Source organism: Labrenzia sp. OB1 (assembly GCF_001624695.1).
GTDB lineage: Bacteria > Pseudomonadota > Alphaproteobacteria > Rhizobiales > Stappiaceae > Roseibium.
Genome location: NZ_JSEP01000027.1, coordinates 1 through 56589, shown reverse-complemented (window position 1 = coordinate 56589; position 56589 = coordinate 1). Strand labels below are relative to the sequence as shown.

Sequence of the window (56589 nt, the reverse complement as noted above, 5' to 3'; positions counted from 1 at the left end):
GTCCACGACCCCGATCAGGACGAGGAAGGAAATCGGGGTGAAACTCAGCATCTGGGCGATCCAGATGCCGGTCAGCCCATAAAGCCAGCGCCCCAGTTCCCAGCCTGTGGCCGCCTCGATCACCTGGGTCAGCGATCCGGAACGCCCCAGCAGCATGGTCAGCGCAAGACCGACGACGAAGGGCGGCGTGATGATCGGCAGCACCGTCAGCAGGCGCAGCGATTTCTTAAACCTGAAGCCCGTCCGCGTTGCCACCAGCGCGAACACCAGGCCGAGCAGCGTCGTCCCGGTCGCGGTGCAGATCGCAAGGAAGAAGGTGCGCCATGCGACGCCGCAGTTTCCACCCCAGAAGCAGGCCAGTGACCAGATTTTCGGATCGACGATGTTCCGGCGCACGCCCTCGCTGGTGAACGACCCGTCGAATTCCTGGAACGCGCCGGTGAACATCGACACCAGCGGATAGAAAACAAACGTCGCGACCAGCAGCACCAGCAGCGTGATCGCGCCCAGCACGAAGGCATCGCCCTTGAGGGCGCCGCGCTCGGCAGCGCCAAAGGCGATCATCAGGGCAAAGAGCGTGCCCAGCACAACGGCGCCGGCACCGAATGCCTGCTGTCCTGCGACATCCCCGAAGGTCGCTTCAAGCAGACCCCAGTTCCAGCCGCGCAGGCCGATTGCCAACCCCTCGGCCAGCATCCAGGCGAGACCCGCCGCGCCGACGGCAATCAGCGCACCACCGCGTTTTCCGGGAGCCTGTGTCAACCGCAGCAAGACGGCAACGACGAGCAGCGCCAGAACCGGCCAGAGCTGCCAGCGCCCCGTCAATCCCTGCACCAAACCCGGCCAGAGTTTTTCTGAAGAAATGAAATCTTCCAGCCATTCGAAACTGAAAAAGCCCGAGCGAATGCGGTACCAGGGCAACGCGATCAACGCGAAGACCCCGGCCGCAAGGATCAGATCGAGCCTGCGGTTGTCTCTGGATGTCATGGATCGGTCCGATGGGTCTGGAAGGCAAGGCAGCGGGTGACCGGAAGGCCACCCGCCCTGTCAGGGATTTACTGGAGCGGCAACGAGCCGACCTCTTTATCCCAGCGCGCCAGAAGCCCCTTGCGCCGATCCGCACTGCCGTATTCGGCGAAGTCGTAGTCGATCAGCTTGATCGTCGACAGGTCCGGAGCTTCCTTGGGCGCCTCTGCACTGGCGTTGGAGGGGATCTGGAACGAACCCGCCTCCGGCATCATGCTCTGGACTTCCGCCGTCAGCACCCAATCGTAAAATGTCTTCGCAGCTTCGGGGTTCTGTGCCCCCTCGACCATCGACATGGAGCCGATCTCGTAACCCGTTCCCTCGCAAGGAGCGACAACGCCGATCGGGAAACCGGCCACAGCCTGCGCAACGGCATCATGCTGGAACACGATCCCCAGGCCGGTTTCACCGCGCGCGGCGGCCTTCACAGGCGCACTGCCCGACTTGGTGTATTGCGAGACATTGGCGTGCATCTTCTTGAGGAAGTCGAACGCCTCGTCTTCGCCGAGCAACTGCACCAGCGTCGCCAGCGTCGTGTAGGCAGTGCCAGACGAATTCGGATCGGCGATCTGGATCTCGCCCTTCAGCGCCGGATCAAGCAGATCAGCCCAGCACTTCGGCGGCGCGATGCCCTTTCCTTCAAGGATTTCGGTGTTGTAGCCCCAGCCGAGCGCACCGGAATAAACCCCCACGGTATGATAGTCGGAGACCTTGGCCTGGCCTTGCGCCCAGTCCTGCAGCTCACCCAGCATCGGCGATTCATACTTCGCGCTCAGCCCGTCCTGACCGGCCTGAAGATGCGGGTCGCCGGTGCCGCCCCACCACAGATCGGTTTGCGGGTTGCGGGCCTCCGCCCGGATCTTTGCAAAAGCCTCTCCCGACGACAGACGCACCATGTTCACGTCGATGTCCGAATGACTGGCCTCAAATTCGCTGACCAGCTTTTCGCAGATCACCACGTCAGCCGAACAGATCAGGTTCAGCTCGTCCGCCATCGCACTGGCGGACAACACGGCAAGACCGCCCAGAAGGGCATATTTCAATGACTTCATGATTTCCTCCCATTTTCCCAAAAATCTGGGAATAGATGCTATGCACACCTGTGCATTAAATTGCAATCAACATCGGCTCTTGTCAAGAAAGTGTCAAAAATTTGCTATAATTAGATAGAGAGAGCCAGATGCACAGCATTGCGGAGACGTGACATGATCAAGAACAAGGTAAGCGCGAAGGATGTTGCGGAACTGGCCGGCGTGTCACGTACAGCCGTCTCCCGGGCGTTTACACCCGGTGCATCCGTCTCTTCCGAAACCCGGGCAAAGGTGCACGCGGCAGCCGAGACACTGGGCTATCACGTCAACAATCTTGCGCGCGGGCTGCTGACCTCGAGGACAGGCATCGTGGCACTGATCTCGGCCGAGATCCAGACGCCCTACCGGTCCCTTCTGCTCGCCAACCTGTCCGAGAAACTGCAGGCGGCAGGCAAGGTCGGACTGCTCATCAATACGGACCGCTCGGACGAAAGCGTTGCCCATGCGCTGCGGCAGGCCATTTCCTATCGCACGGACGCCGCCATCGTTCTGTCCGGCATGCCCGATGCCTCGCTGGCCGAAACCTGTCTTCGCAACGGCATGCGTCTGGTGCTGATCAACCGCAACGAGGAACTGCCGGGTACCTTGCGGGTCAGGGTGGACGACTTTGCCGCCGGGCGTCAGGCTTTCGCCTCGCTTGCTGCCGCAGGGTGCACCCGTCCGGCGCTTGCCTCCTCCCTGGCAGGCACGCCCAGCCTGGAGGATCGGTGCAGGGGGTTTCGCGCAGCCGCCGCCGAAGCGGGAAGCGAGGTCCTTGAGGAAGCAAGCGGAATGACATCCTACCAGACAGGTCTTGACGTGGGCACACGGCTTCTGACCGGCGCGGAAAGACCGGACGGCATCTTTTGCGCGACCGATCTGGTTGCCTGCGGCGTGGTCGACGCTGCCCGCCGCCGCTTCAAGCTGCGCGTGCCGGAAGATGTCTCCGTGATCGGTTTCGACGACATCGAGCAGGCGTCCTGGGAAAGCTACAACCTGACCACGTTTCGCCAGCCGGTGGAGGATATCGCCGATGCGACCATCACCTATCTGTCCGAAGCGGCGGACGACACCCCGCGTACGGTCACGCTTCAGTCACGCCTGGTCTGGCGTGGCAGCATTCTCGATTAGAAGGCGGATGGAAGACGGAGTTTCAGCTCAGCCCTTGCGGCCCAGGTAGACGGCTTGCGTAACCTCGCGCCCGTCCTGCAGGGGATTTGCGAACACCACCGGCTCGGCCCAGGTCTCTTCGAAGGCTTGCCCGAGCAAACCCGTGATCGCTTCATCCGGCGCCTCGTCGGACCAGAGCCCCATAACCCCGCCCGGCTTCACGAACCGCTTCAGAGCCCGCAAGCCATCCGCCGTGTAGAACCCTTGCGACCCGCCATGCAGCAACCGGTCCGGCGTGTGATCGATGTCGATCAGAATGGCGTCATACTGACGGCCGGGCCGCCCCGCATCGAAACCGGCTTCCGAAGCCGCCAGGGCAAAGAAATCCCCTTGCACCAGCTTGCAGCGCGGATCATCGGCCAGCTCGGTTTTCATCGGCACCAGCCCTTCCCGGTGCCAGCGGATCACCGGCTCCAGAAGATCGACGACCGTGAGCCCGGCAACGGCATCATGCGCCAGCGCGGCCTGGGCGGTGTAGCCAAGGCCCAGCCCGCCGACCAGCACATCCAGGTTCCCGCCGCCCAACGCGGCAAGCCCCATATCCGCCAGCGCCACTTCGGACGCGGTGAACAGGCTCGACATCAAGTGCTCCTCGCCGAGCAATATCTCGAAGACATCGGTCTTGAGGGCAAGAATATGCCGCCGGCGCAGCGAAATCGCGCCGATTGGCGTGGGCGAATAATCCAGTTCTTCAAACAATGCGCTCATGAGCGCACCATGACGATGGATTGGCGCTTTGGGAAGGGCGGAATCAGGAGGCGGTCTGCAGCCGGTGGTCGAGAGCAAACCTCTCCCGGGCAACATCGTCATATAGGCCGTCAGCCTGATCCGCGTCAAAGATCAGATTCCAGCTATGCCGGGAAACGGCAGAGGGGATCAGGATGCAACCATGTTTGCGAAGAAGATCATTGCCGAATTTCTGCTGGTTCTTGCCCGGAGAGGCAGGCGTGATCCAGTTCGGATTGCCGATGGCATCAGGCCCGACCACATGGAGCTTCGATGGATCGATAATCCGAGCGGAGGTCAGATAATGGGGAGCCACGTCCAGAACCTCAAAACCCTTGTGGACGGCCACCTCGAGGCAGGCCGTGGCCGGATCCAGCGACGCATAGACGGCCTGCACACCCGGCGTGTTCCACCGCCCGCCGACCCGGAAGACGCCTTCTCCCGTGTGCCACGTCCTGTAATGGCGTTCCTGGTCGATACGCCACAGCCTGATCTCGCCCGAGCCAAGCGGAGACGGTAACGGGATCACGCATAGACCCCGTATTCCAGGCGGGTCAGATATTCCTCGACCGCCTCGACCCCGGCCGAGGTCGCAAGAAGATCGACCGGTTTCCGGTTGGAGAGGCCGATTGCAGGCTTGTTCATCCAGATTTCCGCAGCTTCCTCACTCCCCATCACATCGATAGCGTGGGCGAAGATCTCCGCAAAACGCCAGGCCCGGTTGCTTTGCTCTACGCTGAGGAGTTGCGGGGCGCTCTTGGCCTTGTGCCGCTGCAACGTCCGCAGACTGAGCCCGATTGCCTTTTTAAGGGCGTCGCCCCGTTCCAGAAATGTCACCGCCGAGACGAGATGCAGAAGCGCATCGGCCGGCAGGCCCTTCAGCAGAACCTCATGCGCGTCCATCGCGTTTCGGACCCTGGCGTGGATTGCCTTCTCCCCGCCGAGAAGCCCGACGGCACGCCCGACATCGCTTTCCACCTGTGCCGCTTCCATTACATGCACCTTTGCGTCAATTGACGCCAGATATACGACACATGTCGCTAGTTTTCAAGACGGAGCAACATCGCACCCTGTCCGGTGAGGAGCCAGTCAGCACGAAAAGGTGAACCACCAGATGCAGGACACGGGGCTTGGGGTCAAAACACCTGCAGGGTTACCAGCGCAACGATCAGATAACGCGCTGTCTTGGCAATCGCCACCAGCAGGGTGAAGCTCCAGAAGGGTTCCCGCAGCACGCCGGCCGCCAGGGTCAGCGGGTCGCCGATCACCGGGGCCCAGCTCATCAGCAGCGACCACCGGCCATAGCGGCGGTACCAGCCCGTCGCCCGCTCCAGCCTTTCGGGTTTGACCGGAAACCAGCGCGCCCCGGAGAACGCCGCCGCGCCGCGCCCGAGCCCCCAGTTGACCATGGAGCCGAGCGTGTTGCCGAGGCTGGCGGTGGCGACCAGCAGCACCACCGGATCGGTTCCGGTGGCGATCAGGCCGGAAAGCCCGAGTTCGGACTGGGCCGGCAACAGCGTCGCAGCCAGGAACGAAATCCCGAAGAGACCGATGAGGCTGGCACTCATGGGATGAAAAAGACGGGCAGGATCGAAAGGAAGATCATCGCTTCCCTATACGACAAAACGCGGAGCTTGCCATACAGCCATGAACGACGCGGGAACGGACGGTTCGTTTCCTGCGACGTCATCCCATCTGTCCGTTTCATTTTCGACGCGCTTGCCGATGTCTCCAGGAAGCAAACAAAAAACCCGGCAGCCTAAGCCACCGGGTCTTTCGTCAGGTCTTGGGAGGACCTTTGACTTGTCGCTTTAGTGCAGCCGCGATGCCGGGCCCAGATCGATCAGCTGGGTTTCGCCCGGCGCATCGTCAACACCGTCGTTGTCGGTGACCAGGATCAGGCGGCCGTCGGCGGTGATGGTCAGGCCTTCCGGCTTGTCGAGCACCCAGCCCTTGCCGGCCGCCATGGCCGGAAGAATGTCCATCGCGAAGTGCTTTTCCAGAACCGGAAGCTCTTCGCCATAGGCGGCAGGTGTCACGCCGTCGAGGGAGATCGTGGTGATCTGCTTGATGGCAGCATCCTCACCGCCCTTGTTGTCCCGCTCCAGGATGGCGAATTTTCCGTTGCCCATGGAGACGATTTCAGACAGGCCGACCCAGCCACCGGCGGCGCTTTTCGGCGCGTTGAGCGGATAGTGGACAAAGCCCCACGACTTTTTCGCAGGGTTGTAGATGGCCAGTTTGACCATACCCTTCGGGTCGTCCTTCCATTCGCGCTGAACGGCAACGGCCACCAGGGTCTCGCCATTCATCTCGAACTCGGCAACACCCTCGAAGGAGAAGCGCTGCGCCTGGGCAACCAGCTCTTCCGGCAGGGTGATTTCTTCCTCAACCGTGCCGTCGGTGCCCACCTTCAGGAGCAGGTGCTGCAGCTCCTTGTCCGGATGACCTTCGGAAGCCAGCCAGAAACCGCCGTCTTTCGCAACAGAGATGCCTTCAAGGTCCAGCTTCGCCTGCTTGCCACCCTGAACGGTGACATAGGAGGTGATCTGTGCCGGGACGGAGGAGATGTCCAGTTTGAAGATGCGGGCATCGTCATAGAAGCTGTCACTGACCGCGTAGAGCGTATCCGCATCCTGCGGGTCGGCGCTCAGACCGGAGAGCGCGCCCCAGCCGATCGGAGCATGCTTTTCCGGATCCATGGCGGACACCACGGACGGATAGGACGGAGCTTGCGCGCCGAATCTGTAGAGAGAGACATGCGCCCGCACGCCATCTTCGTCCACTTCGTTGGCAACAGCGAAGAGATCGCGGTTCGGGATCGCCACCAGGCCTTCCGGACCCACATGTGTCGGCAGGAACTGGACGAATTCCGGCTCCTCACCGGTGTCCTTGTAGACCGCAACGAAGTTGCCGCGCTCTGAGTTGACGAAGATCAGCGTCTCGCCGCCGAATTCTCCGACCGCCACGCCTTCCGGCTCGGTGCCCTTCTTGGCGGCGCGCTTGGCCGGATAGTGGCCGTGCGCCATGCCCAGATGTTCCATCTGGTTGCCGCTGTCGAAAAGCACCTCGCCTGCGGCGTTCCAGATGGTGAAGCCGCGCGAACCGCCTTTGTAGTCGCCTTCGTTGGCGGTGACGAAACGCTCGTCGTCGATCCAGGCGACCGCATCGGGCTCGCGCGGGACGTTTTCGGTGGAGCCGGACGCATCGCTCATGCGGGCCTTCGTGACCGGAATGTTTTCAGCGGACGCCGTTCCGGCGGAGAAATGCCTGACGATCTCGCCGCTCGCCAGGTCGACGATGGCGATGTGGTTGTTTTCCTGCAGCGTGACGACGGCCTGATTCTTCGAGTTGATGGAAACGAATTCCGGCTCCGGATCGCCCGGTGCCACCTCGGCCAGACCGGTCATGTCGACGATGCGCACCGAGTCACAGTTGGACGGCATCCCGTTGGCGTCGAGATCGAAGATCGCCAGATGACCGGCGGGCATCTGCGGCATGGCGCCGTCGTTCAGATCTTCATCCCTTTCGTTCTCGATGGCGATGGCGACAAACTTGCCGTCGGCGGAAATGGCAATGCTGTCCGGCTGCCCCTTGGCATCGCATTTCGCGGTGATGCCGAGGCTGTCCAGGGCGATAACCGCCAGATGACCGCTGGCGTTGACGTAATCCTCGCTGGTGTTGACACCGGCATAGGCCGCCTTGGCGCCAACCGCGACGGACGTCGGTTCGCCGCCCAGGGCCGTGCGCCCCATCGGCTTAAGGTTCAGCGGATTGGCGGCATTGACGAAAACGATGTCCCCGCCCGGGCTGTCGGTGAATACGAGCGTACGGCCATCCTTGGAAGCGTAGATGATTTCCGCGACCGTCTCCGTAGCCGGATCGGCACCCTCCGGGAGTGTCTTGTAGACGGGATAGGTATTGATACGCTCGAAATAATCCGCCTGTGCCGCCGATACGGCTCCAAGGCCGAACAAGGCGGCAAGACTGACACCTTTCAGGAAACACCCACTAAGATTCGCCATTGCACTAGCTCCCATATTGTCGGGTTGAGGTGGCGGCAAGCTAGTGTCGGAGATTACAGGTTAGGTGACACTTAGATGAAGGTTTCATGACCCAAGGGCGAATTATGCCTTGAGAGGTTTTTCAGTTCGCATGAGTTCGGCCCGGCAAATTCCACAGGCCCTGAGCGCAACCCAGACATGCGTTTTCCGCAAGGCTTGAGGCTAGAAAAGACTGGACACCCATTGTTTGTTCTTTCAGTCTGCAGGCTCTTCACTTTTGCGCCAACCCAGGTTTGGCGCGGTTTTTATCGGATATTGTTATGCAGATCGGGTTTGTTCGCTCCGCCGTCGTGCTGGGGTTCTTGGCCGTTGTCGGGCCGTTTGCAATCGACCTCTACCTCCCCGCAATGCCTGAGATTGTGCGGGCCCTGAACACGGACGACGCAGCCGTTCACATGACCTTCACGGTCTATTTCATCGCTTTCGGTCTCGCGCAACTTTTCTACGGGCCGCTGGCCGACCGGTTCGGCCGCAAGCCGCCCGTCTATATCGGCCTCGTTGTGTTCATCGCCGGATCCGCACTCTGCGCCACCGCGGCCGATGTCAGCACGCTGACGCTCGGCCGTTTCATTCAGGCGCTCGGCGCTGCCGCGCCGATGGTGATCGTGCGCGCGGTTGTACGCGATCTGTATCCCGGCGGCGGCCAGGCGACCCGGCTCATGGCGCTTGTCATGCTGGTCATCAGCATATCGCCGATGCTGGCACCGCTGACCGGTAGCCTGATCATCCAGTTCGGCAGTTGGCGCCTGATCTTTGGCACTCTCGCGGTTATCGCACTCGCCGCAATGGTCCAAATGGCCTTTCTGCTGCCTGAAACCCTGCCGCCGGAGCGCCGCGGCCGCATCGATGCGGTGGCGATGGTTCGCAGTGCCCTCTACCTGCTCAAGGATGCGCGTTTCATGGGTCTGACGCTGATAGCCGGCTTCTCGCTCGCCAGCTTCTTCGTCTTCCTCGCCGCCGCGCCCCTGGTCTACATGACCCGTTACGAACTGACACCGACAGGCTTCAGCCTTGTCTTCGCGATCAATGCGGTCGGCTTCTTCGCGTCGTCGCAATTCGCCGCGACACTCGGGGAGCGCTTCGGCATGGCGCGCGTCGCCCTTGTGGCCGTCTGCGGCTTCGCGGCGGCAACTTCGCTGCTCTTCGTGCTGGTCTGGAACGGCATCGATGACCTGCCGGTGCTTATGGTCCTGCTGTTCATCGGCAACAGCTGCCTCGGTCAGGTCATCGCTCCGACCATGGTCATGGCGCTGGAGGAACATGGCGAACATGCGGGCATGGCGTCTTCTCTCGGCGGCACCTTCCAGATGGTGTCCGGCGGCGTGATGATCCTGATCTGCAGCCCGTTCTTCGATCGCACCCCGCTGCCGCTCACCGGCGCGGTCGCGGTCTGCGCGCTGACGGCCCTGGTGATCGCCCTGCTGACCCTGCGCCCGGCGCGCGAAGGCAACGCCCCGGCCTGAGGCCCACGCCTCCTGACCAGTAAATCTTGCCGTCACTCCGGGCAGCATGAACCGGAGTGACGGGCGGCACAGGCGCGATCCGGCAAGCCACCCTAAATTGACTCCTGCAAGCCCTGGTTCAAATGACTTGAAGGAGACGGACATGTTCCGGACGACACTTATCTCAGCAGCAGTTTTCTCGGTTATCGCAACCGCATCATCAGCAGGTGCGGCCGTGGATGCCGCTCAGCACACGGCGCCAGCCCCTCACGCCGCATCGACGGGATCCAATGAAACCGTGCAGGTTATCGCGTCTAATCGCCGGGTGGAGTTGCAGTGCCCTCCCTTCTTCCAGGCCCTTTGCCCGTCCTGAAGTAATCGGGAATACCTCGCAGAGCAATTCCGCCATCCCTGCCGGCATGGAAACACTGGATTGCCTGTACCGGACGCTGGCGTCCGGCATCCCACTTGACTGACCTGTCCTTGACAGCAAAACCCCTGCGCTCGTCTGAACGCAGGGGTTTGCTGTTTTGGGGTATCGCCTCATAAATGAAGGCGAAAGGGCATCCGACAGTTCTTCAGGCTGTGCCTTCAGGCCGGATCGCGGGTGGTCTTGCCGATCTCGTCGAGCCTCCTCTGCAGGGAGAGTTTATCGAGAGAGGCCATGGGCAGACTTGTCATGATCGAGATCCGGGTGTTGAGCATCCGGAACGCCTCGTTGAAGGCGACCTGCCGTTCCGCCTCCGTGTCTTCCACCGCCGCCGGGTCCGGCAGCCCCCAGTGGGCCGACACCGGCTGGCCCGGCCAGACGGGGCAGCTTTCCTTGGCCGCGTTGCCGCAGACGGTGAAAACGAAATCCATGACCGGAGCCCCCGGCTCGGCAAATTCGCTCCAGTCCTTGGAACGCAGGCCATCGGTCTTGAAGTTGAGCTTCTCCAGCAGCGCCAGAGCTTCCGGGCGCACCTCGCCGGCAGGATTGGATCCGGCGGAATAGGCCTTGAACCTGCCCCCGCCGTCACGGTTCAGAATGGCCTCGGCCATGATGGAACGGGCGGAATTCCCGGTGCAGAGAAACAACACGTTATAAACACCGTCAGACATTTCAGTCTCCTTGTACGAACGACGGTTTCCGGCAGGCCACCGCTTCAAGGACCTGCGCGCAAAGCTCCGGGTGACCACCACAGCAGTCGGCCATCAAAAACGTCAGCAAACCCTTCGTTGTCTCCATGTCGGCGAAATAGCGGACAGCGCGGCCCTCGCGCTCGTTCCGAACCAGACCTGCCTGCAGCAGCACCGACAGATTGGCCGACATCGTGTTTTGGCGAACGCCCAACGCTTCGCCTATGTCCCCGGCTACCATCCCTGCGGGGCCTGCGCCGACCAGCAGACGAAACACCTCCAACCGGGTTTTCTGACTGAGCGCGCCAAAGGCGCTCAAGGCGTCATTCACATATATATCCATAATTCATGATATCTTGATGTTTCGATTCTTTTCAAGTCCTGAAATCACTTTTATGAAGCCGCAACCCGGCATCGCCCTGTCATGGCAAAAGGAAGACTTGAATTCAGGCGCCACTGCTGATGACCTGCAGGCACAACAGCATCGGGGAAAAGCATGGACGCACTCGACAATCCCTGGCGGGGCAAGGGCCTGCCGGAAAATGCCGGCCTCGCCGTCGGCAACATCTCCGACACAGCCTCGGAAGCATCCTCTTTTCTGGAAAGGAGCCCCGACGGACACCCCTCTCCGCTTCTGGATGCGGCGGATCTTGCCGGGATTTTCGGTATCGGTGCGCTTTCCATCAAGGACGAACGCAGCCGGATGGGACTTGGCAGCTTCAAGGCGCTGGGCGCTGCCTATGCGATCGCCAAACGGGCTGGCCGAAAAGTCCGTGACGGCAGTGCCGAAGACCTTGGCAATGCTCTAGAAGGCATGACCTTCGCCTGCGCAAGCGCGGGCAATCACGGTCTTTCTCTCGCAGCCGGTGCGCCGTTCTATGGAGCGAAGGCGGCTGTATTCGTCTCCGAAACGGTGCCTGAAGCCTTTGCCGTCAGGCTTCGGCAGAAGGGCGCGAAGGTCGTGAGAACCGGCGCCACTTATGAGGACAGCATGTCCGAAGCGGCCAGACAGGCGGAAGTCAATGGCTGGGTCCTTCTTCCCGACAGCACCTGGCCGGGCATGATCGACGCCGGGCGCGATGTCATGGAAGGCTACCTGATCATGGGGGACGAAATTTCACGGCAGATACCGGAACCGCCGACCCATGTCTTTCTGCAGGCGGGTGTCGGCGGGCTGGCCGCCGCCTGCGCCCTGAGCGCGCGCGCCACCTGGGGCCAGGACGTGACCATCGTGGTCGTTGAGCCGGAATACGCGCCGGCCCTTCTGGCCAGCATAAAGGCCGGAAAAGCGGTCACCGCCCCCGGCCCGGTGTCGACCATGGGGCGTCTTGACTGCAAGGAGCCCTCGCATCTGGCATTGAAATACCTCGCCCGGGAAGCCGACTGGTTCACGACGATTTCAGACGCGGTAGCGGCGGACACCGTCGCCTTGCTTTCTGCGCACAACCTGGCGACCACACCTTCAGGCGCCGCCGGGATCGCCGCCCTGCATCATGCGGGCCCGCATGCCGCCGCCCTGGGTCTGGGACCGGGATCGCGCGTCCTCTGCTATCTTTCGGAAGGCCCGGAGGATGTCTGACGCGGATTTTCCCGAGACCGAATTCGCCGCGCGCACCGAGCGCGCGCAACAGGCCATGCACGCAGCCGGTCTCGATGCGCTTTTCTTCACCACCGAGGCGGAGGTCCGCTATTTTTCCGGGTTCAGGACACTGTTCTGGCAGAGCCCGACCCGGCCCTGGTTTCTGGTGCTGCCGGCAAATGGCAAGCCAATTGCCGTGATCCCGCAGATCGGCGCTCATCTGATGGCCACCACCTGGCTGGACGACATCAGGACCTTTTCCGCCCCGCACCCGCAGGACGAGGGGATTGGACTGCTGACAGACGTTCTGAAAGACTTTGAGACAATCGGGATGCCAATGGGCCGCGAAAGCAGCCTGCGCATGCCGCTTGAAGACTTCCGGTCTCTGCAGACCTGCCTGGCGGGTTCCGAGTTCGTCAACGCCACCGGCCTGATCCAGAGCCTCAGGATGGTGAAGTCGGACACCGAACTCGAAAAGCTGCGCGGCATCTGTGCAATCGGATCCGCGGCATTTGCCAATCCGCCGGACCTGTTCCGCAAGGGCCAGACACTCAAGGACGCATTTCGGGCGTTCCGGATCGAGCTCCTTGCCCAGGGTGCCGATGATGTTCCCTACCTTGTCGGTGGCGCCGGCAAGGGCGGCTATGGCGACGTGATTTCACCGCCTACCGGTCAGGCGCTTGAGGAAGGTGACGTCTTGATGCTCGATACCGGAGCCACAAGAGACGGCTACTTCCGCGACTTCGATCGCAATTTCGCAATCGGACACGCCACGGAAGATGTCAGGCGCGCCCATGAAACGTTGGTTGCGGCGATCCGCGCCGCCATGGCCATAGCCAGACCGGGCAGGACCAGCGCCGATCTCTACCGCGCCATGGCCGAAACAATCGGCCAGGGGGAAGGCGATGTCGGGCGGCTCGGTCATGGCCTTGGCATGCAACTCACCGAAGCTCCTTCGCTGACCGGGTTTCGATGACACGGTCCTGCAGGAGCGCATGGTTCTGACACTGGAACCCGGCATCGATCTGGGCAACGGAAAAATGATGGTCCACGAGGAGAACATCGTGATCCGCGACGGCATGCCGGAATTTCTCAGCCAACCCGCCGAACCGGACATTCCGGTCATCCTCGGTTGAAACGGTGAGTCTCCAATGAAACTGCCGTTCAAGCTCGATGACGACGCGCAGCGGAAAAAACTCCTCGGCCTGATCGTCTTGTCCGTGGACGAGACCATCGAGGACGAATTCCGGCAGTTGTTCAGCCGCGACGACGCGGCGCTCTATCACAGCAGGATTGAAAGTGCCCCCGAGGTGACAGCGGAAACCTTTGCTGGGATGAACGACCGGCTTGCGGACGCCGCACGCCTTTTGCCTGCAAGCCGGTGATAAGTTCGAACCAGGCTCTTGCCTGGCACATGATGACGCTGGCAGGCCTCCCCCTGAAAGGGGCGGGACCGGGACAGCTCTTCAACGGCTGACAATTCAATCGCTGACAGGGGATTGTCGCCGGCAACGGCTTTCCCGGTTGACTCCTGAGGAATTCCGGGCAAAAACAGCGCCGTCTCAAGTTTTGACGATTGCGAGCTTCCGATGACCCGGCTGAAAGCCGACATTCTGGATACGATGTCCAAGGCCCTTGCCAGCGCGACCTTCCTGCGCGGCGAGACCCTGACGGCTGCCGCAACCGCTCTTAAACACACAACCAAGACCACCAAGACCACCGCCTGACGGTGCCGCTCATCCCGCCTCCCCGGGGATGGGAGGTGCCGGGAGCCGGACACGCCCATCGAATTCGGGCTGCCGGTGATGCGGGGAGACGGACAAGGACTTATCCAATGGGTTTCAAGATCGCAATCGCAGGCGCCACCGGCAATGTCGGCCGCGAAATGCTGGACATTCTAGCCGAGCGCGGATTTCCGGCCGATGAAGTCATCGCGCTCGCTTCCCGCCGCTCCCAGGGAACGGAAGTCTCCTTCGGCGACAAGACGCTGAAGGTCCAGGCGATGGAGAACTACGATTTCTCCGACACCGACATCTGCCTGATGTCTGCGGGTGGCACCGTTTCCAAGGAATGGTCGCCGAAGATCGCCGCCAAGGGCTGCATCGTCATCGATAATTCTTCCGCATGGCGCTATGACGCGGATGTCCCGCTTATCGTGCCGGAAGTGAACGCCGACGCAATCACCGGCTTTTCCAAAAAGAACATCATCGCCAACCCGAACTGCTCCACCGCTCAGCTCGTCGTCGCGCTGAAGCCGCTGCATGATCACGCAAAGATCAAGCGTATCGTCGTGTCCACCTATCAGTCCGTTTCGGGCGGGGGCAAGGAAGCGATGGAAGAGCTGTTCAACCAGACCCGCGCGATTTTCGTCAACGATCCGATCGAGCCGAGCAAATTCACGAAGCGCATCGCCTTCAACGTCATCCCGCATATCGATGACTTCATGGAAGACGGCTACACCAAGGAAGAATGGAAGGTTCTGGCGGAAACCAAGAAGATGCTCGACCCGGCGATCAAGGTAACCTGCACCGCGGTCCGCGTTCCGGTTTTCATCGGGCACTCGGAAAGCGTCAATATCGAGTTCGAGAACGAGATCTCGGCGGACGAGGCACGCAGCATTCTGCGTGAAGCGCCTGGATGCCTTGTGATCGACAAACAGGAAGACGGTGGCTACATCACACCCTATGAAAGCGCTGGCGAGGACGCGACCTACATTTCCCGCATCCGCGAGGACGCGACCGTCGAGAACGGCCTGAACCTGTGGGTCGTTTCCGACAACCTCCGCAAGGGTGCAGCCCTCAACACTGTCCAGATCGCCGAAGTCCTGATCAACCGTGGACTGATCACCCCGAAGAAGGCCGCGGCCTGACATTCTTCGAAAGCATACCGTGCGCATTCATATGAGCACCGGCTGATTGAACGGGCGCCCGACGGCGCCCGTTTTTTTGAGCGGCAGTCTCACGGCCCCACCCAGGCGAAAAACCGGACACAAAGAAATAGATCCGCCGGAAGCATGGCCATTCTTTGACATACGGACGTCTGCGGCCTGGATGCCCTGGCAGCCAACAACATTGAACAGAAAATATTCTAGTAGTAATTTTACCAATACATGCCCAAGAAAGAGCGGAATACGCAAAAGCAACCCTGAGTATAATTCATTTTCTGAATATTTACAAAATTACTCTAGTGTCTCCCTCAGATTCGCTATGAGGGGCAACATGAAAAGTCTTTATTCACGCTTAAGCGTTACGTCAACTCTCGCAATGATATCAACGGGTTTACTTGTACTCTCAATGTTCGTTGTGGGCGTGATTCTATATCAGGTGGCGTCAAAACAGGCGCAGGATACGGCTCTCAAAAAACAGGACGTCAACCTGCGCGTTGCCGCGACACTTCTGGAAGAACGCATCGAGGGCGCACGAGTATCATGGACCTCCGACGGCAACGTGTCGAAGATCGAAGTCACCGAAATCCCGGGCTTCGACAACCACGACATGATTGACTCGATCGGACGCATGACGGGCGAGACGGCTACCGTGTTTGCGTGGGATCCGGAGAGCAAGGATTTCTGGCGCAAGTCCACCAACATCATCAAGGGTGATGGCAAGCGTGCCGTCGGGACGCCGCTCGGCAAAAACGGCGCCGTTTATCCGATCGTGACGAAGGGAAATACCTTCCACGGTCAGGCCAACATTCTCGGCAAGGATTACTACACCGTCTATCAGCCGATCTTCTCGAACAGCGGCGAGACCATCGGTATTCTCTATGCCGGCGTCGAGAAGGCAGCCGTTCAGGCAAATGTCACCGAACTCATGAGCCGCTACATCCTCTGGACGCTGCCCGTGATGCTGGTGTCCATGCTGCTGCTGATCTATGCAATCCGCCAGCAGATGCGTCCAATCACGAAACTCGCCGAAATCACAGGCGAGATTGCCCAGGACAATCTGGAAATCACGGTGCCTTATGAAAACCGCACCGACCAGATCGGCGTTCTGGCGAACGCGGTCAACACACTGAGATCCCGCGCCATTGAGAGGCTGGAGCTTGCAGAGCAGCAAAAGCACTCCGAAGCGGCGGCCACCGGACGGCAGAGCAATGTCCAGGACCTTATCGGTGCGTTCCGGAACAGCATTTCCAACGTTCTGAATTCCGTCGACGAAACCGTCCACGGCCTCGAAGGCACTGCAGGCCGGCTCTCGGATCTTTCCGGGCAGAGCGCGACAAGCGCGACGGAGACCCTGAACTCCGCAGACGATGCGACGTCCAGCGTTCAGACTGTGGCAAGCGCCGCGGAAGAGCTCTCGGCATCCATCGGCGAAATCTCCCGTCAGGTGTCCCAGACCACCGAAGTTGTCGACCGCGCCACCGAAGGCACGCGAGTGACCAACGAAAAGGTCGAGGGTCTTGCGGCCTCCGCCTCGAAGATCGGTGAAGTGGTCACACTCATTCAGGCCATCGCCGAACAGACCAACCTTCTGGCGCTCAATGCCACGATCGAGGCGGCCCGGGCTGGAGAAGCCGGCAAGGGCTTTGCCGTCGTCGCGGCGGAAGTGAAGGAACTGGCAACCCAGACCTCCAAGGCAACCGAGGAGATCAGTGCCCAGATCACGGCAATTCAGGAAGCCACCAAGGAGTCCGTCGGTGCCATCGCCGAGATCACCACGATCATGGAAGAGGTGAATTCCTATACCGGCACCATCGCCGCGGCTGTCAACGAGCAGGGCTCCGCAACCGGAGAGATTTCCCAGAACGCCCAGAAAGCGGCGGAAGGAACGACGTTCGTATCCTCGCGCATGTCGGATCTCTCCAGCACGGTGAACGAGACATCGCAATCCTCACGGGAAGTTCTCGATGCCTCGAGTCTGCTCTCCTCCCGGACGGACGAACTGAAGCAGGAAGTCGACAACTTCCTGAAGAACGTCGCAGCGGCCTGAACCGCCGCTCAACCCTACGGAAACAGAAAAGAGCGCGGCCCCAGCCGCGCTCTTTTTTCATCCGGTCGCATCCTGTCGACAGCAGTTGCAACAACATGCCTGATCTCCTGTCCTGCGCAGGGAGACCTCTTGTCAGTCCGCGATGAAATCGGGTTCGGCTTTTTCGAAACGCTGGCTGTCCGGGCTCATGACCCTGAGCTCGCCGGATCCGATATCGAACCAGGCGCCATGCAGCTCAAGGGTGCCCTGCTCAAGCGCCTGTTCGACAAAGGGAAAGGTCTTCAGATTTTTCAAAGATTGGCGAATGCCTGCGTATTCCATGGCAAGCTGCGGATCGTCCGCCTTGTCTATAGGCATGCAGGCCATGGCAATGGCTGCCGGTTCAAGCAGCTTGATCCAGCGGCCGATGAACTTTCCGGTCGCCATCGGTGCATTGGCGTTTTCGCGGAAGGCCGTCACGCCGCCGCATTGGCCATGACCCATGACAACGATATGTTTGACCTTGAGCCCCTCGACGGCGAATTCTATCGCGGCGCTGGTGCCGTGCTGGCCTTCCGTATCCTCGTAAGGCGGCACCAGATTGGCGACATTGCGAACCACGAACAGTTCCCCCGGACCGACATTGAAAATGCCTTCCGGTGTCACCCGGCTGTCGCAGCAGGAAATAACCATGACTTCAGGAGTCTGGCCGTAAAGCGCGAGCCGCTCATGTGTTTCCCTGTTTCGAACGAAACCCTTGCCCAGATAACGGCCGTAGCCTTCCAAGAGATGTGCCGGAAATTTCAAGATGCCTGTCTCCCAAACCCGTGCTGCCGCCCGAAACCGTCAGACGTTGGCGAGGTTCATAGCACCTGACATGCGGAATGCAAATCAGCCGGAGAGCTGACCCGTCCACAGGCGAAAAAGAGAAAAAGGCATTCCTGCCGCGTTGCGGCGGACGACCCGGCACCGGCGCAGTTGAGCGACACGCCATTGGCCAGGCTCAGAACCGCTCGGTCCGCAGCACGGCGCAGTCGCTGACGGAAATGACGCCGATATGCCGTTCGACCACCGCAAAGGCCGCCTCCAGAAGCGCGTCGAGCCTGTCCGGGCGGATGATACAGATGATGGCAACCATACCGCCGGCGCGCGAGACCTGGCCTTCGCGGCTCCAGCGTCCGGAGCTGCCGCTCCCGCCCATGACCGGCAGGATCGTGTAGCCGGTGACACCGGCGCAATCGAGCGCGTCGGTGAGCCGGGTTTCCATCGGCGCCTCGATGATGATTTCGACCCGCTTGGCGTCCTTCATGTCCACGGATTTATCCTCCGATTGCCTGGGCGATGCTGAGATAGAGGGGAATTCCGATTGTCAGGTTGAACGGAAAGGTAATCCCCAGCGACATGGTCAGATAGATGGACGGATTGGCCTCGGGCAGGGCGACACGCATGGCTGCAGGCACCGCGATATAGGATGCGGAGGCGCTTAGCGTCATCAGCAGCACCGTGCCGCCTGTAGAAAGTCCGATCAGGCTGGCCGCGACAAGCCCCGCGACCGATCCGATCATCGGCATCAGGATCCCGAACCCGATCAGACCCGGCCGCAGCTCTTTGGCGCTTGCCCTGAGCCCACGTCCGGCAACCAGGCCCATATCCAGAAGGAACAGGCAGAGCACACCCTTGAAGGGAGCGACGATGAAGCTTTCGATGTCCGCAAGGCCCTTGGGCCCGGAGAGGAAGCCGATGACAAAAGATCCGACCAGAAGAACGATAGAGCCGTTCAGCATGATTTCCCGCCAGAGACCAGAGGTTCTGCCGGGCTGACCCGTTCCGTCTGAAGAGGCTCGTGAGGCAAGCCAGAGCGCGGAAAGGATGGCGGGCGCCTCCATCACTGCAGCTACCGCCACGAGATAGCCTTCGCTTGCCAGACCCTGGCTCTGCAGCACCGAGGTGGCCGCCACGAAGGTGACAATGGAAATGGAACCGTAGTGGCCCGCGACCGCAGCCGCATCGACGGTGCCGAGCGAGGTCATCACCCGCAAGAGCCCGAAAGCCACAAAGGGAATGGCGAAGGAGAGCACGAACCCGGCCAAAAGAGACATCAGCAGGCCAGCATCGATGCCGTGGCCGCTGACGCTGACCCCGCCTTTGAATCCGATGGCAAAAAGCAGGTAGATCGACAGGGCCTTCGCCGCCGCTTCCGGCACCGACAGATCGGATCGGACCAACGCCGCCCCGAGACCCAGTGCGAAAAACAGGATGATCGGCGACAGCAGGTTCTGCGCCGCCAGGCCAAGTATCGTCTCTGCCAAAGCCGTGGATTCTCCCGTGTCCTGAAACAGTCCGGCGCAATCCGCTACCACGCCGAATACGCATTCATACGTATCCAGCGCGATATGGGAAGCCTGCCGACCCCGTCAAGGGTTATTCAGGAGGTTTCGCCCACGGTTAATACCTTTGGTCAGGTCGCCACGTTCACTTCATGTGGGCCGTCATCGTCGCCATGGTCTTCATAGGCATCCCGGATGTTGCCTGCCGGAAGCCGGTCTATGGGCCCGCGCAGCGGGTTCACAGGTCCGTGGTCTATTCCGGGCTCAAGCACCTGCAGGGCTGTCGCCCGGTAGGCGGCAACACCGTCCAGCGTGTGGTTCACGGCATGATGCGCGTCAATGAGAACAGCCGGACTGTCATCGGACTGTCCGGTATCGGGGTGATGGCGCTCTGCGGACTCATTCTTTTTTCTGCGGTCGCGGCCGGTTCCGTCACCGTCCCTATCCGCTGGATACTCTGTCGCATGCGCCACGACTTGGGCCGATTGCGGCCTTTCGATCGTCGCCATTCCGGCCTCCTGGCCATCAGAGAATTGCCGCCTTCTGGCGGAACCCTACCAGTTTCTCAACAAAGGGTTAACAAAGCTTTACGTAAGGTTAACTCTTTGTTTCAGGGAAGAAAAAGCCTCACCGGGCTGCCATACATTCAGAAATCCATTCCGAAGTTCAGAACAGTTGCCTTGAGACAAGGCCCGTAACCTAAGCCGCCTGCTCGGCTTTACTACCGGCGATTCTGACCACGTCTGCCATGATATCGGTGAGCTGAAAATCCTTCGGCGTATACACCGCGGCAACCCCCATGGCCTTCAGCCGGCCGGCGTCCTCATCGGGAATGATGCCGCCGACAACAACAGGGATGTCTGCCGCATCTGCTGCCCGCAGGCGGTCCATCACGTCGCCCACCAGCGCCAGATGGGAGCCGGAAAGAATGGAGAGCCCGATGACATGCACGTCTTCCTCTACCGCTGCATTGACGATCTGCGCAGGCGTCAGGCGGATGCCCTCATAGACGACCTCCATGCCACAGTCACGAGCCCTTACGGCGATCTGCTCCGCACCGTTGGAATGCCCGTCGAGACCGGGTTTTCCAACCAGGAATTTCAACCGCCGGCCCAACCTGCCGCAGACGGCCTCAACCGCACTGCGGACCGCTGCCAGATCGCCCGCATCGTTGCGCACCGCCTGCCCGACCCCCGTGGGAGCCCGGTATTCTCCGAAAACTTCGCGCAGGACGCGGCCCCATTCGCCGGTGGTGACCCCGGCTTTCGCCGCCGCTATGGACGGCTCCATGATATTGCGTCCTTCCCGAGCGGCGCTTTCCAGCTCGTTCAGTGCCGACGCGACCGCGGCCGCATCGCGCGCCTCCCGCCAGGCTTTCACCTTGCCGACAGCCTCTTCTTCCACGTGCTCCGCCACGGTCAGGATCGCGCCGTCCTCTCCGCCGCCCAGCGGCGAAGGCTCGCTGTCGGCCCATTTGTTGACGCCGACAACGATCTGTTCTCCGGCCTCGATCGCAGCCAGCCGTGCCGAATTGGCTTCCACCAGTTGGCGCTTCATGTAGCTGGAATCGACAGCGGCGACGGCTCCGCCCATGGCGTCTATCCGGACAAGTTCCTCGCGCGCCTCCGCCTTGAGGTCTTCTACCTTCTTGGTGATTTCCGAAGAGCCCTCGAAAATATCACCATACTCCAGAAGATCGGTCTCGAAGGCGACGATCTGCTGCATGCGCAGAGACCATTGCTGATCGAACGGCCTGGGCAGGCCCAGCGCCTCGTTCCAGGCCGGCAACTGCACGGCGCGGGCGCGGGCGTTCCTGGAAAGCACCACGGCAAGCATTTCGATCAGGATACGGTAGACGTTGTTTTCCGGCTGCTGCTCGGTCAGGCCCAGCGAATTCACCTGAACCCCGTAGCGAAACCGGCGGTAGCGTTCGTCCTCCACCCCGTAGCGCTTCAGGCAGATCTCGTCCCACAATTCGGTAAAGGCGCGCATTTTGCAAAGCTCGGTGATGAAACGCATGCCCGCATTGACGAAGAACGAAATCCGCCCCACCGCCTTCGGAAAATCTTTCTCCGGAATAGCGCCGCTCGCCTTCATGGAATCCAGGATGGCGATGGCCGTGGCCAGCGCGAAGGACAGCTCCTGCACCGGTGTCGCGCCTGCTTCCTGCAAATGGTAGGAGCAGACGTTCATCGGGTTCCATTTCGGCATATTGGAATAGGTCCAGGCGATCACGTCCGTCGTCAGCCGCAGAGATGGTGCCGGCGGGAACACATAGGTGCCGCGCGACAGATATTCCTTGATGATGTCGTTCTGGGTGGTCCCGGACAGAAGCTTGCGGTCCGCCCCCTGTTCGTCCGCCGCGGCGATGTACAGCGACAGCAGCCAGGGCGCGGTCGCATTGATCGTCATGGACGTGTTCATGCGCTCCAGCGGGATCTCGTGAAACAGGGCGCGCATATCGCCCAGATGGGCCACCGGCACGCCAACCTTGCCCACTTCACCACGCGCCAGAAGGTCGTCCGGATCGTAACCGGTCTGCGTCGGCAGGTCGAAGGCCACCGACAGTCCTGTCTGACCCTTGGCAAGATTACCACGGTAGAGCTTGTTCGATTCAGCGGCGGTCGAATGACCCGCATAGGTCCTGAAAATCCAGGGACGGTCGCGTCCCGCGCCGCTGCCACCTTCTGAACTCATGCCGCTTATCCTCCTAAGGCCTTCTGACGCCTGTTTTTTTGTATCTCAGCGCACCCTTTGGCCCGGTTTGCAATCCGCGGTCGAAAGTGTGCCGGAGTTTGCAAAGCTGCGAAACCCCTAATGTGCAATGCAAAATATGCTTGGAGTCAAAACGCAAGTTAAGCAATAGTCGTATAGTGTGCAGCACAATTTTGAACAATAGTTGCGCAAAAGCGGGTTCAGGCCCTGAAAATCCTTGTGCACTTGCGAAGGGGTGCCGCAGACCACAGCCCTGGGAGGGGAGCAGAATGACAGCAGCAGCCGAAGCCAATGACAACCGAACACGTGAGGACGCTCCGGTGAAAGACCTTTATGAGATCGGTGAGATCCCGCCTCTCGGCCACGTTCCGAAGAACATGTATGCCTGGGCCATCCGTCGCGAGCGTCACGGCGCTCCCGAGGACGCCATGCAGCTTGAAGTCGTACCGACCTGGGAACTGGACAGCCACGAGGTTCTGGTTCTGGTGATGGCGGCCGGTGTCAATTACAATGGCATCTGGGCCGGTCTCGGTGAACCGATCAGCCCGTTCGACGGCCATGGCGCACCCTATCATATCGCCGGATCGGATGCGGCCGGCATCGTCTGGGCGGTCGGCGACAGGGTCAAGCGCTGGAAGGTCGGCGACGAAGTCGTCGTGCACTGCAATCAGGATGACGGCGACGACGAGGAATGCAACGGCGGCGACCCGATGTTCTCCACTTCGCAGCGCATCTGGGGCTACGAGACGCCGGACGGCTCCTTCTCGCAGTTCACCCGCGTGCAGGCCCAGCAGCTCATGCCGCGGCCGAAACACCTCACCTGGGAGGAAAGCGCCTGCTACACGCTGACGCTCGCCACCGCCTACCGCATGCTGTTCGGCCATCACCCGCATGAGCTGAAGCCCGGCCAGAACGTTCTTGTCTGGGGCGCTTCCGGCGGCCTCGGCTCCTACGCCATCCAGCTCATCACCGCCGCCGGCGCCAATGCCGTCGGCGTGATTTCCGACGAGGACAAACGCCAGTTTGTCCTCGATCTCGGCGCCAAGGGCGTGATCAACCGCAGGGACTTCAACTGCTGGGGCCAGCTTCCGAAGGTCAATTCCGCCGAATATGCCGACTGGTTCAAGGAAGTCCGGAAGTTCGGCAAGGCGATCTGGGATATCACCGGCAAGGGCAACAATGTCGATATCGTCTTCGAGCACCCGGGCGAGGCAACCTTCCCGGTGTCGACCTTCATCTGCAAGAAGGGCGGCATGGTCGTGATCTGCGCGGGGACATCCGGCTTCAACTGCACCTTCGACGTCCGCTACATGTGGATGCACCAAAAACGGCTGCAAGGCTCCCATTTTGCCCATCTGAAGCAGGCTTCAGCCGCCAACAAGCTGATGATCGAACGGCGGATCGACCCCTATATGTCCGAGGTCTTCCCCTGGGACCAGATCCCGAGGGCGCATACCAAGATGTGGAAGAACGAACATGCCCCGGGCAACATGTCCGTCCTCGTCTGCGCCCCGACCACCGGCCTGCGCACCTATGAGGATGTTCTGGAGGCCTCCAACCGCTGATATGCGAATGGGGCCCGCCCGTATTCAGATATCGACTTCCAAAGCTCCCGAAAGGCTGTTCTGCAGCCGGCCAGCCCGCCCCGGCGGGCTGGCCATTTGATTGAAGAGCCTCGCCGCACATCACGCGAATGCAACGGCCGCGTGATTCTTGGCCGCCGCGGATCACCAGAGACTTTTTCTAAGGCCGGCACCCCGAGGCCAGGGCGTATTCACCGTGTCGCCGCAATTCTGCTCACTTGTCGTCCCATCACCTTGCCGGCGGGGCGAATCATGTCCCTGACAATCGCGGGAAATTCAAAATCTTGGCAGACACTCCTCTCGGGCACCGATCCCTGACACTTGCAGCCGCCGGCGCGCTCGCGCTTGCCGTGGCCGCCTGCACGGGCGATCGTATTCAGACACCGCCCTTTTATCAGGATCTGGCGCGGGTCGACGGTCAGGTGGATGCCGCCACCGCCGCGCAGATGATTTCCCAATACCGTATCAACAGCGGCCTCGGTCCGGTGACGCCCGATGCACAGCTTTCCGCGATTGCCGCGTCCCAGGCCGATGCCATGGCTGCCGCAGGCACTGTGAAAGCCTCGCTCGCCCCCGGCCAGCAATTGGCGGCGCGCATGATCTCCATCGGCGAGCCGAAAACCGCGGCCTCCGAGAACGTCAGCGGCGGTTACCGCACATTCGCGGAAGCCTTCTCGGGCTGGCGGGAGTCTCCCAAGCACAACGAAGTGCTGCTGATGAAGGACGCGACGCGGCTCGGCATCGCGACCGCCTATGCGCCCAATGCCAAGCACAAGGTGTTCTGGTCGCTGGTCATGGCTGCACCCGTGCCGGCACAGTAGGTCGGCCGGCAGGCCTTTCCGGAGCGTGCCGCGTTTAAGCGGATCGACGTTCGCAGGAAGTCACCCGAGGCAACGTTTGCACCGCAAAGGTGTTCGGGCGACTTCCTGAATTCAATTTACCGCGACAGCCTCTAATAGACCTGATGTTCGAAATAGCGCGGCGGATAGCCCGGATACCTTGGCCTGTAGGGAGCCGGCCGCACCGGCTGCACCACGACCGGCGGGCGGCGGTAGTCCGGGTAGTTGCGTTGATAGCGCGGCACGCCGATATAGACCCCGGCATTCGGGATCGGCTGGCCGTAATAGCCGCCGTCACCGCCATAATTGAGGTATTTGCCCGACACCCAGCCCTTCGCATTGGTGAAGGCGGCATCGCACCATTTGTAATCGGGGGTACAGCCGAAAATCGTCACACCGCCGCCACGCGGTACGGTGATGATAACCGGGTAATTGGTGCCCGGACCGGCGCGCATGTTGAGATTGGCGGTCGTATAGGCAATCGCCGGACGGGACTGGGCGGCAGCCGGCAGCGCCGTCAGGATGACCGCGATCATCGTCAGCGACAAGCGGATCAGCATGTTGAAAACTCCGAAAATCTACGCCCCGACACCACCAGGAAGTGAGTATACATCGTGGCGAAAATATAGCGCTGCATAGTTTCTCCAATCTGTCTTCCCCCGGATGATTGCTCACCTGGCTTGCGTCCGGCTTGCGTTCGCGGCTTGATGGGGCTGGATGCGAAGCGTTTCCCGCACCGGAAGCGGTTGTCATTCAAGTGAAACGGGGAAAGTCACGGGGCACGTCACCATGCAAAAGATTCGAATGATCGCGGCCATTCTTGCCGCTTCGGTGCTGGGTCTTGCCACCCTCACCTTTCCGGCAGCCGCTCTTGATGCCCATGCCGGATATTATTACCCGGTGCCTCAAACGCGGGAAGCCTATGTTTCCGAACTCGCCCCCGCACCGGACGCCGGCAAGAAGTCGCGCGCCGGATTCGTCATCGGCCTGGCAAACAAGAATGAAGAGCACAACTTCCACGTGGGCTACCATCTCTTCGCAAAGGGCACAGACCTCGAGAAGCTGATTATCGTGGCAACCGGCGACAGTCAGTACGACACCCTGTACCGGCTGCGCGCTCTCCTGGCATCGCTGACATCCATGGCACGTTCCACGGAAATCTTCGCCCGCTCCGCCCAACCGCAGGAGCTGAATTTTCTCGATTTCTGCAAACTGATCGGCTTCACGCAGGTCACCGTCAGCAATGGCAGGGACATCGCGCACCAAATCTTCGTGCAATAGGTTAGAGCCGCGAAGCCGGACCGACGTCTCTGGAGCCTGTGGACGTTTGAGTTTCACAGACCCTGGAGGCTCAGTCCTATGGCCCGGTTGATTATCTGCCCCGCATTCACCGCCTGATAGGTCGGAAACGGCGTGCGCTGTGACACATCGATCTCACGCTGAAGCCACTCCCGTTCCTCGAGCATTCCCAGTGACCTGGAAAGTGCGCGATCGGTAATCGCACCCAGACCGGACCTGATGGCGGAAAACCGGCTGGGAGCCTCCGTCAACGCCAGGACGGGAACGGGCCAGCTTCGTTTCAAAATCCCAAACCCGTCCTCGCCCGGTGCTGCTTCCAGGATGCGGTGGGCCATGGCGGCAACCACCTTGCCTTGCTCCGTCAGACGGAATTCCGGCCGGAGCGGGTGGCCATGACCCGGGTTTTTCTCAAGCAGTCCCAACTGGATCAGGTGCTCCAGGCTGGTGGCAAAGGCACTGCGTGACGCCGTGGTCGCTGCGATCAACGGTGCCTGCCGGCCCGGAACGCCGGAATGCAGCAGCGCCAGAGTTTTGAGGGACCAGGCTTTCGATGTGAGCTTGACAAGCAGCGGCATATCCATGAATTATAGCTACTATATTTTTACTACATAGGAAAGCATCATGCCTGTCGTTTCTTTGGAAAACACCATCACCCTCGCCCTGTCGGTGCGTGACCGCCATGCCAGTGCGGAGTGGTATGAGAAGAACCTGGGCTTCCAGCTGCTCATGCATATTGACGAAGCCGGCTGGAGTGAAATGCAGACCAAGACGGAAGGGGTTACCCTTGGACTGGGCGAGCAGATGGAACCGTCTCCGGGCAACCTGGTGCCGGTGTTTGGTGTTGCGGATATTGCCTCGGCCCGGGCAGCCCTTGAAAAGGAGAATGTGAAATTCGACGGTGAGACCGAAACCATAGAGGGCATGGTCAGCACCGCCACATTCTACGATCCGGACGGCAATGCGCTCATGCTGGCGCAGGATCTGACCAAACAATAATTCTCGGCCGGATCGGAGACGCTGGAAGAATTCGCCCGCTTGTCGCCGGCCGCCAAGCGCTAAATCGGCGATATGACAAACACCTCAGGAGGTGCGCAGGTTTTCGCACACGCCTTTTCCACCCCCTCAGGCCGGAAACAGTTCGGGTACGGACCCTAGCGCTTGAGCTTGCCGTTCAGCCAGTCGCGGAATTGGGACTTCGTGCCGAAAAAGGCGTTCCGGTCGACATCGCCGCGAATACCGGGCACGGACCCTTCCGCCGTATACTGCCAGAACACCCAGTCGTCACGCTGGTCGTAGATGTTGTTCGGGTAGGTGGCGACCGAGCGCAGCCAGAACTGCTCGCCCTTGAGCGCACCCACAAGCCGGTCGCGGTGAAAATCCACGGAGGAGTAGATCACCGGTCGCTTGCCGTAATACGTTTCCATCTCGTCCAGGAATATCTTCATGTCGCGCAAGATCTGCGGCCGACCGGGCCGCGTCGTGCACGTTTTCGAATGGGCGTTCCATTCCATGTCCAGGACCAGCGGAAGCGCCTCCGGGTCGCGGGGAACGATTTCCTTCACCCAGGAAATCTGCTCCTCGACCGGCCGGCAGAAATAATAAAAGTGATAGGCGCCGCGCGGCACACCGGCCTGGCGGGCGCCAACCCAGTTCTCGACGAAGCGCGGATCCACATGATCGCCGCCTTCCGTCGCCTTGATCCAGGCGAAGGCGACGCCCGATTGTTTCGCCCTGACCCAGTCGATGTCCCCCTGCCAACGCGAGATATCGATGCCGTGGACCGCAAAGTCTTCCGGAGTCGGATCCGGAAAGTCGTAAGCCGAACAGGAGCCTAGAACGACAAAGCCGACGATGGAACAAAGGGTCTTTATCAGGGGCAGCACAGCATCCTCGAAAAGGTTAAGAAAAGCTTGTTTTAACGGCTCAAAATGCCTGTGATTTCCTAACGGAACGTGGACAAAATCGCGTTTTTCCGGCAAAGGCACCCGTCCATTTGTGACAGAAGCGGCAATTAGGGCCCGATTGCGGCCGGTCAAGGACAAAGACCGGGGTGCCGGTCTTGTGGCCCGCCCTGTCCGTTCTCCCGGCAGGCACACCCTCTTGCAGGCGCAAGCGGCAGCACCCCGGACGTCACCCCCGAATACTGAAATCCGTTGCACTCCCGAGTCGAATCCTTATGACTTGAGAGACCTTAAAACCACTCCGGCAAGGACCTCATGACAGACCGTCTCAAGCTCGTCACCTGGAACATCAACTCCGTGCGTCTGCGCATGCCGATTGTGGAGCAGCTGATCGAGGAAATCGCGCCGGATGTGATCTGCCTTCAGGAAACCAAGTGCCCGGACGCCAATTTCCCGGAAAACGCTTTCCGCAAGGCCGGCTTCGAGCATATGGCCATCAACGGCCAGAAGGGCTACCACGGCGTCGCGACGCTATCGAAGCTGCCGCTGAGCAATGTGGAAAAACGCGGTTTCTGCGACATGGGCGACAGCCGCCATGTCGCGGCGGATGTTCCCTTCAACGGAGCCAGCCTGCGCGTGCATAATTTCTACGTGCCTGCCGGCGGTGACGAACCCGACCGCACGATCAATCCGAAATTCGGCCACAAGCTCGATTTCATGGCGGAAATGCAAGGCTGGCTCACCGGTGCGGAGACGGCGAAGCCGGCCGTTCTCGTCGGCGACCTCAACGTCGCCCCTTTCGAGCACGACGTATGGTCCCACAAGAAGCTTCTGAAAGTGGTGTCCCACACCCCGGTCGAAATCGAACTGCTGGAAGAAGTCCGCAAGGCCGGTGACTGGCTGGACGCCATGCGCCAGTTCACGCCACTGGAGGAAAAACTCTACACCTGGTGGAGCTACCGGGCGAAGGACTGGTCGTTGGCCGACAAGGGCCGCCGTCTCGACCACGTCTGGGTTTCGTCACCTCTGGCGCCCCACATCAAGAGCACGAGCGTCCTGCGCGACGCCCGCGGCTGGGAAAAGCCTTCGGACCACGCTCCGGTAATCGCGGAATTCTCGGTCTGAGGCGAACCGCCAACCTGCAGCCGCGTGACAAGTCCCTCAGGGCGTGACAATCACCTTGCCGCGCACCCGCCGGGCGGCGATTTCCTCAAGGGCCTCAGGGACCTGTTCCAGCGAATAGACCGCGTGAACATGCGGCTTCAGCTTGCCGTCCCGCACCCAGTCCAGCAATTGCACCATGTTTTTCCGGTGACCTTCCGGATCCCGGTTCAGCGCTTCCCCCCAGAAGATACCGCGCATGTCGCAGCCTTTTAGAAGCAGCAGATTCAAAGGAATTTTCGGAATGTCGCCGGCCGCGAATCCGACCACCAGGAAACGGCCTTCCCAGGCCGTTGCCCTCAGCGCCTGCTCCGACAGATCGCCGCCAACGGGATCGTAGACCACATCAACGCCTTTGCCACCGGTCAACTCCTTCAACGTCTCTTTCAGGTTCTGCCTGGAATAGTCGACCGTCTGATGAGCGCCGAGCGACTTCGCGAAGGTCAGTTTCTCTTCCGAGGATGCACAGGCGATCACATTCGCGCCCATGATCGCGGCGATCTCGACTGCCGCCTGGCCGACACCGCCGGAAGCCCCAAGCACCGCCACGGTCTCCCCGGCGCGAAGCCCGCCCCTGTCACGGTAAGCATGCAATGTCGTCCCATAGGTCACCGTGAGACCGGCGGCGATCTCGAAAGAAATATCCTCCGGCAGGCGCACGAGGTCCTGCGTGCGCACGGCGACCTTTTCCCGGGCCGCGCCCCAGCGCATGTAGCCCATCACCCGGTCGCCGCAGGACAGCTCCGTCACGCCGTCGCCGACGGAGTCAACGACACCGGCGAACTCCGCGCTCGGCGAAAACGGCAGCTCCGGCTTGTACTGGTACTTTCCCTGAATGATCAGCGTATCGAAGAAATTCAGCGCGCAAGCCTTCACCTGGACGACGACTTCGCCCGGTCCGGCTGTCGGCGTGGGAATGTCCTCGACGACAAGACCCGAAGCCGGACCCGGGGTTTTGCAAAGACAGGCTTTCACGGCGACCTCTTGAAGCACAAATGGAAACGGCAGGTTAGCAATGGACATCCGCCGCAGATATAGGCTTTCCGGATAATCTTCGGGGCACGCAGAACCCGGCCTTTTGGCGGCGTACCTTTCAGCTCCGCCGACTTTCCGCTATGAGGGCTAGAGTATGGACCCATAAAATTATGCTTTCAGGCATCAATCCGGCTGCGAAGAGCCGCGTCAAAGCCTTTACCCCATGCATCAACATGGCTCTTGAGGCTTTTCATTGCTCTTCTTTGTCGGATTGATGCCTGAAAGTTCAATTTGATGGGTCCCTACCCTGGAAAAGCGGAAACAATGGAAAGACAGAATGCGCGGATATTTTGCGGTCGGGGCGGAAGGCCTCTCCAAACGGATGAACCTCGGCACGCTGATGCGCTCCGCGCACGCTTTCGGCGCAAACTTCTTTTTCACCGTCGATGCCGACCGCAAACTCCGCAAGGCGCCGCCGTCAGACACCTCCAAGAGCCCCGGTCATCTGCCGGTTTTCACCTGGGACAGCGTCGAGACGATGGACCTGCCCGCCGGATGTCAGCTCGTCGGCATCGAGCTCACCGAGGAGTCCATCGATCTGCCGAGCTTCGGCCATCCGTTGCAGGCGGCCTATGTGCTTGGTCCCGAGCGTGGCTCACTGTCGCCGCAGATGCTGGAGCGTTGCGCTCACGTGGTGAAGATCCCGACCAAGTTCTGCATCAACGTCGCCATGGCAGGCGCCATCGTCATGTATGACCGCCACAGGGCCCTCGGCCGTTACGCGGAGCGCCCGCTGACCGCCGGCGCACCGAAGATCGAACGCCCCAGGCATGTTTCCGGCGGCCCGGTCATGCGCTCCGGCAGAAAAGTACCCGGGACGTGACTTACCCGTTCCTGCGCATTGCGGTCACCAACCTTTGACTTGAGAAAAAACTGAAGAGACCTCCCGCAAGGGAAAATTCCCTTGCGTTCCTCTCCTGGGATCGGTTTTCTTTTATCTCGCTGGAGACTGGAAATGACCGCAATTCCGAGAACGATGACAGGCATTTGGCTGTTTGTAATGGTATTCGCCATGTCGTCGATGGCGCATGCGGCCGGCAAGGTCGCGCTGGTCATCGGCAATGGCAATTACCAATCGATGCCGGCATTGGCGAGCCCCTCGAATGACGCCAACCTGATCGCAGGCAAACTCTCCGAACTCGGTTTCGATGTTGTCCGCGTTATCGACGGCGACCGGCAGGCGTTCCAGGACGGCCTCACCCGGTTCGGGCGCGGGGCGCAAGGAGCCGATGTCGCTCTGGTATTTTACGCCGGCCACGGCGTTCAGGTGGACGGCCGCAACTGGCTGTTGCCGGTGGATGCAGATATCCTGACCGCGACGGACCTGCCCGGCCAGGCGGTCAAGGCCGACGACCTTCTGGAAATCATGGAAGCCTCCAGGGCGCGGCTGAAGCTGGTTTTCCTGGATGCTTGCCGCAGCAATCCCCTGCCGCGCTCCCTGTCCCGGGGAACGACAAACGGACTGGCCCGGCTGGAAGCAAACGCGGCAGGCATGATGATCGCCTTCGCCACAGCGCCTGACGAAATCGCGCTGGACGGGTCGGGCTCCAACAGTCCCTTCACCGAAGCGCTGGCTCGTATGATCGGCACACCCGATCTGGAAGTCCGCCAGCTGATGGGCCGCGTGCGCGACAGCGTCTACACATCCACGGGCGAACGCCAGGAACCCTGGTTAAACGACACCCTCATCGGAGAATTCTATTTCGGTGGAAAATCGGAAGACAGCAAGCAGCCCGTTGCCAAAACCACACCGGCGAGCCGTTCAGGGGACACCGGATCGGAAAGCAAGCGGGCCAAGAACCTGACGGCGGCCCGTCACAATCCCCTGCCGGACTACGCCGCCAAAATGTGCAGCCCGGCACGCACCGGCAACAGCGGCTTGCAGGTCTGCGCCAGTTCCGTGCTCGATCCGCAATATGGAAACCGTTACGGCCCTGGAAATCTGTTCGACGGCAAGACATCGACCGCCTGGGTCGAGGGCGTTTCCGGGGACGGAGCAGGAGAAAAGGTCCTGTTTGCCTTTGACCGGACCAGATCGCTCCAGGGCTTCGAAATTGTCAACGGTTACGCCAAGAACCGGGACATCTTTCGCAAGAACGCCCGCGTCAGAACCGCCAACATTACCCTGTCCGACGGCACAAACCGGATCCTCAGCCTGAGCGACACGATGGGTGCCGAGCGTTACGTCTTCGAAACGCCCGTGGAAGCCGCGTGGCTGGAAATCGAAATCGGTTCTGTTTTCCCTGGATCCAAATACAAGGACACGGCTATTTCGGAAGTGACCCCCTTGTTTGACGAGTGATCCCGACTGACGTCGACAGGAACCCGGATACGGGCGCCTTTACCGGCGCTCAATCGGGAAATCGAATGCCTTGCCGGGAAACGGTTCACCTTGAAGGGTGAAATGCCACCACTCTCCCGGATAATTCCGGAAACCGCCGCCTTTCATCAGTGCCACGAGTGTCCGGCGCAGGCTCTGGGCGGAGACAGGAATGGCGGTCGATCCTGTATGGCTGGCAGGGTCGAAGCAGTCGAAGGGGGTGCCGAAATCAGCGGTCTCCCGGTCCTTGCGGGCACAGGCGGGCGGAGTATCGGCCTCAGGGACCGAGCCGGAAAGCAATTCCAGAGCAACATCGACGGTGGACCCTCTGGCGTGGCTGCTTTTCGCGCCGATATAACCTTGCCGGATCAGGTGCGCCCGCGACACCCTCGGGTAATACGCGGGGTCTGTACCCTTGCCGGAATTGACCCAGGCCACCATTGCGTCAACGGCCTGTTGCGGCCGGTAGCAATCGAAGACGACGAGCGAGTACCCCGCGCTCACGGCGGCGTTCTGAACCCTGCCGAGCGCCTTTGCCGCATCTTGCGTCAGGATGCATTCCGGTGCCTCATAGCCGGGCAGACGTTTGCGCATGAAGTTGTCACGGCTCGCGTAACGCATGTCCTGGCGGATATCGGGAACCGCATCGCGCAGATAAACGAACCCTCGTGGCAACGCATCCGAGGCTGCGTTGGAGACCCCTGCGCAGACAATCAGACCGGCAACGGCAAACCGCCTAATCCACATCGACGGCCGCGTCGGCTTCCAGAAGCTGGCGCAACCTGCCGAAGGCGAGGCGGATCCGGGATTTCACCGTTCCGAGCGGCAGTCCTGTCTGATCGGCGATTTCGCTGTGCGACTGTCCGATGAAAAAGGCCAGCCGGACCACCTGACGCTGGTCCTCGGGCAGTTGTTCCAGCGCGGCCCTGACGCGTGTTTCCCGCAAGCGTGCATCCATCTCGTCGGCGACGTCCGGCAACGGCGCCGGCTGAAGCGCAGGTTCGTCCGGATTGAGTTCCGCGGTCTTTTGCCGGCGCAGACGGTCAATACGGCGGTTTCGGGCAATACGGAAAAGCCAGGTACTTGCGGAGGATTTACAGGGATCGAAAAGATCCGCCTTGCGCCAGAGCGTGACCATCACATCCTGGGCGACTTCCTCGGCAACGGCATTGTCGGCGCCCTGTTTCATCAGATAGCCCTTCAGACGCGGGGCGAAATGATCGAACAATTCGACGAAGGCAGCCTTGTCCCGCTCCGCCGCGACCTTGACGATGAGATCGGAATAATATTGCGCATTCGCCAACGGATACCAAACTCCCTGCCGAGCCAACGGTCATGACCGATCTTTAACACGTTCGCCGGTTTTCGAAAGGGGGTTAAGGCACACCGCCACACTCTTGCCGTGATTAACCGCAACAGGCTGTGGGACAATTCGGGAAACGGTCCCGTTCCGGCGGCCCGCACCCTGACATGAGAAAAAGAGCGACGAAAAACTCAAAAACCAATTGCCATGGCTTCAACCCTTTCGTAACCCGCTTTAAGTTATCATTAAAGCAAGGTTTATATGTCAGACGGCAGTTGAATTGAATTTGACGGAAACTCAAAGCCAAACGGTGTGGAGATGATGAAAGCAAAATCGCTGGTTCTAGCCCTTGCAGGTCTGGCCGTTTCGAGTGCAGTGGCTTTCGCGCAGACCCCGACGCTTCTGAAGCAGCACAACGACTGGGCGGCCTATGCGCTCACAAGTGGCAGCGGCAAGGTCTGCTACGCGTTGACCAAGCCAACCACCTTGCTTCCCGGGGATCGCAATCACGGAGATGTCTTCTTCTTCGTGACGAGCCGTCCGGCGGAAGGCGTCAGCTCGGAACCGAGCCTGCTTGTCGGCTATCCCTTCAAGGACAAGTCTTCGGTGGCGGTCGATATCGACGGCAAGAACTTCACGCTGTTCACCAACAATGACGGTGCCTGGGTGGAAAACGCCGCGACAGAAGCTCAGCTTGTCGCCGCCATGAAGGCGGGCCGGGAAATGAGTGTGAACGGTGAATCAAGCCGCGGCACCCGGACGACCTACAAGTTCTCGCTGTCCGGTGTGACGGCGGCGATCAATACCGCCAGCCAGGCCTGCCAGTAACCGGCAAAGCCTCTCCCGTTTTCGCGACATTGACCCGGCAGGGCGCTTCTGCGCCTTCGCCGGGCTTTTCGGCATGCATCGGTTCGCTGGCCGCATGGCACCAATGCAGCCGCAAAACTTGATTTTTACCGGCGTTTGTGGTTTTGGAAACGGCTTGAGCATGCCGCGTTCGAGTGAACGCAGACAGGATGCTCCAACACTTTAGAAATCGACCGACTTTCTGACTTCCGTTTCCTGCTGGTCGGAGGTCTGATGATCAGGTGACCGGCTGCCGTATCCACCAAACAGGATACGCCACGAAAAACGCCGGACAGGAAAACGGATCACGACATGGCGATTACGCTCGATATCGCGCGGGACAATCCGAACGCGCCGACCGTTCCAGCCGCAGCGGTTCTGCTGCCGGGCGAGGAAAAGCCGGTGCTTGTCGGCCTCAGCCGCGAAGAACTGGGCGAAGCGCTCGGCACGATAGGCGTACCGCAGAAACAATGGCGGATGCGGGCATCCCAGCTCTGGCATTGGCTGTATGTGCGCGGTGTGTCCGATTTCGCGCAGATGACCAACATCGCCAAGGACCTGCGTCAGAAACTTGCAGATAATTTCTCGATTGCCCGTCCGGAGATCGTCTCCGAGCAGATTTCCGTCGATGGCACCCGCAAGTGGCTGTTCCGCTTCCCGCCACGCGGCGCCGGCCGCCCGGTTGAGGTCGAGACGGTCTATATTCCCGAAGAAGGCCGGGGAACGCTGTGCGTTTCGTCCCAGGTCGGCTGCACCCTCACCTGCACCTTCTGTCACACCGGTACCCAGAAGCTGGTCCGTAATCTGACCGCGGAGGAAGTCCTCTCGCAGATCCTTCTGGCCCGCGACCGCCTCGGCGATTTTCCGGATGCGCACACGCCGCAGGGTGCCATTGTTCCCTCCGAGGGCCGGCTGGTCACCAATGTCGTGATGATGGGCATGGGCGAGCCGCTCTATAATTTCGAGAACGTGAAAAAGGCGCTTCTGATCGCCTCCGACGGCGACGGCCTGTCGCTCTCCAAACGGCGTATCACCCTGTCGACCTCCGGCGTCGTTCCGGAAATTTTCCGCACGGGCGACGAGATCGGCTGCATGCTGGCGATCTCCCTGCATGCGGTCCGCGACGAGCTGCGTGACGTTCTGGTGCCGATCAACAAGAAATGGAACATCGCAGCCCTGCTGGACGCCTGCCGCAACTATCCGGGCCTGTCCAACGCCAAGCGCATCACCTTCGAATACGTGATGCTGAAGGGCATCAACGACAGCAACAAGGACGCGCTGGATCTGGTCCGGCTGCTGAAGGGCATTCCGGCCAAGATCAACCTGATCCCGTTCAACCCCTGGCCGGGCTCCGAATACGAATGTTCGGACTGGGAGCGGATCGAGGAATTCGCCGACATCGTCAACCGCGCCGGCTACGCCTCCCCCATCCGCACCCCGCGCGGCCGCGACATCTTCGCCGCCTGCGGCCAGCTCAAATCGGCTTCGGAACGCATGCGCAAGAAAGACCGGGACGCGCTGGCGGCCCAGGCTTAGGCAGTCGAACCAGACTTTCCATTCGGGCAAAGCACATCGCTTTTTCCAGCCGCGTTTCATGAACCGCGATGTTTCAGGTGTCCAACATGCAAAAAGCCGCCCGGAGGCGGCTTTTTTCGTTTCAGACGACTTTCAACTCACACAAGCCCCGCCTTCGACAACGGCAAACTCGAAATCCAGTCGCCCTTGGCCGCAGCGATGGCATTGGCGACGGCCGGGCCGATTGGAGGTGTGCCGGGCTCGCCGATGCCGGTCGGCGGCTCATTGGAGGCAACGATATGCACCTCGACCTCCGGCATGTCCGACATACGCAGCGGCTCGTAGGTGTCGAAGTTGGTTTCCTCGACCACCCCGTCCACCAGCGTCACCTGATTGCGCAGGATCGCGCCGAGGCCGTAGCCGATGCCGCCCTCGACCTGGGCAACAATGTTGTCCGGGTTGATTGGCGTGCCGCAATCCACGGCGGCGGTCACCTTCTCGACCTTCACCGTGCCGTCGTCGCGGAACGAGATTTCCGCCACTTCCGCCACATAGGAGCCGAAGGACTTGTGCACGGCGACGCCCCTGTAGCGGCCGTCGGCCAGCGGATGGTCCCAGCCCGCCTTCTCCGCAGCTAGCTTCAGGACATTCGCCTTGCGCGGATCGTCCCGGATCATCTCCAGCCGGTAGGCGACCGGATCCTTGCCGGCTTCCTTCGCCAGACGGTCGATCATGGTTTCCATGACATAGGCCGTGTGCGTATGCCCGACCGACCGCCACCACAGAACCGGAACCTGCGTTTCCTGAAACGTCTGGTCCATGTTCATCAGCCCAAGGGCATAGGACGTGTCATGCGCGCCCTCGGTCATGTTGTGGTCGACGCCATCCTTCATGAGCATCGCCTCGAACGGAGTGCCCTTGACGATCGATTTCGCCGCGATGTTGTACTTGAACGCCGTGACGTTGTTGTCGGCGTCGAGGCCAACCCTGATCCTGTGAGCCGACATCGGCCGGTAATAGCCGCCCGCCATGTCGTCCTCGCGGGTCCAGACGATCTTCACCGGTGCAGGCTCCATTCCGTCTGCCTGCATCGCCTTGGCCAGCATCGCGATCTCGACGACCGGATGGGCATCCGCCTGGGCGCGCCGGCCGAAGGAGCCGCCTGCCCAGAGCGTGTTGATCCTGACGTTCTGGAACGGGATGCCAAGCACGGTGGCTGCCACGTTATGATCGATGGTCTGGATCTGGGATCCGAACCAGAATTCCGCGGTCTCCCCGTCGAACATCATGGCGATGTCGAGCGGCTCCATGGCTCCGTGAGCCAGGAACGGAAAATCATAGTCGGCGTCGATCACCTTCGCAGAGACTTCCAGGGCAGCATCGACGTCACCGTCCTCGCGCACTTTCACGCCCGGCTGTGCCGTCATCTCCTTGAGTTCAGCGATCATGGCGTCACTCGACCGGGTCTCCGCCCCGCTGTCATCCCATTCGATTTCCAAGAGCGACCGGCCTTTGATCGCCGGCCATGTGCTGTCGGCAACCACGGCGACACCGTTCGGAACCTCCAGCACATTGACGACGCCGGGCACTTTCCTGGCCTCGCTCGCGTCAAACGACTTCACCTTGCCGCCAAAACGCGGCGCCCTGGCGACGGTCGCCACCAGAAGGCCGTCCCGCTGAAAGTCCATGGTGTAGGTGTTCGGAGCACCGACCGTCTTGTTCTTAACATCGAGGCGCGGAAAGGACTTGCCGATATAGACCCACTGATCCGGTGTCTTCAGCACCGGTTCGGCCGGAACTTCTTCACCGGCGGCAAGGCCGGCCAGTTCACCCAGCGTCGCGGACTTGTCGGACCCGTGCGAGACGACACCACCGGAAACGGCGACTTCGGAAGCAGGCACTCCCCAGTCCTTCGCGGCGGCGGCCACGATCATGGCCTTGGCCGCAGCGCCTGCCTGGCGGTACTGCGTGAAGGAGTTGGCCATGGCGGTGGAGCCGCCCGTGCCCTGAACTCCGAACATCGTGTTGGCGTAGAGCTGCGGATTCGACGGTGCGAACTCGACCATGACCTGATCGTGCGACGCATCGAGTTCATCGGCAACAAGCGTCGCAAGCCCGGACGCCGTTCCCTGGCCCTTGTCGAGATGCTTGGACAGCACCACAACCGTGTTGTCCGGGCGGATATGCACGAAAGGCTGGAGGAAATCGCCTTCGGCCGCCGACGCTGCGGATCGCGGCAGGTTCATTGCCAGAACGAGACCGCCGATGGTGCCCGCTGACAGCTTCAGGAAGGTCCGCCGGCTCGGTTGAGCAGCCTCAAGAGGTTTTTGCAGGAGATGCAACATGGCTCAGCCCTCCATCTTGTCGGAAGCAAGGTGGATCGCCTTGCGGATACGGGCATAGGTGGCGCAGCGGCAGACGTTGCCGTCCATGGCGAAGTCTATGTCTTCGTCGGTCGGTTTGCCCGTCTCGCTCAAGAGCGCAGTCGCAGCCAAGATCTGGCCGGACTGACAATAGCCGCATTGCGGCACATCCAGCTCCTGCCAGGCGGCCTGCACGGCTTCGGCGGCCTTGCCGTCGATCCCTTCGATTGTGGTGATTTCAGCGTCTTCCACATCTCCCACCATGGTCTGGCAGGATCTGATCGGCATGCCGTCCAGATGGACGGTGCAGGCGCCGCACGAGGCGATGCCGCAACCGAATTTGGTACCGGTCAATTTGAGTTCGTCGCGCAGTGCCCACAAGAGCGGGCTGTCGGGATCGGTATCGAGGGTGCGCGTTTCCCCGTTGATTTTCAATGTCACTGACATCTTGAGACATCTCCTTTGGCTGGCCTGATCTGGCTAAAGGAAGTAAACTACACCGTGCAGTTTAATGATTGTCTGCGCGTCTGTAAACGCCGTAGTTTACATAGAGCGGAATTTTTGGGATGTAAGGGAACAGGACACAACACGCGAAAAAAAATCAGTCGTGGGAGAACTCGGATCAGGCATGTCCGTATCAGACCGGAAGAAAAAGCAGATCATTGAAGCCGCGATCGCGGAATTTCAGGAAAAAGGCTATGCCGGCACAAGCATGGACCGGATTTCCGAGCGGGCTCAGGTATCCAAGCGAACGGTCTACAATCACTTCGAAAGCAAGGAAGTGCTCTTCCACGAGATCAATCAGTTTCTCGTCGACCAGGTGAATTCCGCGCTTGAAATTCCCTACGACAATACCAAACCGATCCGCGAAATGCTGATGGAGCTCGGCTGGGCAGAAGGCGCGCTGCTGATAAATCCGTGTTTCATGAACCTTGCCCGCATGGTGATGAGCGAAACGATCCGCGACCCGGCGTTGGCGGCGGACATGGAATCGCGCATGACCCTCCAGTCCGATTTCGAAGCCGTCCTGCGGCGCGCCACCGAAGAAGGCCGGCTGTCCGTCGACGACCCGGCGGTCGCGGCAAAGCAGTTTCTCGGCCTTATCAAGTCACGCGGCTTTTTCCCGAACCTCTACGCCGCCCGTGTCCCGGACCGCGCGGAAATCGACAAGATCATTGCCGAGAGCGTGGACATGTTCATGGCGAAATACAGCAAGGAACCGACCCGCGCCGGCTAGGCATCAATTGCCCCCCCCAGGACGCGCGTTGGCGATACCTGCGCCACGGTTTCCTCCATTTTCGGATGCGGCGCGGTCGGTACGGTTTCGGTCAACCCGCCACTCCACCGACAAATGAACGCAGGTGGAGCCGCAAGGGCTTGCGCCGGGAAGAGAACCGGCTAAATTGCCGCAAATTTTCAACACGCGGTCAAACCGCCCGGAAACTGCTCAGGATATGGAATTTGGTCCGGTTTCGGGGCAACTTCACATCCCTGATGGACCCCGGAACAGCAAACTGGACCCTCTCCAAATGGCGCATGGTGACATCAAGAAAGTCGTGCTGGCGTATTCCGGCGGCCTCGACACCTCCATCATCCTGAAATGGCTGCAGACCGAACTGGGCTGCGAAGTGGTGACCTTCACCGCCGATCTCGGCCAGGGTGAGGAACTGGAACCGGCGCGCAAGAAGGCCGAGATGCTCGGCATCAAGGAAATCTACGTCGACGACCTGCGCGAGGAATTCATCAGGGACTTCGTCTTCCCGATGTTTCGCGCCAATGCCGTTTATGAAGGTGTCTACCTGCTAGGAACTTCCATCGCCCGGCCCCTGATCTCCAAGCGGCTGATCGAAATCGCCGAGGAGACCGGCGCCGACGCCGTCGCGCACGGCGCCACCGGCAAGGGCAACGACCAGGTCCGCTTTGAACTCGCCGCCTATGCGCTCAACCCCGACATCAAGGTGATCGCTCCCTGGCGCGACTGGACCTTCAAGTCCCGGACCGACCTGATCGACTTTGCCGAGAAGCACCAGATCCCGGTTCCGAAGGACAAGCTCGGCGAAGCGCCCTTCTCCGTCGATGCCAACATGCTGCACTCTTCCTCCGAAGGAAAAGTGCTGGAAGACCCGGCCGAGGAAGCCCCCGCCTATGTCTACCAGCGCACGGTCGATCCGACCGAAGCTCCCGATGTCGTCACCGAGATCGAGATCGGCTTCGAAAAGGGCGACGCGGTATCGCTCAACGGCGAGAAGATGTCTCCAGCAACCCTCTTTGCCAAACTCAACGACTATGGCCGCGACAACGGCATTGGCCGCCTCGATCTGGTCGAGAACCGCTTCGTCGGCATGAAAAGCCGCGGCATCTACGAAACGCCGGGTGGCACGATCCTGCTGACCGCGCACCGGGCAATGGAATCCATCACTCTGGATCGGGGCGCGGCGCATCTGAAGGACGAACTGATGCCGCGCTACGCGGAGCTGATCTACAACGGCTTCTGGTTCTCGCCCGAGCGCGACATGCTGCAGGCCCTGATCGACAAGAGCCAGGAGCATGTGACCGGGTCGGTTACGCTGAAGCTCTACAAGGGTAATGTCATCCTCACGGGCCGGTCCTCGCCCTATTCCCTCTATTCCGAAGAACTGGTCACCTTCGAGGACGACCAGGGCGCCTATGACCAGAAGGACGCCGCCGGGTTCATCAAGTTGAACGCCCTGCGCCTGCGCACCCTGGCCAAGCGCGACAGGCTCGGCTGAGACCCTTGCGATGACGGGACCGGCGGCAGAGTTGATGAATGATCTCCTCGCCGCCGGGTTCCTGCGACTGGGCGGCTTTCATCCCGCCGGGGACTATCCGCTTCCCCCGCTTTCCGGTGGCCGACCCGCAAAAAGCCTTCTGCTGATCGGCAGCACCGGCCCGGCTCTGTGGCCGGTCTTCGAGAAAAGCCCGGAACATACAGACGGCATGCCCGATCCGCTCGACCGGTATACGAAACGCGTTCTGAGCGAATGCGCCGCAAGGCACGGCTTCGAGGCGCTGTTTCCCTTCGAAGGTCCGCCGTATCATCCCTTTCAGCAATGGGCGTTGAAATGCGGAGGCTTCTCGCCGAGCCCCCTGGGCGTGCTCGCGCATGGGACTTTCGGGCTGTGGGCGGGCTTCAGGGCTGCGTTCCTAAGCGCCGCGAAGCTTCCTGACGCCTTGGCTGTGGCCGAAGACGGTCCTTGCCCGGCCTGCACGGAAAAACCCTGCCTCTCCACCTGCCCGGCAAACGCCATATCGCTGGAAAACGGTTACGACGTGCCGGTATGCCGCGACTATCTGGCGGCCAATCCGGCGGGCGACTGCTGGTCCGGCTGCCTGGCCCGGCGCGCCTGTCCTTTCGGAGCACCGCACCGGCAATCTGCCGGAACAGCCGGTTTTCACATGAGAAGCTTTGCTGGTTAGGAAATCGCCCGAAGCATGCAAAAGGCTTCAGTCGAGCAGTTTGACAACACCATCCCGGTCCGGACAGATTTCCAGCGCATCCGCCGCCGTCCGCCCGTCGCCAAGCGGCGCATCGGGCCAGATTTCGGCCAGCGGGATCAGAACGAAAGCCCGGTCGCCCATGCGGGGGTGCGGTATTTCGAGATCCTTCTCCACCACCTTCTCAAGGCCATAGATCAATACATCGACATCGATAGACCTCGGCCCCCAGCGAACATCGCGCACCCGCCCGAGTTCTGTCTCCACTTCAAGGCAGCGCCTGAGCAACTGGACTGGACTGAGAAGCGTATCGATCACCACACAGCAATTGCGGTAGTCGTCCTGCGGCACCGGCCCCCAGGGCGGCGTCCGGTAATCGGAGGAGCGCAGCACCAGCGTGATGCCTTCCGTCTGATCCAGTTTCCCTATCGCCTTGTCCAGAATGGCCTTCGTATCGCCGACATTGGACCCGAGCCCAAGAGCACAGCGTGTCGGAGCGCGGCGGATCGGAGTCTCGCCGGTTTCATCGGTGTCCGGCGTCCGGTTGGAAGATGTCATCTCAGTTGGGGTTCCGTTCAAGCGAGGTTGCCTCAAGCATACGCACGCAATCCGCATGTGGACCCACATCATGTGCCCGCACGATCGCCGCCCCTTTCAAAAGGGCGGTCATATGGACAGCGAGTGAGCCATAAAGACGGTCTTCGATATCCGCACCAAGCACGGCGCCGATCATCCTCTTGCGGGAGGCTCCGGCAAGAAGCGGCAGCCCGTGTTTCTTCAGCGTGTCCAAGCGATTGAGAACAAGAAAATTCTGGTCGATGGTCTTGCCGAATCCGAAGCCCGGATCGAGAATCTGCTTTTCCCGGGCGATACCGGCCCGGCTTGCAAGTTCCATCGAGGTTTCGAAGAAACTGTCGATGTCCCCGAGAATATCGAGGTCGCCGTCGATGCCTGCTCGATTGTGCATCATCACCACAAACGCTCCGGCCTCGGCCACCGCATCCGCCATGGCCGGATCCTTCTGCAGGCCCCAGACGTCATTGACAATGACGGCTCCAGCCGCGCAGGCCCGCCGGGCGATTTCAGCCTTGTATGTATCGATGGAAACCGGCGTTCCGAGGCCGACGACGTCTTCAAGGACGGGTGCGAGCCGGGCCCATTCTTCTTCCTGCGCGACCGGCACCGAGTTCGGCCGCGTGCTCTCCGCTCCGATGTCGAGAATATCGGCGCCCTTATCGATCATCGCCCTTGCATGGGCCAGCGCCGCACCGGGCACAGCATGCTGTCCGCCGTCGGAGAAGGAGTCGGGTGTAACATTCAGGATGCCCATCACCTGCGGGCGGTCTGTCGGCAGACGGTATGCAGCGGCTTTCGCCATGTCGCGGCTCCTCAGGGACAGCACCCAGAATCAATCCGGCTCCTGATGCCTGCTCCGGCGGAACGGGTCAAGCGCCGTCATGCTCGCGTTCCCCTGTTATCCCGGCTCCGCGCGGATCCGCCTTGCGGCGTCAGGGATGCATATCAGCCGCAAGGTATCTTATCGGGCAGCGGCCGGCTGCGGCACCTGGCTTTTGAAAAACAGACTGCAGGCGATGCCGGCGATCGGCATCATCGGCAGGATCACGGCCAGCCCGAAGACCGGGTCATGCAGGGCTGCCACGATCAGGCTCACGACAATACCGCCGCCGAACTGCAGAAACCCGACGAGAGAGGAGGCAGCGCCGGCGATATTCGGAAATGGAGCCATGGAGTCCGTGAAACTGGCCGGAAGGACCAGCGCCAGGCCAAACGCAAACAGGGCGACCGGCCCCATGACGGTCGTTACGGTCGGTTGCTGGGTCAGGTTCAGCCAGCACATCAACACAGACGCGGCAACCCAGATCGCCATGCCATAGGGCACCAGTTTGCGCGCCTCAACAACCCTGAGCAGCCGACCGGTCAGGACTGTGCCTGAAATGAAAGCCGCTGACTGGATGATCATGGACAGACCGAACTCGGACGGCGTCAGGCCGACTTCATAAATCAGTACGAAAGGCAGGACGGTCGCCAGCGCATAGAGTGTCCCAAGGCCGAAGCCGATCAGGAGACTCGGCCCCAGAAAACGCGGATCCTTGAGCAGGGTCAGGTAATTGGAAACCAGTTGCCGCGGATTCAGGTGATGTGTGCCGGGGTTCGGATTGGTCTCTACCTGAAAGACCACAACCGCCAACATCAGCACGGCGCCGTAGATCACCATGCACCAGAAAACCTCCTGCCAGCCGAACAGCTCCAGCACGAAACCGCCGATGGTCGGCGAGATCGCCGGGCCGAGCGCAAGCATCATGGCGATGGTGTTCATGATCCTTGACGAGGCCTGGCCGGAGAACTGATCCCGGACCATCGCTCGGGAAACGGCAATGCCGATGGCCGCCCCGAGGCCCTGAAACCCGCGTGCGGCGACCATGAACTCCACCGTTGGCGCAAGGGTCGCCAGCACACTGGAGATCAGATAAAGAGACAGAAACGCCAGAGTGACGGGCTTGCGCCCGAAGGCATCGGTGACCGGGCCGCAGATCAGCTGGGCAAGGGCAAAACCGGCGAAATAGGCTGTCAGCGTAAGCTTGACCGCTGCATCGCTGGTACCGAACGCCTCGACAAGCGCTGGCATCGCCGGCGTGTACAGCGCCATCGAGATGGGCCCGATGGCGACAAGCCCGGCTCCGAGAAGCGCGGTACGCCTTGCGCTCATGATCGGGATGTCGGAAATCATTTCTGTTTCCCTTTGGAAACCTCTTGCAGCATGCTGTCCTTCATCGTCTGCAACAGATCTTCCAGAACGTCCTGTTTGTCCGACGCAATCTCTTCGAGCGCTTGCGAGCGCACCGCGTGAAGCGCCACGCCGATGCGTTCAAGCAGCGGATCGGACTGCGGTGTCAGCTTGATGAGTTTTGCCCGTTTGTCTGTCGGATCGGCGCAACGCTTGATAAGTCCGGCCGCTTCCAGGGAGTCCAGATATCCAACCAGGGTCATCGGCTCGACATACATGTTTTCGGCCAGCACAGCCTGCCTCTGCCCGGGACTGCGCCAGACATAAAACAGGGTTCTTGCCTCGCCGACCGTCAGTCCCGTGTCGACTTCCAGCAGGGCTGTCTCAAAGCGCCTGCGGATCAACCGTGCCAAATCGACGACCAGCATGGTGACACCTACGCTCGGAGGAGGAACAGACATCGACACTCCAATTTAGTAAGGTTACCTTACGAATTACGCCTTCAACCATATACTGTCAATGCGCACTTGTGACATTGCATTGCACAATCCGTCCCGGCCACGTATAAAGGCGCCAAATTCGGCGAGCAGCCGATCTGTAGATATCTCACATCCAGACATGCTGCGGGTCCTCTAAAGGGCCCGCTCTGTCTTTTGGAGCCACTCATGAACTTGCGCAATATTGCCATCATCGCACACGTTGACCATGGCAAAACCACACTGATCGACGTTCTTCTCAAGCAATCCGGCGCGTTCCGCGACAACCAGCGCACGGAAGAACGGATGATGGACTCCAACGACATAGAGCGCGAACGCGGGATTACAATCCTTGCCAAAGTGACGTCGCTGGTCTGGAAAGACACCCGCATCAACATCGTCGACACGCCCGGCCACGCCGACTTCGGCGGCGAAGTCGAACGCATCCTGCACATGGTCGACGGCGTGATCCTGCTGGTCGATGCCGCCGAAGGCCCGATGCCGCAAACGAAGTTCGTGCTCGGCAAGGCGCTGAAGCTCGGCCTCAAGCCGATCGTCGCGATCAACAAGATCGACAAGCCCGAGCAGCGCGCCGAGGAAGTACTCGACGAGGTCTTCGACCTGTTCGCCGCGCTGGACGCAAATGAAGATCAGCTCGATTTCCCGGTTCTGTACGGCTCCGCCAAACAGGAATGGATGGCGCTTGAGCCGGACGGACCGCAAGACAAGATGGACCCGCTGTTCGACATGGTTCTCGACCGGATCGCCGAGCCGGAAGCCGAGCCGGGCGAATTCCGCATGCTGGCGACGACCATTCAGTCCGATCCGTTCCTCGGGCGCATCCTGACCGGCCGCATTGTTTCAGGCACCGCCGTGCCGAACATGGCCGTCAAGGCCCTGGCGCGGGACGGCAGCGTCGTCGAGACAGGCCGTATTTCGAAGGTTCTTGCCTTCCGTGGCCTGGAGCGCCAGCCGATCGAACAGGGCGAAGCCGGTGACATCGTCTCCATCGCAGGCCTGACCAAGGCAACCGTGGCCGACACGCTCTGCTCCCCCTCCATCAGCGAGCCGCTGCAGGCCCAGCCGATCGATCCGCCGACCCTGTCCATGACCTTCCGCGTCAACGACAGCCCGCTGGCCGGGACCGAAGGCGCCAAGGTGCAGTCGCGCGTCATCCGCGAGCGTCTTATGAAGGAAGCCGAGGGCAACGTCGCCCTGAAAGTGGAAGAAACCGACGAGCCGGACGCTTTCGTCGTTTCCGGCCGCGGCGAACTTCTGCTGGCGATCCTGATCGAGAACATGCGCCGCGAAGGCTTCGAGCTCGGCGTCGGCCGTCCGCGCGTCGTCTTTCAATATGACGACGCCGGAAACCGGCTGGAGCCGATCGAGGAAGTCATCATCGACGTTGACGAGGAGCACTCCGGTGCTGTCGTGCAGAAGCTGCAGGAACGCAAGGCCGACCTTCTGGAGATGAAGCCCTCAGGCGGCGGACGCACGCGTCTCGTTTTCCATGCCCCGACCCGGGGCCTGATCGGCTACCAGGCCGAGCTCATGTCCGACACCCGCGGCACGGCTATCTTCAACCGCCTGTTCCACGGTTACGAGCCCTTCAAGGGCCCGATCCAGGGCCGTCATACCGGCGTGCTCCTGTCCAACGGCACCGGCGAGGCCGTGGCCTATGCCCTGTTCAACCTTGAAGACCGTGGCCCGATGATGATCGACCCGGGCACCAAGGTCTATCCGGGCATGATCGTCGGCGAGCATACCCGTGGCAACGACCTGGAAGTCAACGTCCTGAAAGGCAAGCAGCTCACCAACATTCGCTCCGCCGGCAAGGACGACGCGGTCAAGCTGACCACGCCGAAGAAACTGACCCTGGAAGCGGCGCTCTCCTACATCTCCGACGATGAGCTGGTGGAGGTCACCCCGGTGTCTATCCGCCTGCGCAAGGCGATGCTCGACCCGCACGAGCGCAAACGCGCCGAACGCACGGCCAACAAGGCCTCCGCGTAAGGCAACTGCCGAACCCTCCGCCCCGGCCTTGCGCCGGGGCCACGTCACGCGTGCATTGAAGGTCCCGGATCATGTCCGGGACCTTCGCTTGTTAGGGTCTCCCGTTGCGGGACAAGGCCGTCGTATTTGAACGGGAGGTTGCGCCAAATACCTCTATCGGGGATGTGACCCTCCGAGTGTCACCCCGGACAAGCGAAGCGCAGATCCGGGGTCTACTCGCCGTGCGACTCGCTGAAACAGGGGAGTTTCAGGGAGCAGTGCTTGTTCAATTCACGTGCTCTCTGGAAATGAGTAGGTCCCGGGTCTCGCTTCGCTCGCACAGGGTGACGCAGGTATTTGCCGCAACCTCCCGCTCAACTGAGACCGCCCTAAGAACCGGGTGCCAACCGCAGGCATCGCCGCGAACCCGCATCCGCCCCTCCGCAAAGCTTTGCCCGCAAAGCCGCCCGCCTTGGTTCAAATTATCAACCGGCCGGACAAAATTGAAATGCCATCCCTGTTTCCTTCTCGGCAGATCCCCTAGATTCAGCGACAATCAAACAGACGCGGCCTGCCGAAAGCCGGACGGCCGCTGACCAGGAAAGCTGATTTCATGAAACACTTCGCGCTCGCATTGGCGATGGCCACAGGCCTTGCAACCTCTGCCCATGCCGCCACCTTCGGCCCGCTGGTGGAAGCCGCCGAACTGTCCGCGTCGCTGGAGACAGCGCAGCCGGTCCTTCTCGACATCCGCAACGCGGGCTATGAGGATGGTCATGCGGACGGCGCCCTGTTCGCCCCCTATCGCATGTTCCGCGGACCGGCGGAAAACCCCGGCGGTCTCGTCGACGTCGAAAAACTGGAAGCCGAACTCGAAGAGCTTGGCCTGGAGCAGGACGCCCCGATCGTGATCCTATCCGAAGGCAAGACCGACACCGATTTCGGCGCCGCGGCCCGGGTCTACTGGACCTTGAAGTCCACCGGCTTCACCGACCTGTCGATCCTAAACGGCGGCCTCGTCTCCTGGCAGGCAGCCGGTCTGCCGGTGAACAAGACCGTCGAATCCGCCATGCCGAGCGAGCTTGAGCTGACCTTCGACGACACTTGGCTGGCGACGACCTCCGACATCGCGGCAGTCGCCACAGGCGAGAAGGATGCGCTTCTGGTCGATTCCCGCCCCGCCGCTTTCTTCAACGGTCAGAAGGCCCATGCGGCGGCGAAACGCCCCGGCACTCTGCCCACCGCGACAAACCATGCCTACACCACCTTCTTCGACAAGGGCTCCCCGGCCATGTCGACAGCCATCGATCCGGCCGCCCTCAAGACGACACTCGGCGTCCAGGATGGCAAGGACACGGTCTCCTTCTGCAACACCGGCCACTGGGCCGCGACCCACTGGTTTGCCGTCTCGGAAATTGCAGGCGTCGAAAACGCCAAGCTTTATCCGGGTTCCATGGTAGAATATTCAAATACCGGATTTGAAATGGCCAACACCCCGGGCCTCCTGGAAAACCTGTTGAGCCAGATAAAGCAGATTATCAACTGACGTGACCACACTGACCGACAGCTCCTTCAACGCCACGGCGCCAATCCTGCGCCGTGGCGTCCTCGTTCTGGCCGGCCTCGCTGTCGTCTTCGCGGCGGCGCTTCTGGCCGGTGGCCGCTTCGGCCTGATGCTCGCCATCGGGCTGGGCTTCGGCATCGTGCTGGAAGGCCTGCGCTTCGGGTTCGCCGGTCCCTGGCGCGCCATGATCCTGCGCCGCGATCCGGCCGGCATCTGGGCCCAGCTCCTGGCAATCGGCCTGGTCACACTGGTGGCCCTGCCGATGATCTCCACCAGTTCCGGCGAATTGGTCGGCGCGGAAGCGCCCGTCGGGTTTGCCATGATCGCCGGGGCGTTCATTTTCGGGGCCGCCATGCAGGTGGTGCTCGGCTGCGGCTCCGGCACACTGGTCAACGCGGGCTCCGGCAACGCGGTTGCCCTGGTGGCCCTGCCTTTCTTCGCCATCGGCAGCTTCGCCGGCGCCTATCACCTGATCTGGTGGACGGATCTCGGCGCGCTGCCGATCATCAAGTTTTCCGGCTGGCAGGGCGTCGCCCTCACGCTGCTCGGTCTCGCGGCCATCGCCGGCCTTTTGTGGAAGCTCGCACCACCCGAACACCGCCGCCTGCCGCGCCGGCTGATCATCGCCGCCGTTTTGCTCGCGGCGTTCGCCATCCTCAATCTTCTCGTCGCCGGACAGCCCTGGGGCGTCGTCTACGGGCTGGGGCTGTGGGCCGCCAAGGCGGCTTCCGCCGCTGGCGCCGATCTCTCCGGCTCACCATTCTGGAGTGCCCCCGGCTCGCTCGATCGCCTGAAAAAAAGCATCCTGACGGACTACACCTCGTTGACGAATATCGGCATCGTGCTCGGCGCTTTTCTCGTTGCCAGCTGGCGCGTCGGCGGCCTGTCGCAAAAGCTCCCGAAGCTTCCGGCCCTGGCCTGGATTGCCGCCATCGTCGCGGGCTTCCTGCTCGGCTATTCCTCGCGCCTCGCCTTCGGCTGCAATGTCGGCGCGTTCTTTTCCGGCATTTCAACGGGAAGCCTGCACGGCTGGGTCTGGTTCGCCGCCGCCTTCGCCGGATCGGTCTACGGCGTCCGTCTGCGGCCGCTCCTCAAGCTGGAGCCGAAGCCATGACCCGGCTGGTCACCGCCACCATCGCGGTTTTGGGGATTGCCATCCTGATCGCCCTCGACGCATCCGCCACCCCGCCAAACCCCTACAAGGCCCCGCCGCTCCTTGCCCTAGGCTCCGGCACCGCGCCTTCCGGCGGCTTCTGCGGCGCCTTGCCGGATGGGGCAGGGAAGTAGCCTCCTCAGCAAAACGTTCAACTTGCCCTTGTGCGCCGCAGCAGGCTTAATGCGCGCCGGTGGGATCACAGGCAGGAGGTGGCGTTGAGCAAGACCGATCAGGGCAATTTTTTCGAGGATTTCAAGATCGGGCAGGTGATCCGGCACGCAACGCCGCGCACCGTCACCAGTGGCGACCAGGCGCTTTATACGGCGCTTTACGGCTCGCGCTTCGCTGTGCAGTCCTCTGATGCCTTTGCCAAGGAACTCGGCTATGCCCATGCCCCCATTGACGACCTGCTGACCTTTCATATCGTCTTCGGCAAGACCGTTCCGGACATATCGCTCAATGCCGTCGCCAATCTCGGCTATGCGGGCGGGCGCTTCCTGGCGCCGGTGTTTCCCGGCGATACGCTCTCCACCGTTTCGGAAGTGATTGGCAAGAAGGAAAATTCCAACGGCAGGACCGGCGTCGTCTACGTGCGCTCCACCGGCTACACCGACAAGGGCACGGAGGTGCTGGACTACGTGCGCTGGGTGATGGTCAACAAGCGTGTTGCGTCCAATCCGGCACCCGAACCGGTGGTGCCGGACCTTCCGGCCGCCCTCGACCCGCAGTCTCTCGGCATGGCCGTGCCCCTGCTGGACAGCGCCAGATGGGACAACGACCTGTCCGGCTCGCAGTACCGCTTCGGCGACTATGAAATCGGCGAGAAGATCGACCATGTCGACGGCATGACCGTGGAGGAAGCCGAGCACCAGATGGCCACCCGGCTGTACCAGAACACGGCCAAGGTTCATTTCAACCAGCACACGGAGGCGAAGAGCCGCTTCGGCCACCGGCTGATCTATGGCGGCCACGTCATCTCCATCGCCCGGGCGCTGTCTTTCAACGGACTGGCGAACGCCTTCCACATCGCCGCCATCAACGGCGGCCGTCACGTGGCCCCGCTGGCAGCCGGCGACACCGTCTATGCCTGGTCCGAAGTCCTCGACAAGTCCGATATCGACGGGCGCACGGATGTCGGCGCGCTGCGCCTGTGCCTGATCGCCACCCGCAACCGGCCCTGCCACGACTTTCCCGGCAGGAACCCGGATGGCGCCTACGCGGACAACGTCATTCTCGATTTCGATTATTGGGTCTTGATGCCGAAATAGCCTTCGCGATCAGGATCATCGACGTTCGATCCAAGTCGAAGGAACGTGCGAAAGCTCAGCGGTTCGCAAGGTGCTCTACGGCTTGGCGGCAGGCACCACTTCCGTGGCGATCGGCCCGACGCCGCCCCCTTCGTCCGCGGTCTTCGGTCCGAACGGCACCCAGCGCTTGAAGAAGCCGCCGACAGACCCGCCGCGCGGTTTTTCTTCAGCCACGAAGGCCGTTTCAACTGCAGCTCCCGGCCGCTTCTGAACTTCAGGAGCGTTTACGGCTTCGGTCGCTGCGGTCTCTACCGGCTGATCTGTGCCTGCAGGCTGTGCACCTGTTTCGGCATCGGTTCCGGCGACTGCGGTTCCGGTTGCCTGGTCCTCCTGCCCGCCGCCGAGAACTTCGGCGATGCGGTTGGAGCGTTCTTCCCAGCGTTTCTGACGTTCCTCGCGCGCATCGAAGCGCGCGGCAAGCATCTGGAACTTCGCGTTGTCCTTGCGCTGCTTCGCCGACACCGCGGAAGCGATCCGCGGGCTGATCTTCAGATCCGGACATTGCGCGCTGGCGCGGAACGGCACGCCCTGAACCAATGTGGTCGAGTCGAAGACGTATTTCCGTTCGCAGACAGCAATCGCCGGCGGTGTCTGCGTGACTTCGAAATGATCGTAACCTGTCTTCAGCATCTTCCAGAATTCCAGATGCTCGCTGTCGCGGTGGCGCGCCATGTTTTCCGGGGTCATGCGGAAGGGATAGGCCTGAACCTGGAAAGACCGCTGCCCGCCCTTGAAGCTGTCGCGTGCCAGCGCATAGATATCCTGAACCTGTTGATCCGTCATGGCGTAACAGCCGCGCGACGAGCAGGCGCCGTGAACCATGAGGTGCGACCCTGTGCGGCCGTGCGAGCGGTCATAGGCGTTCGGGTAACCGAGATTGAAGGCCAGGTGATAGCTGGAGTTCGGGTTCATCAGAGCCGGGGTAATCTCGTAGAAGCCTTCCGGCGCCTGGCGGTCGCCTTCCTTGAACTTCGGACCAAGCTCGCCGGACCACTTGCAGATCTCGAAATCTTCCAGAAGCTTGTATTTGCCGCTGCGCGTCTGTTTCCAGACCTCGAGCGAGGATTCTTCCTTGAAGATCCGGATCATGATCGGCGAAGTGGCGCTCATGTTGAGATCGCTCATCTTGCGCTTGATTGACGCGCTGACCGGACGCTGCGCCTTGGGACCATATCCGAATTCATCGGCCTGGCAGGATGCAAGGAAGCCGGCAGCAAGCAACGCACAGGTCAGCCTGGTGGAGTTGCCACGCAGACTTTCCAGACCTTGCCGGATGCCGGCACGCATCTGCATGAAGCGCCGAAAGACCATTTCACTATCCCAAACTCGCCCGAACTTGCCGGAAAACGACAAAAGATTTCAGCCGTTTGCCAAGACGACCAGCTCGCACTTCCAGTCATTCGCCCCCGCGCAAGGCTAGGGAATGATGGTTGACGATAGGTTACTGAATCCCGTTCTCACCTGCGAACCAATTTCCGGTGATGACAACAATTTTCGCAGAAAGACAGAATTCAGTCCTTCTCCATGGTGACCTGAGTGAGGGAAAATTCTGGCCAGACAATGGCAAACCCGGCAGATTTGCGCCGGGAATCGCGAATATTCTGCTGAAGTTCCAGTAAATTGGCGTAACTGACGCCCTCAACGGCCAGACAGAAACCCCAACAGCTCTCAACCGAGCGTGCGGCCTATGGAGATGAATTTCTCGCGCCGCTGCTTGCGCAGTTCGTCGGCGCTCAGACCCGACAATGTTTTCAGGGCGGCCTCGATGGACTTCCCGGCGGAATCGATCACGATCTCGCGGGCACGGTGCGCGCCGCCGACCGGTTCCTCGATGATACCGTCGATCGCGCCCAGCTGCTTGAGATCCTGAGCGGTGATTTTCAGCGCGGTCGCCGCGTCCTGCGCCTTGGTGCTGTCCCGCCACAGAATGGAAGCCGCGCCTTCCGGCGAGATCACCGAATAGATGGCATGCTCCATCATCAGCACCTTGTTGGCGGTCGCAATCGCGATAGCCCCGCCCGAACCGCCTTCACCGATCACGACGGAAACGGACGGTGTCGCAAGACCGAGACCGGCATCGGTCGAGCGTGCAATCGCCTCCGACTGCCCGCGTTCTTCCGCGCCACGGCCCGGATAGGCGCCCGAGGTGTCGACAAAGGTGATCAGCGACAGGCCGAAGCGCTCGGCCATTTCCATGATCCGCACCGCCTTGCGATAGCCTTCCGGCCGGACCATGCCGAAATTATGCTTCAGCCGCGTCTCGGTATTGTGGCCTTTTTCCTGGGCCAGAACGGCAACGGACTGGCCGCGGAACCGGCCGATCCCGGCGATCATCGCGTGATCTTCGGCAAATTTGCGGTCCCCGGCGAGCGGAGTGAAATCCTCGATCAGCCCGGCGATATAATCGTCGGCATGCGGCCTGTCCGGATGACGGGCGACAAGCGTTTTCTGCCAGGGTGTCAGCTTGGAATAGAGTTCCTTCAGCGTTTGCGAGGATTTCGCCTTCAGCCGGTCGATTTCATCCTCGACATTGACCGCTTCGCCACCGGCGGCCAACGCCCGAAGCTCCTGGATCTTGCCTTCTATGTCTGCAACGGGCTTTTCGAATTCCAAATAGCTGCGCATTTACTCGCTTACCTGAGACAAGCCGGCACCGCCTGAAAAGAGCGGCCACTCCGGAAAACAGTTACATGGGCATTCTTGGCCCGGACGGCATGACGTGGAGGGCTGTAACAAGAGACGCAGGGAGGCGCAAGCCTTCGCTTGGCCATCCTGTCTCCAAATTCGGGCTTACAGGGGACAATCCGGCCACTCGCCGGGTCATTCTCCACGCTAGCGGGCCATTTCAGCGGGAAGCCTGATCGCTGCCTGCGCCCTCGATGTTCAGCTTGGAGGCTTCAACGACCAGACGGCCGGTTTGCGTATCGATCGAAATCCGGTAGGGGATCAGGACATTCTCCCGGCCCATCGGCGCGACCCAGACCTCCATATTGGCCTTGGCCATATGCTTGACCGACTTCTTGGACGGGCGGTGACCGGCGACCGGAACCCAGCGCGCCTTGCACACCACCACCGGTCCGTCATAGCCACGCCCTGAAACCTCCCTGGTTCCTTCGTAGCTCAGCTTGATGTCGAACCGGGTCCAGCCGTCGAAAATCGGCAATTTACGCGAGCAGGCCTTCGGCCCCAGGCTGTCCCTGGCACGACCGACCGGCATCAGCGCCGCGCTCAGCGGATCAATGGCGTTGCTGGTGTGACGTCTGGTGACCTTGATGCGTTCCGCATTGGGTTTGAACTGCGGCGCTACATCCATCGAACGGATACTACCGGAACCCTGGCTCAGCTTGACGTGAAAATCGATGTTGGCCGCATGGGAGGCCATACGGTACTTGGAGGGCACGACCCGCGACCCCACCAGCCAGCCGGACGCCTCCGCCCCACCCTTGCCGGTGGAAAACAGCGTTCCGATGCCTGCCGGCTCGAGGCTGACCTTGGCGGAATAGGCGTTGCCCTGCATGACCAGCGACAGCGATCCACGGCCGACCTTGAAACCGGCAATGGAGATGGAATAAAGCCCGCCGACACTGCTCTTTTCTGCCTGAGCCGGTGAAATCAGCAGCGCGCCCGCAAGCATCGGCAGAGCGACCAGCCGTCCCGGAACGAGACCGGATAAAAACCTAAAACCAAACACCTCAAAACCTCCGCGCTGCCTTATCCGGCAGCGAATTGCGCCCCCGCGCACCATAAAGTGTTCCGTAACGGCAAGGATATCACGAATTCCGCCCGATGAACGCAACCAATCATTCTAAAATATGGTAACCGAGTGGTTAACGACCGGTATCGAGAACTGTTGAAAATGGCGATAGCGGCAATGAATTTTCTTTCGCTTGCCCTCCGGCGAACCTTCCTGCGGAGAAAAATCACAGAATCTTGCCAAATCGCCGGAGATGTCTTGACGCTGGCGCGCACTGCCAGTATAGCGGGGCAACTTTTTTCCGAGAATTGCCGGAGACGATGTCGCCGGACCTAAGGTCCGCGCCGGTTCCGGTTTGGACTTGCCGGGTTCCATGTAACGGCCCGGCCACGAAAACAAAAGGTGATATCATGGCACGCCGTTGCGAACTTTCCGGTAAAGATGTGATGACGGGCAACAACGTCTCGCATGCGAACAACAGATCCCGTCGCCGGTTCCTGCCGAACCTGTGCAACGTGTCCCTGATGAGCGAGACGCTTGGCGAAACCTTCAAGCTGAAAGTCTCCGCCCACGCCCTGCGCTCCGTTGAGCACCGTGGCGGTCTCGATGCTTACTTGAGCAAGGCCTCCGACGCGCAACTGTCCGACGCAGCCCGCAAGATCAAGGTCAGCATCAAGCGCAAGCAGGCTGAAGCCGCTGCTGCCTAACGTCCAACCCTTAGGGTAAAATCATGACGGATACCCGGAATTTTTCCGCGGGCCATCACGCCATCGCGATCCTCGCGATGGCGATTGTCGTTGTGGCCTCCAACTATCTTGTCCAGTTTCCCGTCGACCATATTGTCGGCGGCGTCAATCTGGCAGACACGCTGACGTGGGGTGCCTTCACCTATCCCGTCGCATTTCTTGTCACGGATCTGACCAACCGCCGCTTCGGACCGGCGGCCGCCCGCAAGGTGGTGATCGTTGGCTTCCTGATCGCCGTGGTTCTCTCCATCTGGCTGGCAACCCCGCGTATCGCGATTGCTTCCGGCTCCGCGTTCCTGGTTGCCCAGTTGCTCGACGTCACGATCTTCGACCGCCTCCGGCGCTCGACATGGTGGAAGGCGCCGGTCGTTTCCTCCCTGATCGGCTCTGTGGTCGATACCATTCTGTTCTTCGGCATCGCCTTCTCGGCGAGCTTCGCATTCATCGACATCTTCTTCGGCATGGAAGACGGTTCGCTCCGCCTGCCTGACCCCACTCGAGAGACTTCGAGCACATGAAAAAAGCGCCCACCGGGCGCTTTAGAGTCCTGCCGAACCCTTGGGTCATCCCGGACGGTCTGCAGCGCTAGCTGCGTGGCCAGATCCGGGATCCAGACATGTTTCGCGTCATAGGCGCGTCTTGTTCCATGATTTCAAAAGCTTGACTGGTTGAGTGCTCGCTTGCGCACGCACTGATGTGCCGGATTCCGGATCAGCACGCAGCGACGCTGCACTTGTCCGGAATGACGTGCAGATTTGTCACCGGTCCGAGAATCGCCCACAGACGCCTTTCCAGGGCACCGCATACCGCTGCAACACCTCTCACGCCTGACGGCAGCTTATACCAAACGACAAAATTCAGGACCGATGCGCCCAGTCACGCATTCCGATTGACATGATTTTCCATGGCTGATCGATGAGCGTGTTCCAGGCCCGGCAGCACAGGTCGACGATCTGGTCGTAGTCCTTGAAGACCCGGTTTGAGAGCCAGTTTTCTCGCATGTACTGCCATAGGTTTTCGACAGGATTGAGTTCGGGAGATCGGGGTGGCAAAGGCAAGAGTGTGATGTTGTCCGGGATGGCGAGCTTGTTTGACGTGTGCCATCCGGCCTGATCAAGGATGACCACGCCATGGGC

At 61.0% G+C, this 56589-nt stretch carries 57 protein-coding genes and 1 pseudogene (1 of these 58 only partly in view); 28 read left to right on the top strand and 30 right to left on the bottom strand.

Annotated elements, in window-relative coordinates:
* Window positions 1–987, bottom strand: the 5' end (the start) of a protein-coding gene (locus OA90_RS24510) for an iron ABC transporter permease (RefSeq protein ID WP_068419073.1). The gene continues 1224 nt to the left of window position 1, outside the view; 987 of the gene's 2211 nt are visible here — the first part of the coding sequence; its start codon is at window positions 985–987; its stop codon lies beyond the left edge, outside the window.
* A 68-nt stretch (window positions 988–1055) separates the two neighbouring features.
* Window positions 1056–2078 (bottom strand): ABC transporter substrate-binding protein, encoded by a 1023-nt coding sequence (locus tag OA90_RS24505; protein ID WP_068419070.1) that lies wholly within the window; start codon window positions 2076–2078, stop codon window positions 1056–1058.
* Window positions 2079–2231: 153 nt separating this feature from the next.
* Here OA90_RS24505 and OA90_RS24500 point away from each other — a divergent pair, with 153 nt between their 5' ends.
* Entirely contained in the window at window positions 2232–3227 is a 996-nt protein-coding gene (locus OA90_RS24500) for a LacI family DNA-binding transcriptional regulator (RefSeq protein WP_199823829.1), read from the top strand.
* Between the two features lie 27 nt (window positions 3228–3254).
* Here the strand turns inward: OA90_RS24500 and OA90_RS24495 are convergent, their stop codons facing one another.
* From OA90_RS24495 to OA90_RS24470, 5 genes are all read right to left on the bottom strand, one after another.
* Window positions 3255–3974, bottom strand: coding sequence for a spermidine synthase (locus OA90_RS24495; protein WP_068419068.1), 720 nt, complete (start codon window positions 3972–3974; stop codon window positions 3255–3257).
* Window positions 3975–4017: 43 nt separating this feature from the next.
* Window positions 4018–4521 (bottom strand): RES domain-containing protein, encoded by a 504-nt coding sequence (locus OA90_RS24490; protein WP_068419061.1) that lies wholly within the window; start codon window positions 4519–4521, stop codon window positions 4018–4020.
* Entirely contained in the window at window positions 4518–4985 is a 468-nt protein-coding gene (locus OA90_RS24485; protein WP_068419059.1) for an antitoxin Xre/MbcA/ParS toxin-binding domain-containing protein, read from the bottom strand. Before OA90_RS24485 ends, OA90_RS24490 begins: the two co-directional genes overlap by 4 nt.
* A gap of 143 nt (window positions 4986–5128) precedes the next feature.
* Window positions 5129–5560, bottom strand: a complete 432-nt coding sequence (locus tag OA90_RS24480) for a YqaA family protein (protein ID WP_068419055.1) — start codon at window positions 5558–5560, stop codon at window positions 5129–5131.
* A 243-nt stretch (window positions 5561–5803) separates the two neighbouring features.
* Window positions 5804–8017 (bottom strand): esterase-like activity of phytase family protein, encoded by a 2214-nt coding sequence (locus OA90_RS24470; protein WP_068419048.1) that lies wholly within the window; start codon window positions 8015–8017, stop codon window positions 5804–5806.
* A 299-nt stretch (window positions 8018–8316) separates the two neighbouring features.
* On the opposite strand from OA90_RS24470, the gene OA90_RS24465 reads away from it, so the two are divergent.
* On the top strand, window positions 8317–9519 hold the full coding sequence (locus OA90_RS24465) for a multidrug effflux MFS transporter (RefSeq protein WP_068419045.1): 1203 nt from the start codon (window positions 8317–8319) through the stop codon (window positions 9517–9519).
* 570 nt (window positions 9520–10089) lie between these two features.
* On the opposite strand, the gene OA90_RS24460 is transcribed toward OA90_RS24465, so the two are convergent.
* Window positions 10090–10599 carry an arsenate reductase ArsC gene (locus tag OA90_RS24460; protein WP_068419041.1) on the bottom strand — a complete coding sequence of 170 codons (510 nt, stop codon included), beginning with the start codon at window positions 10597–10599 and terminating at the stop codon, window positions 10090–10092.
* Between the two features lies 1 nt (window position 10600).
* On the bottom strand, window positions 10601–10960 hold the full coding sequence (locus OA90_RS24455; RefSeq protein WP_068419039.1) for a metalloregulator ArsR/SmtB family transcription factor: 360 nt from the start codon (window positions 10958–10960) through the stop codon (window positions 10601–10603).
* A 153-nt stretch (window positions 10961–11113) separates the two neighbouring features.
* Here OA90_RS24455 and OA90_RS24450 point away from each other — a divergent pair, with 153 nt between their 5' ends.
* The 7 genes from OA90_RS24450 (at window position 11114) to OA90_RS24430 (ending at window position 17130) form a co-directional block, all read left to right on the top strand.
* The gene (locus OA90_RS24450; RefSeq protein WP_068419036.1) at window positions 11114–12196 is read left to right on the top strand and encodes a pyridoxal-phosphate dependent enzyme; all 1083 of its coding nucleotides are present in this window, start codon (window positions 11114–11116) and stop codon (window positions 12194–12196) included.
* Window positions 12189–13172, top strand: a complete 984-nt coding sequence (locus tag OA90_RS24445; protein ID WP_208986294.1) for a Xaa-Pro peptidase family protein — start codon at window positions 12189–12191, stop codon at window positions 13170–13172. Before OA90_RS24450 ends, OA90_RS24445 begins: the two co-directional genes overlap by 8 nt.
* Before the next feature lie 19 nt (window positions 13173–13191).
* Complete coding sequence (locus OA90_RS29355) at window positions 13192–13332, top strand: hypothetical protein (RefSeq protein ID WP_208986293.1); 141 nt, start codon at window positions 13192–13194, stop codon at window positions 13330–13332.
* Between the two features lie 15 nt (window positions 13333–13347).
* Window positions 13348–13581 (top strand): hypothetical protein, encoded by a 234-nt coding sequence (locus OA90_RS24440; RefSeq protein ID WP_068419033.1) that lies wholly within the window; start codon window positions 13348–13350, stop codon window positions 13579–13581.
* Between the two features lie 204 nt (window positions 13582–13785).
* Complete coding sequence (locus tag OA90_RS28720) at window positions 13786–13923, top strand: hypothetical protein (protein WP_156510626.1); 138 nt, start codon at window positions 13786–13788, stop codon at window positions 13921–13923.
* A gap of 107 nt (window positions 13924–14030) precedes the next feature.
* Window positions 14031–15065: an aspartate-semialdehyde dehydrogenase gene (locus OA90_RS24435; protein ID WP_068419030.1), complete on the top strand. Its 1035-nt coding sequence runs from the start codon at window positions 14031–14033 to the stop codon at window positions 15063–15065.
* 454 nt (window positions 15066–15519) lie between these two features.
* Window positions 15520–17130, top strand: coding sequence for a Cache 3/Cache 2 fusion domain-containing protein (locus tag OA90_RS24430; RefSeq protein WP_208986292.1), 1611 nt, complete (start codon window positions 15520–15522; stop codon window positions 17128–17130).
* A gap of 132 nt (window positions 17131–17262) precedes the next feature.
* On the opposite strand, the gene OA90_RS24425 is transcribed toward OA90_RS24430, so the two are convergent.
* From OA90_RS24425 to OA90_RS24405, 5 genes are all read right to left on the bottom strand, one after another.
* Complete coding sequence (locus OA90_RS24425; protein ID WP_068419027.1) at window positions 17263–17916, bottom strand: carbonic anhydrase; 654 nt, start codon at window positions 17914–17916, stop codon at window positions 17263–17265.
* A 196-nt stretch (window positions 17917–18112) separates the two neighbouring features.
* A complete protein-coding gene (locus OA90_RS24420) occupies window positions 18113–18418 on the bottom strand; it encodes a transcriptional regulator (RefSeq protein WP_068419023.1) in 306 nt (101 codons plus the stop codon).
* 10 nt (window positions 18419–18428) lie between these two features.
* Window positions 18429–19418, bottom strand: coding sequence for a sodium-dependent bicarbonate transport family permease (locus tag OA90_RS24415; protein WP_068419020.1), 990 nt, complete (start codon window positions 19416–19418; stop codon window positions 18429–18431).
* A gap of 149 nt (window positions 19419–19567) precedes the next feature.
* Window positions 19568–19945, bottom strand: a complete 378-nt coding sequence (locus tag OA90_RS24410) for a hypothetical protein (protein WP_068419016.1) — start codon at window positions 19943–19945, stop codon at window positions 19568–19570.
* Between the two features lie 190 nt (window positions 19946–20135).
* Window positions 20136–22133, bottom strand: coding sequence for a protein meaA (locus tag OA90_RS24405; RefSeq protein WP_068419013.1), 1998 nt, complete (start codon window positions 22131–22133; stop codon window positions 20136–20138).
* Between the two features lie 287 nt (window positions 22134–22420).
* Between OA90_RS24405 and ccrA the strand changes: the two genes are divergently transcribed.
* Entirely contained in the window at window positions 22421–23716 is a 1296-nt protein-coding gene (gene ccrA, locus OA90_RS24400) for a crotonyl-CoA carboxylase/reductase (protein WP_068419008.1), read from the top strand.
* 302 nt (window positions 23717–24018) lie between these two features.
* On the top strand, window positions 24019–24555 hold the full coding sequence (locus tag OA90_RS24395; RefSeq protein ID WP_082837257.1) for a CAP domain-containing protein: 537 nt from the start codon (window positions 24019–24021) through the stop codon (window positions 24553–24555).
* A 131-nt stretch (window positions 24556–24686) separates the two neighbouring features.
* Here the strand turns inward: OA90_RS24395 and OA90_RS24390 are convergent, their stop codons facing one another.
* Window positions 24687–25133 carry an SH3 domain-containing protein gene (locus tag OA90_RS24390; protein WP_068419005.1) on the bottom strand — a complete coding sequence of 149 codons (447 nt, stop codon included), beginning with the start codon at window positions 25131–25133 and terminating at the stop codon, window positions 24687–24689.
* Window positions 25134–25362: 229 nt separating this feature from the next.
* Here OA90_RS24390 and OA90_RS24385 point away from each other — a divergent pair, with 229 nt between their 5' ends.
* On the top strand, window positions 25363–25854 hold the full coding sequence (locus OA90_RS24385; RefSeq protein WP_068419001.1) for a hypothetical protein: 492 nt from the start codon (window positions 25363–25365) through the stop codon (window positions 25852–25854).
* Between the two features lie 53 nt (window positions 25855–25907).
* On the opposite strand, the gene OA90_RS24380 is transcribed toward OA90_RS24385, so the two are convergent.
* Entirely contained in the window at window positions 25908–26453 is a 546-nt protein-coding gene (locus tag OA90_RS24380; protein WP_068418999.1) for a winged helix-turn-helix transcriptional regulator, read from the bottom strand.
* Window positions 26454–26493: 40 nt separating this feature from the next.
* Here OA90_RS24380 and OA90_RS24375 point away from each other — a divergent pair, with 40 nt between their 5' ends.
* Window positions 26494–26868, top strand: a complete 375-nt coding sequence (locus OA90_RS24375) for a VOC family protein (protein WP_068418998.1) — start codon at window positions 26494–26496, stop codon at window positions 26866–26868.
* A gap of 155 nt (window positions 26869–27023) precedes the next feature.
* On the opposite strand, the gene OA90_RS24370 is transcribed toward OA90_RS24375, so the two are convergent.
* Complete coding sequence (locus OA90_RS24370) at window positions 27024–27755, bottom strand: GH25 family lysozyme (protein WP_068418996.1); 732 nt, start codon at window positions 27753–27755, stop codon at window positions 27024–27026.
* Window positions 27756–28088: 333 nt separating this feature from the next.
* Here OA90_RS24370 and xth point away from each other — a divergent pair, with 333 nt between their 5' ends.
* Entirely contained in the window at window positions 28089–28898 is an 810-nt protein-coding gene (gene xth, locus OA90_RS24365) for an exodeoxyribonuclease III (RefSeq protein WP_068418993.1), read from the top strand.
* Window positions 28899–28934: 36 nt separating this feature from the next.
* Here the strand turns inward: xth and OA90_RS24360 are convergent, their stop codons facing one another.
* Complete coding sequence (locus OA90_RS24360; RefSeq protein WP_068419111.1) at window positions 28935–29909, bottom strand: NADPH:quinone oxidoreductase family protein; 975 nt, start codon at window positions 29907–29909, stop codon at window positions 28935–28937.
* Between the two features lie 337 nt (window positions 29910–30246).
* Between OA90_RS24360 and OA90_RS24355 the strand changes: the two genes are divergently transcribed.
* Together OA90_RS24355 and OA90_RS24350 are read left to right on the top strand one after the other, a co-directional pair.
* Complete coding sequence (locus OA90_RS24355) at window positions 30247–30792, top strand: RNA methyltransferase (RefSeq protein ID WP_068418990.1); 546 nt, start codon at window positions 30247–30249, stop codon at window positions 30790–30792.
* Window positions 30793–30924: 132 nt separating this feature from the next.
* Entirely contained in the window at window positions 30925–32271 is a 1347-nt protein-coding gene (locus OA90_RS24350) for a caspase family protein (RefSeq protein WP_068418987.1), read from the top strand.
* A gap of 39 nt (window positions 32272–32310) precedes the next feature.
* Here OA90_RS24350 and OA90_RS24345 read toward each other — a convergent pair whose 3' ends face one another.
* On the bottom strand, window positions 32311–33036 hold the full coding sequence (locus OA90_RS24345) for a M15 family metallopeptidase (RefSeq protein WP_068418985.1): 726 nt from the start codon (window positions 33034–33036) through the stop codon (window positions 32311–32313).
* Entirely contained in the window at window positions 33026–33592 is a 567-nt protein-coding gene (locus OA90_RS24340) for a sigma-70 family RNA polymerase sigma factor (RefSeq protein ID WP_068418980.1), read from the bottom strand. The genes OA90_RS24345 and OA90_RS24340 overlap by 11 nt, the downstream gene beginning before the upstream one ends.
* A gap of 318 nt (window positions 33593–33910) precedes the next feature.
* On the opposite strand from OA90_RS24340, the gene OA90_RS24335 reads away from it, so the two are divergent.
* Both OA90_RS24335 and rlmN read left to right on the top strand, forming a co-directional pair.
* Window positions 33911–34420 (top strand): invasion associated locus B family protein, encoded by a 510-nt coding sequence (locus OA90_RS24335; protein WP_082837255.1) that lies wholly within the window; start codon window positions 33911–33913, stop codon window positions 34418–34420.
* A gap of 330 nt (window positions 34421–34750) precedes the next feature.
* Window positions 34751–35974 (top strand): 23S rRNA (adenine(2503)-C(2))-methyltransferase RlmN, encoded by a 1224-nt coding sequence (rlmN, locus tag OA90_RS24330; RefSeq protein ID WP_068418977.1) that lies wholly within the window; start codon window positions 34751–34753, stop codon window positions 35972–35974.
* Window positions 35975–36111: 137 nt separating this feature from the next.
* On the opposite strand, the gene OA90_RS24325 is transcribed toward rlmN, so the two are convergent.
* Together OA90_RS24325 and OA90_RS24320 are read right to left on the bottom strand one after the other, a co-directional pair.
* The gene (locus OA90_RS24325) at window positions 36112–38298 is read right to left on the bottom strand and encodes a molybdopterin cofactor-binding domain-containing protein (protein ID WP_068418974.1); all 2187 of its coding nucleotides are present in this window, start codon (window positions 38296–38298) and stop codon (window positions 36112–36114) included.
* Between the two features lie 3 nt (window positions 38299–38301).
* Complete coding sequence (locus tag OA90_RS24320; protein WP_068418971.1) at window positions 38302–38763, bottom strand: (2Fe-2S)-binding protein; 462 nt, start codon at window positions 38761–38763, stop codon at window positions 38302–38304.
* Between the two features lie 181 nt (window positions 38764–38944).
* Between OA90_RS24320 and OA90_RS24315 the strand changes: the two genes are divergently transcribed.
* From OA90_RS24315 to OA90_RS24305, 3 genes are all read left to right on the top strand, one after another.
* Complete coding sequence (locus tag OA90_RS24315) at window positions 38945–39553, top strand: TetR/AcrR family transcriptional regulator (RefSeq protein WP_068418969.1); 609 nt, start codon at window positions 38945–38947, stop codon at window positions 39551–39553.
* Between the two features lie 292 nt (window positions 39554–39845).
* Entirely contained in the window at window positions 39846–41066 is a 1221-nt protein-coding gene (locus tag OA90_RS24310) for an argininosuccinate synthase (RefSeq protein ID WP_068419105.1), read from the top strand.
* A 34-nt stretch (window positions 41067–41100) separates the two neighbouring features.
* Window positions 41101–41754 carry a ferredoxin gene (locus OA90_RS24305; RefSeq protein ID WP_208986289.1) on the top strand — a complete coding sequence of 218 codons (654 nt, stop codon included), beginning with the start codon at window positions 41101–41103 and terminating at the stop codon, window positions 41752–41754.
* A 27-nt stretch (window positions 41755–41781) separates the two neighbouring features.
* On the opposite strand, the gene folK is transcribed toward OA90_RS24305, so the two are convergent.
* The 4 genes from folK to OA90_RS24285 form a co-directional block, all read right to left on the bottom strand.
* Window positions 41782–42330 (bottom strand): 2-amino-4-hydroxy-6-hydroxymethyldihydropteridine diphosphokinase, encoded by a 549-nt coding sequence (gene folK, locus OA90_RS24300; protein ID WP_082837254.1) that lies wholly within the window; start codon window positions 42328–42330, stop codon window positions 41782–41784.
* A 1-nt stretch (window position 42331) separates the two neighbouring features.
* A complete protein-coding gene (gene folP / locus OA90_RS24295; RefSeq protein ID WP_068418964.1) occupies window positions 42332–43150 on the bottom strand; it encodes a dihydropteroate synthase in 819 nt (272 codons plus the stop codon).
* A 159-nt stretch (window positions 43151–43309) separates the two neighbouring features.
* On the bottom strand, window positions 43310–44521 hold the full coding sequence (locus tag OA90_RS24290; RefSeq protein WP_068418959.1) for a multidrug effflux MFS transporter: 1212 nt from the start codon (window positions 44519–44521) through the stop codon (window positions 43310–43312).
* On the bottom strand, window positions 44518–44979 hold the full coding sequence (locus OA90_RS24285) for a MarR family winged helix-turn-helix transcriptional regulator (RefSeq protein ID WP_068419098.1): 462 nt from the start codon (window positions 44977–44979) through the stop codon (window positions 44518–44520). The genes OA90_RS24290 and OA90_RS24285 overlap by 4 nt, the downstream gene beginning before the upstream one ends.
* Before the next feature lie 204 nt (window positions 44980–45183).
* On the opposite strand from OA90_RS24285, the gene typA reads away from it, so the two are divergent.
* From typA to OA90_RS24265, 5 genes are all read left to right on the top strand, one after another.
* A complete protein-coding gene (typA, locus tag OA90_RS24280; RefSeq protein WP_068418954.1) occupies window positions 45184–47007 on the top strand; it encodes a translational GTPase TypA in 1824 nt (607 codons plus the stop codon).
* A 592-nt stretch (window positions 47008–47599) separates the two neighbouring features.
* Complete coding sequence (locus tag OA90_RS24275; protein WP_068418952.1) at window positions 47600–48532, top strand: rhodanese-like domain-containing protein; 933 nt, start codon at window positions 47600–47602, stop codon at window positions 48530–48532.
* 1 nt (window position 48533) lies between these two features.
* Window positions 48534–49664, top strand: coding sequence for a YeeE/YedE family protein (locus tag OA90_RS24270; protein ID WP_068418947.1), 1131 nt, complete (start codon window positions 48534–48536; stop codon window positions 49662–49664).
* Window positions 49661–49837, top strand: a complete 177-nt coding sequence (locus OA90_RS28715) for a hypothetical protein (RefSeq protein WP_156510624.1) — start codon at window positions 49661–49663, stop codon at window positions 49835–49837. The genes OA90_RS24270 and OA90_RS28715 overlap by 4 nt, the downstream gene beginning before the upstream one ends.
* Window positions 49838–49921: 84 nt before the next feature.
* Window positions 49922–50974 carry a MaoC family dehydratase gene (locus OA90_RS24265; protein WP_068418944.1) on the top strand — a complete coding sequence of 351 codons (1053 nt, stop codon included), beginning with the start codon at window positions 49922–49924 and terminating at the stop codon, window positions 50972–50974.
* A gap of 75 nt (window positions 50975–51049) precedes the next feature.
* Here OA90_RS24265 and OA90_RS24260 read toward each other — a convergent pair whose 3' ends face one another.
* The 3 genes from OA90_RS24260 to OA90_RS24250 form a co-directional block, all read right to left on the bottom strand.
* A complete protein-coding gene (locus OA90_RS24260) occupies window positions 51050–52324 on the bottom strand; it encodes a murein L,D-transpeptidase family protein (RefSeq protein ID WP_068418941.1) in 1275 nt (424 codons plus the stop codon).
* A gap of 357 nt (window positions 52325–52681) precedes the next feature.
* Window positions 52682–53638: an acetyl-CoA carboxylase carboxyltransferase subunit alpha gene (locus OA90_RS24255; protein WP_068418939.1), complete on the bottom strand. Its 957-nt coding sequence runs from the start codon at window positions 53636–53638 to the stop codon at window positions 52682–52684.
* Between the two features lie 220 nt (window positions 53639–53858).
* Entirely contained in the window at window positions 53859–54704 is an 846-nt protein-coding gene (locus OA90_RS24250; protein ID WP_208986288.1) for a DUF3108 domain-containing protein, read from the bottom strand.
* A gap of 413 nt (window positions 54705–55117) precedes the next feature.
* On the opposite strand from OA90_RS24250, the gene rpmB reads away from it, so the two are divergent.
* Together rpmB and OA90_RS24240 are read left to right on the top strand one after the other, a co-directional pair.
* Entirely contained in the window at window positions 55118–55414 is a 297-nt protein-coding gene (rpmB, locus tag OA90_RS24245) for a 50S ribosomal protein L28 (RefSeq protein WP_068418936.1), read from the top strand.
* Between the two features lie 23 nt (window positions 55415–55437).
* Window positions 55438–55932, top strand: a pseudogene (locus OA90_RS24240) (VUT family protein); the annotation flags it as partial.
* 378 nt (window positions 55933–56310) lie between these two features.
* Here OA90_RS24240 and OA90_RS24235 read toward each other — a convergent pair.
* Window positions 56311–56589 (bottom strand): transposase (locus OA90_RS24235; protein WP_199823691.1); only part of this gene is annotated, 279 nt, incomplete at its 5' end.

Coding starts and splice junctions, on each gene's coding strand:
- rpmB (WP_068418936.1), top strand. CDS start 55,118: ATGGCACGCCGTTGCGAACTTTCCGGTAAAGATGTGATGACGGGCAAC.
- OA90_RS24385 (WP_068419001.1), top strand. CDS start 25,363: ATGCAAAAGATTCGAATGATCGCGGCCATTCTTGCCGCTTCGGTGCTG.
- OA90_RS28715 (WP_156510624.1), top strand. CDS start 49,661: ATGACCCGGCTGGTCACCGCCACCATCGCGGTTTTGGGGATTGCCATC.
- rlmN (WP_068418977.1), top strand. CDS start 34,751: ATGGCGATTACGCTCGATATCGCGCGGGACAATCCGAACGCGCCGACC.
- OA90_RS24495 (WP_068419068.1), bottom strand. CDS start 3,974: ATGAGCGCATTGTTTGAAGAACTGGATTATTCGCCCACGCCAATCGGC.
- OA90_RS24290 (WP_068418959.1), bottom strand. CDS start 44,521: ATGATTTCCGACATCCCGATCATGAGCGCAAGGCGTACCGCGCTTCTC.
- typA (WP_068418954.1), top strand. CDS start 45,184: ATGAACTTGCGCAATATTGCCATCATCGCACACGTTGACCATGGCAAA.
- OA90_RS24435 (WP_068419030.1), top strand. CDS start 14,031: ATGGGTTTCAAGATCGCAATCGCAGGCGCCACCGGCAATGTCGGCCGC.
- OA90_RS24500 (WP_199823829.1), top strand. CDS start 2,232: ATGATCAAGAACAAGGTAAGCGCGAAGGATGTTGCGGAACTGGCCGGC.
- ccrA (WP_068419008.1), top strand. CDS start 22,421: ATGACAGCAGCAGCCGAAGCCAATGACAACCGAACACGTGAGGACGCT.
- xth (WP_068418993.1), top strand. CDS start 28,089: ATGACAGACCGTCTCAAGCTCGTCACCTGGAACATCAACTCCGTGCGT.
- OA90_RS24440 (WP_068419033.1), top strand. CDS start 13,348: ATGAAACTGCCGTTCAAGCTCGATGACGACGCGCAGCGGAAAAAACTC.
- OA90_RS24460 (WP_068419041.1), bottom strand. CDS start 10,599: ATGTCTGACGGTGTTTATAACGTGTTGTTTCTCTGCACCGGGAATTCC.
- OA90_RS24255 (WP_068418939.1), bottom strand. CDS start 53,638: ATGCGCAGCTATTTGGAATTCGAAAAGCCCGTTGCAGACATAGAAGGC.
- OA90_RS24455 (WP_068419039.1), bottom strand. CDS start 10,960: ATGGATATATATGTGAATGACGCCTTGAGCGCCTTTGGCGCGCTCAGT.
- OA90_RS28720 (WP_156510626.1), top strand. CDS start 13,786: ATGACCCGGCTGAAAGCCGACATTCTGGATACGATGTCCAAGGCCCTT.
- OA90_RS29355 (WP_208986293.1), top strand. CDS start 13,192: ATGGTTCTGACACTGGAACCCGGCATCGATCTGGGCAACGGAAAAATG.
- OA90_RS24325 (WP_068418974.1), bottom strand. CDS start 38,298: ATGTTGCATCTCCTGCAAAAACCTCTTGAGGCTGCTCAACCGAGCCGG.
- OA90_RS24275 (WP_068418952.1), top strand. CDS start 47,600: ATGAAACACTTCGCGCTCGCATTGGCGATGGCCACAGGCCTTGCAACC.
- OA90_RS24260 (WP_068418941.1), bottom strand. CDS start 52,324: ATGGTCTTTCGGCGCTTCATGCAGATGCGTGCCGGCATCCGGCAAGGT.
- OA90_RS24405 (WP_068419013.1), bottom strand. CDS start 22,133: ATGAGTTCAGAAGGTGGCAGCGGCGCGGGACGCGACCGTCCCTGGATT.
- OA90_RS24470 (WP_068419048.1), bottom strand. CDS start 8,017: ATGGCGAATCTTAGTGGGTGTTTCCTGAAAGGTGTCAGTCTTGCCGCC.
- OA90_RS24305 (WP_208986289.1), top strand. CDS start 41,101: ATGAATGATCTCCTCGCCGCCGGGTTCCTGCGACTGGGCGGCTTTCAT.
- OA90_RS24350 (WP_068418987.1), top strand. CDS start 30,925: ATGACCGCAATTCCGAGAACGATGACAGGCATTTGGCTGTTTGTAATG.
- OA90_RS24375 (WP_068418998.1), top strand. CDS start 26,494: ATGCCTGTCGTTTCTTTGGAAAACACCATCACCCTCGCCCTGTCGGTG.
- OA90_RS24390 (WP_068419005.1), bottom strand. CDS start 25,133: ATGCTGATCCGCTTGTCGCTGACGATGATCGCGGTCATCCTGACGGCG.
- OA90_RS24465 (WP_068419045.1), top strand. CDS start 8,317: ATGCAGATCGGGTTTGTTCGCTCCGCCGTCGTGCTGGGGTTCTTGGCC.
- OA90_RS24485 (WP_068419059.1), bottom strand. CDS start 4,985: ATGGAAGCGGCACAGGTGGAAAGCGATGTCGGGCGTGCCGTCGGGCTT.
- OA90_RS24355 (WP_068418990.1), top strand. CDS start 30,247: ATGCGCGGATATTTTGCGGTCGGGGCGGAAGGCCTCTCCAAACGGATG.
- OA90_RS24380 (WP_068418999.1), bottom strand. CDS start 26,453: ATGGATATGCCGCTGCTTGTCAAGCTCACATCGAAAGCCTGGTCCCTC.
- OA90_RS24345 (WP_068418985.1), bottom strand. CDS start 33,036: ATGTGGATTAGGCGGTTTGCCGTTGCCGGTCTGATTGTCTGCGCAGGG.
- OA90_RS24410 (WP_068419016.1), bottom strand. CDS start 19,945: ATGGCGACGATCGAAAGGCCGCAATCGGCCCAAGTCGTGGCGCATGCG.
- OA90_RS24450 (WP_068419036.1), top strand. CDS start 11,114: ATGGACGCACTCGACAATCCCTGGCGGGGCAAGGGCCTGCCGGAAAAT.
- OA90_RS24335 (WP_082837255.1), top strand. CDS start 33,911: ATGATGAAAGCAAAATCGCTGGTTCTAGCCCTTGCAGGTCTGGCCGTT.
- OA90_RS24420 (WP_068419023.1), bottom strand. CDS start 18,418: ATGAAGGACGCCAAGCGGGTCGAAATCATCATCGAGGCGCCGATGGAA.
- OA90_RS24320 (WP_068418971.1), bottom strand. CDS start 38,763: ATGTCAGTGACATTGAAAATCAACGGGGAAACGCGCACCCTCGATACC.
- OA90_RS24310 (WP_068419105.1), top strand. CDS start 39,846: ATGGCGCATGGTGACATCAAGAAAGTCGTGCTGGCGTATTCCGGCGGC.
- OA90_RS24315 (WP_068418969.1), top strand. CDS start 38,945: ATGTCCGTATCAGACCGGAAGAAAAAGCAGATCATTGAAGCCGCGATC.
- OA90_RS24480 (WP_068419055.1), bottom strand. CDS start 5,560: ATGAGTGCCAGCCTCATCGGTCTCTTCGGGATTTCGTTCCTGGCTGCG.
- OA90_RS24505 (WP_068419070.1), bottom strand. CDS start 2,078: ATGAAGTCATTGAAATATGCCCTTCTGGGCGGTCTTGCCGTGTTGTCC.
- OA90_RS24285 (WP_068419098.1), bottom strand. CDS start 44,979: ATGTCTGTTCCTCCTCCGAGCGTAGGTGTCACCATGCTGGTCGTCGAT.
- OA90_RS24445 (WP_208986294.1), top strand. CDS start 12,189: ATGTCTGACGCGGATTTTCCCGAGACCGAATTCGCCGCGCGCACCGAG.
- folK (WP_082837254.1), bottom strand. CDS start 42,330: ATGACATCTTCCAACCGGACGCCGGACACCGATGAAACCGGCGAGACT.
- folP (WP_068418964.1), bottom strand. CDS start 43,150: ATGGCGAAAGCCGCTGCATACCGTCTGCCGACAGACCGCCCGCAGGTG.